This window comes from Rhodanobacter sp. FW106-HT46G03 (assembly GCF_058789895.1).
Genome location: NZ_JBYTCC010000001.1, coordinates 2,456,784 through 2,512,098 on the forward strand (window position 1 = coordinate 2,456,784; position 55,315 = coordinate 2,512,098).

A 55,315-nucleotide genomic window follows, 5' to 3' on the forward strand; every position below is an offset into this window, starting at 1 on the left:
GGCGATGCCGACGAGCCCCGCGCGCACTTCATTGGCGCGCACGTAGTGCAGCACGTTGGTGCACACGATCACGTCGAAACAGGTATCCAACCGCAGCCATTCCAGCTCGCGCAGGCGGGCCAGCCCGATCTGGCGGCTGCGGCCGTAGCGCGCCACCGCGTATTCGCTGGCATCCAGCCCGCGATAGTCGATGCCGGGCCGCAAGGCGCGAAACGGTGCGCGCCACAGGCCCTCGCCGCAGCCCACGTCGAGCACGTTGCGGATCGGCCGGCCGAGGTAGTACTCGGCTACCGCCACCACCATCGCCACCTTGCGTCGGCGCGAAGCGGGCGACGACACCGCCTCGGTGCGGCTGCGATACCAGCGGTCGAAATACGCCGCGTCGTAGGCCTTGCGCGTCACGCGCGAAGCTCAGTGATGATGGCCGCCGGCGCCGTGCACGTGGCCATGGGAAAGCTCCTCGTCGCTCGCGGTGCGCACGTCGGTCACTTCGATGTCGAAATGCAGCGCCTTGCCGGCCAGTGGATGGTTGGCATCCACATGCACCTCGTCGCCTTCGACCTTGGTCACCATCACGTTGAACACGCCCTGCGGGCCGTTGGCCTGGAACTGCATGCCGGGCTGGATGTCGTCGATGCCCTGGAACGCCGAGCGCGGCACCACCTGCGCCATTTCCGGGGCGTACTCGCCATAACCTTCGGCAGCCGATACGTGCGCCACGAACCTGTCACCCACGCCCTTGCCTTCCATCTGCTTTTCCAGCCCCGGCACGATCTGGCCCTTGCCGTGCAGGTAGGTCAGCGGCTCGCCGCCGGCGGAGCTGTCAACGACCTTGCCATCGTCGTCGGTCAGCGTGTAGTGGAAGGCGGCAACGGTGTTGGCGGCGATCTGCATGGCGGTGTCCGGCGCGGAAAACGGGTTGCAAGACTAGCAGATCACCGCGCAAAACCCGTGGGTCGGGATTCATCCCGACGGCGCTTTCGGCGAGGCGCCCGTCGGGCCAAACCTCAACCCACACGAAGGCATGCATCTCACTTCGGCAGCAAATCATCCAGCTCACGGCCAATCTTTTCTGGCGTGTCGGCCGAGGCGTAGCGCTTGCGCACTTGGCCATCGCTGCCGACAAGGAACTTGGTGAAGTTCCACTTGATCGCCTCGCTGCCAAGCACGCCGGGGGCGGCATGTTTGAGCCAGCGGTACAGTGGGTGCGCGTCCGCACCATTCACGGCGATCTTCGCAAACAGCGGAAAACTCACCGCGTAGCTGGTGGTGCAGAACGCACGGATTTCTGCGGCGTCGCCCGGCTCCTGATGGCCGAACTGGTTGCACGGAAACCCGAGCACCACCAGCCCGCGCGGGCCGAAATCGCACCACAACTTTTCCAGCCCGGCGTATTGCGGGGTGAAGCCGCATTTCGACGCCACGTTCACCACCAGCAGCGTCTTGCCACGCCACTCGCCAAGTGCGCGCTCGTGGCCATCCAGATCCACCGCGCTGAAATCCCAGATGCTGTCCATCGAACCCTCCGCCTTGGCCGCATGGACGTCCATGCGAGCCGCTAGAATGATGCTCCGTTTTCCCGTCAGACCACCGTGATCCGCTTCCTCGACGTAAGCAAGTCCTATCGCGTGGATGGCCGTGAGGTGCCGGCGCTCGCGCCGTTCAACCTCGACATCCACGACGGCGAAGTGTTCGGCATCATTGGCCACTCCGGCGCCGGCAAATCCACATTGTTGCGGCTCATCAACCTGCTCGAACGCCCGAGCGGCGGGCGCATCCTGATCGGCGACACCGACATCACCGCACTCGACGAGCCCGCATTGCGTGCGCAGCGTCGGCGCATCGGCATGATCTTCCAGCACTTCAACCTGCTCGCCTCGCGGACCGTGGCGGCGAACGTGGCGTTGCCATTGCGCCTCGCCGGCGAGCGCAACGCCAGCACTATCCGCGCGCGGGTTGACGAGCTGCTTGAACGCGTGGGCCTCGCCGAGCACGCACACAAGTTTCCCTCCCAGCTTTCCGGCGGGCAGAAGCAGCGCGTCGGCATTGCGCGCGCACTGGCCAATCGCCCGGAAATCCTCCTGTGCGACGAGGCCACCAGCGCGCTCGATCCGCAGACCACGGCGCAGGTACTGGATCTGCTGGCCACGATCAACCGCGAGCTCAAGCTCACCATCGTGCTGATCACCCACGAGATGGACGTGGTGCGCCGCATCGCCGACCGCGTTGCCGTGCTCGACGCCGGGCACCTGGTGGAATCCGGCACCGTGGCCGACGTGTTCCTGCATCCGCAGCACGCGACCACGCGGCGGTTCGTCAGCGAGGCCCTGCCCGAAACGGCGGGCGATGCCGCCGCGCCACCCGGCGTGCACGGCCGGGTGCTGCGCTTCACTTTCCGTGGCGCCGCGACGCTGGAGCCGGTGCTCAGCCGCGTGATGCGCGAGAGCGGAGTGGATTTCAACCTGATCGCCGGGCGCATCGACCGCATCAAGGATCTGCCCTACGGCCAGCTCACGCTCGCGCTCGAAGGCGCCCAGATCGACGCCGCGCTGCAGAAACTGCGCGCCGCCGGCATCACCGTCGAGGAGCTGGCATGAGCACCGCGCCACTGCTGCAAAGCCTGTTCCCCAACATCCAGGACTGGGGCGAGATGGGCCAGGCCTGCGTCGACACGCTGTTGATGCTGGGCGGCTCGCTCGCGCTCACCGTCGCCATCGGCCTGCCGCTGGGCGTGCTGCTGTATCTCACTGGCCCCGGCCAGTTGCGCGCGCGGCCAAAGACCTACGCGGCCACCTCGGTGGTGGTGAACATCCTGCGCTCGGTGCCATTCATCATCCTCATGATCGTGATGATGCCGGTGACCTACGCCTTGGTCGGCACCAAGCTCGGCGTGCGCGGCGCGATCCCGCCGCTGGTGATCGGCACCGCGCCGTTCTTTGCGCGGCTGGTGGAGACCTCGCTGCGCGAGGTGTCGCGCGGCGTGATCGAGGCGGCGCAAGCGATGGGCGCCAGCACCTGGCAGATCGTGCGCCACGTGCTGCTGCCCGAGGCACGCGCCGGCCTCTGGGCCGGCATCACGGTGACCGCCATCGCGCTGGTGGGCTACACCGCGATGGGCGGCGCGATCGGCTCCGGCGGCCTGGGCGACCTCGCCTACCGCTACGGCTATCTCAGCTACAAATCCGACTACATGCTGGTCACGGTAGTGCTGCTGGTGGTACTGGTGCAGGCACTGCAGGTGGCCGGCGACCGTATTGTTGCGCGCTGCAAGCAGCACTGATCGCGGTTTGCTGCTGGACGTATGGACGGCTATTCTGGCACACCGCACGAGAGGTTCATCGCATGAAGTGGTTCGTCCCAGTGTTGGCAGCGCTGCTGCTCGCCGCCTGCTCGGCACCCAGGGAAGACGCCCACACGCTCACCATCGGCGCCACCGCGGTGCCGCACGCGGAGATCCTCAAGTTCGTGCAGCCCGAACTGGCAAAGGAAGGCGTGAAGCTCAAGATCAAGGTGTTCGCCGACTACGTGCAGCCGAACCTGCAGGTGGTCGAGAAGAGCCTCGACGTCAACTACTTCCAGACCGCGCCGTATCTGGAGGCCTTCAACCACGAGCACGGCACGCACCTGGTACCGATCGTCGGCGTGCACATTGAGCCGTTCGGCGCGTATTCGCGCAAGATCAAATCCATCGATGCGTTGCCGGTGGGCGCCACGGTGAGCGTGCCCAATGACCCCAGCAACGAGGCGCGCGCGCTGTTGCTGCTCGCGCACCACGGCCTGATCTCGCTGAAGGACCCGCACAATGCGCTGGCGGGGATGGCCGACATCACCGCCAACCCGAAACACCTCAAGTTCAAGGAGCTGGACGCGGCGATGCTGCCGCGCACCCTGGACGAGGTGGACCTCGCGCTGATCAACACCAACTATGCGCTGGTGGCCGGGCTGAATCCGGTAAAGGATGCGTTGCTCATCGAAAGCAGCGATTCACCGTATGTGAACGATCTGGTCGGCCGCGCCGACAACCAGCACGACCCGCGGGTGGAAAAACTCGCCAAGGCGCTGACCAGCCCGGCCACGCGCGCCTTCATCGAGAAAAAATACCGGGGGGCGGTGTTGCCGGCGTTCTGAGCCATCGGCAGGACGCACGTTGGTCCGCCACCGCGTCACGGCTCCATCAGCTGAGCGTGGAACAAGACACAAACGGCGCGCAGTCGCTGCCGCTTGTGCCCTTGCGATCAGCGTTCCTGGCCGGCCTCAGGCCGCCACCATCTGCTTGGGAATGGCGTGGTCGGTGCGCTTGATGTGGTTCTTCGCATCCATGTAGATGCAGGTCGGCTGGAAGCCGGCGAGCTCCTTCTCGTCCACCTGCGCAAACGCGGCGATGATGATGAGGTCGCCCACCGACACGCTGCGCGCCGCGCTGCCGTTCACCGAAATGATGCCCGAGCCCTCTTCCGCACGCAGTGCGTAGGTAACGAAGCGCTTGCCGTTGCTCACATCCCATGCGTGGATCTGTTCGTACTCGAGGATGCCGCATGCATCGAGCAAGTCGCCGTCGATCGCGATCGAGCCTTCGTACTGCAGCTCGGCATGGGTCACCGTGGCCCGGTGGATCTTGGACTTGAACATGTTGAGCAGCATGACGTCGATACCTGCAAAAACAGCCGTTTGAGCCGTGCATTATCGAACCGATGCCGCAGTGCCGCAACAAGGGGTCCCGGAACGGCACGCGTCCCCGGCCGATGGGTGAAGGTGAAGGCGCCGCGGCCTCGTGGGTCGGAATTCATCCCGACAGGGCCTTTCGCCGAGAGCCCGTCGGGCCGAAGCCCGATCCACGGCGGCCGTGTATCGCGCCCGGCTGCGTCAAGCCAGCGGCAGGTTGTCGATCAGGCGCGTGCTGCCCAGCCGCGCGGCGATCAGGGCAACCAACCCATGCCGTGCGTGCGCTTCCGGCATGCCCAGGTCGTCGGCACGGCGGATGGCGGTGTAATCGGGGACAAAACCCGCACGTTCCAGCCGCGTCGCCGCCACCAGTTCCACCGCGTGGCAGGCATGGCCCTCGCCGATCAGCGACTGCATCAGCAGCAAGGTCTGGTGGATCTGCGGCGCCATCTCGCGTTCGGCTGGCGACAGATATTGGTTGCGCGAACTGAGCGCGAGGCCATCCTCGGCACGCTGGATCGGCGCACCGAGGATTTTCACCGGCAACGCCAGGTCGCGCACCATGCGTTCGATCACCTTGAGCTGCTGGTAATCCTTCTGGCCGAACACGGCCAGATCGGGTTGCACGAGGTTGAACAGTTTGGCCACCACCGTGGCAACGCCATCGAAATGGCCGGGGCGATGGGCGCCTTCCAGCACTTCGGTGATTTGCGGCACGTGCACGCTCACGCTGTACTCGGCACCATACGGGTAAATCGTCGCCACTTCCGGCGCAAACAGAAGATCGCAGCCGTGCTCGGCCAATCCGGCTTGATCCTGCGTCAGCGTGCGTGGGTAGCGGGCGTAATCCTCGTTGGGGCCGAACTGGGTGGGGTTGACGAACACGCTGGCAACGACGCGATCGGCCCGCTCACGCGCCAACCGCACCAGCGAGAAATGCCCGGCATGCAGATTGCCCATCGTCGGCACCAGGGCAACGGTCTGACCTTTGTCGTGCCAGCCATGGATCGCGGCGCGCAGTGCCTGCGCGTCTTGCACGGTTTGCATGATGGCCTCCGATCAGTTGAAGCAGTTTTCCGGCGCCGGGAAGCTGCCGTTGCGCACTTCCTCGGCGTACGCCGCGATGGCCTCGGCCACCGAACCGCGACCGGCGAGGAAATCCTTGCTGAATTTCGGCCGTTTGCCCGGCGTGATGCCGAGCATGTCGTAGCACACCAGCACCTGCCCGTCGCAATGCGGCCCGGCACCGATGCCGATGACGGGGATGTCGAGCGCCTTGGTCACCTGCTCGCCAAGCGTGCTCGGCACCCCCTCAAGCACCAGGAGATCGGCGCCGGCACTCTGCACTGCGCGCGCTTGCGTCAGCACGCGCTCGGCCGCCGATGCCTCGCGGCCCTGGATGCGGAAGCCGCCGAACTTGTGCACCGATTGCGGCGTGAGGCCAAGGTGTGCGCACACCGGAATCGCACGCGCCGTAAGCGCCGCAATCGCATCGAGGATGTGCGGTGCGCCGCCCTCCAGCTTGACCATCGCGGCACCGCCTTCCCCGACCAGTCGCGCGCCCGCTTCCAGCGCGTGCGCGGTGTCGCGATCGCCCATGAACGGCATGTCCGCAATCAGCAGGGTTGTCGTCAGCCCGCGTGCCACGGCGGACACGTGATACACCATGTGTTCCAGCGTGACCGGCAGCGTGCTCGCGTGGCCCTGGATCACCATGCCGAGCGAATCGCCCACCAGCGCCACATCGATGCCGGCGGCTTCGAGCTGGCTGGCCATGCTGAAGTCGTAGGCGGTGAGCATGGCGATGCGCCGGCCCTCGGCCTTCATCGCGTGCAGCATGGGCACGGTGACCGGCTTGCGCACCGGGCGTTTCTCGGTTTCCACGTACACGGCAACTTCCCGAAAGCGAATGATCCCGATTATCCGCGGCGCAGCCTCATTCGGCCAGCAAACAGCAACCTTCGGCATCGGCCGCGGCAAGCAGCTCCGCAACGCGGCCCTGCCCCGGCACGTCGAGCTCGGGCGCCAGCTCGGCCAGCGGCAGCAGCACGAAGGCGCGCTCGGCAATGCGTGGGTGCGGCAAGGTCAAGCGCACGTCGGCGCGGCACACGCCCTCGACATGCAGCAAGTCGAGATCGAGCGTGCGCGGCCCATAGCGTACGTCGCGCACGCGACCAGCGCGCCGCTCGATCGCTTGCAAACCGTCCAGCAAAGCCTCGGGCGCGAGCGTGGTGTCGAGCCGCGCCGCGGCGTTGACAAACCATGGCTGGTCGACCACCCCCCACGGCGGCGTGCGATACAGGCGCGAACGCGCCGTCACCCGCGATTGCGGCAACTGTGCCAGCGCCTCGAAAGCAGCCAGCACTTGTTGCCGCGGATCACCGAGATTGCTGCCAAGCGCAACGTAAGCGGTGGTCACGCGGGCTTGTTCCGTGCCCCGCCACGGCGATGCCGGCGACGCGGCGGCTTGTGCACCGCCGGCGCGGGTTCGGCCTCGCTGGCGGCATTGCCGGTGGCGATGGGCAGGGCGGCCGCCAGTACGTCGAGCGGCAATTGCTGGGCGTGCGCCCACCACTCGCCAAGCTCGCGCATGGCCGGCGATTCGTGCGCGCGCAGCAGCAGGAAATCGAACGCCGCGCGAAACCGCGGATGCGCCAACAGGCGCATCACCTTCTTGCGCTGCACCTGCTCGAAGCGCGGCTGCAGCGCCCAGATTTCTTCCATCGCATAGGTGAAACGGCGCGGGATGGCGACGCGCTGGCACTGCTCGCCCACCACCCGCTGCGCCGCGCGCTCCCACGCCTCGTTGCGATCATCGCCGCGTTCGATGCCGGCGTGCGCAAGGTCGCGTACCTCGCCCCACAACAGCACGGCAAACAGGAATGCCGGCGTCACCGACTTGCCCTCGAGCACGCGCGCATCGGTGTTCGCCAGGCCCTGCTCGACCAATGCACGCAAGCCTTCGTCGCCGCGCTTGAGCGCGCGCGCCGTCGCCGGCAGCAGGAATTTCATCAAGCCGTATTGCTCGAAAGTGCGGAAACTCTTGAGCCCGTAGCCGGCCAGAAACATCTTGAGCGATTCGTCGAACAGGCGTGCCGGTGCAGCTTCGGTCAGCAGCGATCCAAGCGTCTCGAACGGCGCCGCAGCCGCGGCATCCACGCTGAAACCAAGCTTGGCGGCCAACCGCACCGCACGCAGCATGCGCACCGGGTCCTCGCGGTAACGCGTGACCGGCTCGCCGATCAGGCGCAGCACGCGGTCGCGCAGATCCTGCATGCCGCCAACGTAATCGCGCACCGAGAAATCGCTGATGTCGTAGTACATCGCGTTGACGCGGAAATCGCGGCGCAGCGCATCCTCTTCGATCGTGCCCCATACGTTGTCGCGCACGATGCGGCCATCCACGATGCGCCGCTCGCCTTCGGCATTGTCGTCCTCGCCAGTGCCGCGGAAGGTGGCCACCTCGATGATTTCCGGGCCAAACACCACGTGCGCAAGGCGAAAGCGGCGACCGATCAGGCGGCAATTGCGAAAGAGTTTCTTGACGTCGTCCGGCGTGGCGTTGGTGGCCACGTCGAAATCCTTCGGCGTGTGTCCGATGAGCAGGTCGCGTACCGCGCCGCCCACGAGAAACGCGTCGTAGCCGGCTTCGTTCAACCGGTAGAGCACGCGCAGGGCGGCTTTGCTGATGTTCTTGCGGGAGACTGTGTGCTGGTCGCGCGGAATGATGTGCAGCGCTGGCCCGGTGTCGTTCCTGGCTTCGGCATTCAAGCGGATGGGATCCTTGCGGGTATCAGGTCCGGCAGCATCGAATGACCACGGCGACGAGGCCGCGACCGTGGCCGCAGGCACTGCCCGCCGACGCCCGCAGGCGTTGCCGGTGGAAACAATTCCGCTATACTACCGCGCCTTGCAGCTTTGCGCTCCCATCGTCTAGCGGCCCAGGACACCGCCCTCTCAAGGCGGGAACACGAGTTCGAACCTCGTTGGGAGCGCCATCCCCCTTGCAATCCAACGATTGCGTTACCGGACAAGCCTGTCTTCGGCTTGTCGCGGCAGCCGGCGGAGTGGCTGTGTGTCGCACATCATGCGCGTCGCGCATGCGATGCGGTCATACTTGCAGGCGTCTTTTGCAAGAGCGCCCACGCCATGGCTTTCGTCGTCACCGACAACTGCATCAAGTGCAAGTACACCGATTGTGTCGAGGTGTGCCCGGTCGATGCGTTCCATGAAGGCCCGAATTTCCTTGCCATCGACCCGGACGAGTGCATCGATTGCACCCTGTGCGAGCCCGAGTGCCCGGCGCAGGCGATCTTCCCCGAGGACGACGTGCCTGCCGGGCAGGAAAACTTCATTGCTCTGAACGGCGAGCTGGCGAAGCTGTGGCCGGTCATCACCGAAAAGATTGACCCACCGGCCGACGTCAAGGAGTGGGACGGCGTGCCGGACAAACTCGGCAAGGGCTTGCTCGAGCGCTGAGTCACCACCGCACGGACACCAAAACGCCGCCCCGAAAGGCGGCGTTTTTATCTGCGCGCTGCGTGGCGATCAGCCGCCCAGGCGCCCCTTGAGTGCATCGACCACCTTGGCCACGGCACCGGCGTTGCCCTGCGCATGCACTTCGCTGCCCGAGTCGCCGCTGGGCGCCACGGTGATGACAACCGGGTGCGTCGCACCACCAAGGTCGGCGGACTTCTGCTTGCTGCTGCCGAACAAGCGGCCGAAGAAGCCTTTCTTCGCCGCCGGCGCCGCGCCACCGACCACGTTCACCGTGTAGCTGTGGGCACTGTCGTCGTGACTGGCAAGCTGACCAATGCCACCGCTTTCAATCGCCTGCCCGATCTTCTGGTAAGTGGCGTCGACCGTGCTGGACACCACAAAGCCGTCGGCAACCTGCGCGGACTGCGGCGTGTTCGCCTGCCCCGCCCCCGGCGGAGGAATCACCAGCGCGTCGTTGGCGGGCGGAGTGTCCATGCCCGGCGGGATCTCCAGCGGCGTTTCCTGCTTGGCGGTCTCCCACGCCTTGGTGGAGCGGAACATGCCGCAACCGGACAGGAGCAACCCGGCGAGCGCGAGCGTCGGCAGGGTCACGAGGAGCGATGTTTTCTTCATGCAGGCAATTCCGTGGATAAGACGTGGTGGGTTTCGGTCACGCCGCGCGACGACGTGATGCCAGCGGCGCCAACGCATCGCGGATCCGCGCGCGTTCGACGCCCTCGGCCAGTTCAACCAACGGCAAGCGCGGGGTTGCCGCGCCAAGGCCAAGTTCGGGCAGGCCCGCCTTGACCGCGATCGGGTTCGGCGCACAGGTCAGGGCCGCCAGCAGCGGCGCCAGTGCGTCGCCGCAACGCGTCGTCGCCGCGGCGTCGTGCGCCGTCGCCGCATCGCACAGCGCGCGAAACGCACGCGGCACGAGGTTGGCGACCACTGATACCGTTCCCGCCGCACCGGCCAGCATGGCACGCGCGGCGCTGTAGTCGTCGCCGGAAAGGAAGGCAAAACCGGGGCGCACCAGCTTCGCCAACGCATGGATGCGCTCGTCGTCGCCGCGCGCCTCCTTGATGGCAAGGATCATCGGATGGTCGGCCAGCTGCGCAACGGTTTCCGGCAGCATGTCGGAGGCGGTGCGGCTGGGCACGTTGTAGGCCATGAGCGGCAGCCCGCCATGCTCGGCCACTTCGAGAAAGTGCCGGCGCATGCCTTCCTGCGTGGGGCGCACGTAGTACGGCACCACCACCAGCGCAGCGTCGGCACCGAGGCTGGCGACGTGACGCACGGCAGCGACGGTTTTCGCCGTGCCCGCATTGCCGGCACCGACCACCACCGGCACGCGGCCGGCGATGCGTTTCACCGCAAACGCCACGAGGCGATCGAGTTCGGTCGCCTCCAGCATGTGCGCTTCGCCGGTGGAGCCGGCCACTATCAGCCCCTGCGTGCCGCCTTCGAGCTGGTAATCGATGAGGCGGCCATAGGCCGGCAGGTCGAGCGAACCATCGGCGGCGAAGGGAGTTGCCAACGCGCAGAGGCTTCCGCGAATGTCCAAGGCTGCGATACCGCTTGAGAATCGAGTCTTGCATGTTACTTGCGGCTTCGCAGGAGCGGCAAGTAAGCTGGCCGACGCTGTTCCGACGCCGCTCGGGCACCATACAGGTCGCCATCTTGAAACCCACGCACTCCGGCAACGCTCGCGTCAGCGGCGACAACCAGTTGTTGATCCACGCACTGACCGCGACCGACCGTTCGCCGTTGACCGCGCTCACGCGACGCATCGCCGACGCCGGCTGCGGGCTGGCGGAGTCGCGCGTCGCCACGATCGGCAACGACGTTTCGGTGATGCTGCTGGCCAGCGGCGCCTGGGATGCGCTGGCCAAGCTGGAAACCGCGTTGAGCAAGTTTGCCCGCGACGAGGACGTGCGCCTTACCCACTACCGCACCCAGCCGCGCGAGCCCAACTCGCACCTGCTGCCCTATCTGGTGGAAATCGTCTCCGCCGACCGCCCCGGCATCGTCGCCAGCATCGTCGAGTTCTTCAGCCAGCAGGAGATCAGCGTCGAGCAGCTGAACTCCACCCGCTACGCAGCCATGCAGACCGGTGCGCCGATGTTCCAGGCGCAGTTCACCATCGGCATCCCGGCCAACCTGCACATTGCCGCGTTGCGCGACGATTTCCTCGAACTGTGCGACGGCATGAACCTCGACGCGATCATGGATCCGGTCAAGTTCTGACCTTGTGGGCCGGGATGCATCCCGACCACAAGTGCTGTTGCCGCACACGGCAGACGCGCTAGGCTCTCCCTGCGCACCAACGGGAGAGACCATGCTGAAAATCGGCGAGAAAATCCCCACCCTCAGCGGCACCGTCACCGATGGCAGCACGTTCAAGCTGGCGGCCGCCAAGGGCCAGTGGCTGGTGCTGTATTTCTACCCCAAGGATTCCACCCCCGGCTGCACGCGCGAGGCGCAGGATTTTCGCGACCTGCACGCGGAGTTTGCCCGGCGCAACGCCATGGTCGTCGGCGTCTCGCGCGATTCGCCCAAGTCGCACGCGAATTTCACCGCCAAGCAGAACCTACCGTTTCCGCTCATCGCCGACACCGATGAAACCTGGTGCACGGCGTTCGACGTGATCCACGAGAAAATGCTCTATGGCAAGGTGCATTTGGGCGTGGTGCGCAGCACCTTCCTGGTCGATCCGCATGGCAAGCTCGCCGCGCAATGGCGCGGCGTGAAAGTGCCCGGCCACGCGCAAGCCGTGCTCGACACCATTCCTGCCGCCTGATCCCCACCGTCACCCCACGCGAGGCCTTCGCCGCATGACCGACAGCAAGCGCATCTACGTGCTGGATACCAACGTGCTGCTGCACGACCCGACGTCGCTGTTCCGCTTTGAGGAGCACGACGTCTTCATCCCGATGACGGTGCTGGAAGAGCTAGACGAGAAGAAGAAAGGCGCTTCCGAGGTGTCGCGCAACGGCCGGCAGGTGAGCCGGTTCCTGAACGAGCTGATCGTGCGCGGCAACGGCCACGGCATCTCCAACGGGCTGGAGCTGGCCAACCCGCAGGGCGTCAAGCTCAAGCGCGGCGGCGCCGTTGGCCGGCTGTACTTCCAGCAGCGCACCAGCGCCAACCACGGCAAGGCGGACAATCTCATTCTCGCCGCGGTGATCGAGCTGCGCGACCAGAACCCCGGGCGTCCGGTGGTGCTGGTCAGCAAGGACATCAACCTGCGGATCAAGGCCAAGATCTACGGCATCGACGCCGAGGACTACGAGAACGACCGCGCACTGGACGATTTCGCGCTGCTGTTCACCGGCTCGGCCGCGCTGCCGGAGGATTTCTGGGAACGCCACCCCGAAGTGCAGTCGTGGAACGAGCGCAGCCACACCTATTACAAGCTCGATCGTCACGAAGACGAGGATTGGTACCCGAACGAATGCCTGTACCTGCCCGGCGACGGCGGCGTCGAACTGCGCGTGCTGCAGGTGGATGAAACGCACGCCACGATGGTGCTGCTCGACGACCACAGCCACGCCAACCACCATGTCTGGGGCATCGCCGCGCGCAACCGCGAGCAGAACTTCGCGCTCAACGTGCTGATGGATCCAGATGTCGATTTCGTCACCCTGCTCGGCACCGCCGGCACCGGCAAGACCCTGCTTGCGCTCGCGGCCGGGCTGGCGCAGGTGATGGACCAGCAGCGCTACCGCGAGATCATCATGACCCGCGCGACAGTCTCGGTCGGCGAGGACATCGGCTTCCTGCCCGGCACCGAGGAAGAGAAAATGACGCCGTGGATGGGCGCGCTCACCGACAACCTCGAAGTGCTCGCCAACCCCGAGGAAGGCGGCTCGTGGGGCCGCCAGGCCACCAACGACCTGCTCGCCTCGCGGATCAAGATCCGCTCGCTGAACTTCATGCGCGGACGCACCTTCCTGTCGCGTTACCTCATCATCGACGAGGCGCAGAACCTTTCGCCCAAACAGATGAAGACGTTGATCACGCGCGCCGGCCCCGGCACCAAGATCGTGTGCCTCGGCAACGCCGAGCAGATCGACACTCCCTACTTCACCGAAACCACCTCCGGCCTCACCTACGCGGTGGACCGCTTCAAGCAGTGGGACCACTCCGCCCACGTCACCCTGCGTCGCGGCGAACGTTCACGCTTGGCCGATTTCGCGTCGGAGGCGTTGTAACGCCAGAACGGGAGATTCGGGATACGGGATTCGGGATTCGGCAAAGCGACAGCTGGCGAGCCTTGCCGAATCCCGCATCTCCAATCTCGAATCCCGGCTTCACGGCGTAAACTTCCCGTATCCCCGCTCTTTCTGCGCCCATCATGACGCCCCGACTCGTTCTTCTCATCCTGCTGGCTTTCTTCGTCCTGTGCGTACTGCTGGTACATTTGCGCGGGCGATTCAGGCTGCGGTTCGATCGCCAGCTGGTCGACCACTCGGCGATTTTCGCGCCGTACAACCTGGTGATGTACGCGTTCTCCGCGGTCAAGTCGCAGCCGATCATGGACCGCCGCGGTTTCCCGCAGCTCGACCTGTTCCAGGCCAACTGGAAAACCATTCGCGACGAGGCGCTGGCGCTCGCCGGCGATGGGGCGATTCGCGCCTCAAGCAAGAACGACGACGCGAGCTTTGCCAGTTTCTTCCGCCAGGGCTGGACGCGCTTTCGTCTCACCTGGTATGGCGAGCCGCTGCCTTCCGCGGCCAAGCTGTGCCCCAAGACCGTGGCGCTGGTGCAGTCGGTGCCGGGAGTGAAGGCGGCAATGTTCGCGGTGCTCGCGCCGCACAGCCGGCTCAACCCGCATCGCGACCCGTTCGCCGGCTCGCTGCGCTACCACCTCGGCCTCGTCACCCCGAATTCCCGCGACTGTGCGATCTTCGTCGACGGCGAAGAACACGCCTGGGGCGACGGCAAGGATGTCGTGTTCGACGAAACCTACGTGCACTGGGTGGACAACAAGACCGACCAGCCGCGCGTGATCTTTTTTGCCGACGTCGAACGCCCGCTGAAGTTCGGCTGGTTGCAGGCGATCAACCGTCGCGTCAGCGCGTTCATGGGCCGCATCACCAACTCGCCCAACATGGAATCCGCCACCGAAAAGGCCGGCTTCGTGAATCGCATGTACGCCCTGAGCCAACGCAACCGCGAGCGCAACCGCGCGTTCAAGCGCAAGCACCCCAAGCTGTTCCGCGGCCTCAAGTACCTCGCCATTGCTTTCCTGCTGTGGCTGATCGTGCTGGCGCCCTGGCCGTTCTTTGCGCGCTGAGGATCGCGTGGCGCGATAGCAGGTTGCGGACAACCGCCGGCTTCCCGATGCCGGCGGATTTGATCCGAAGCGGCGCCGCACACCCCGACGACCCGCGTCACACGGGCCACCACGACAGGCATCGAGGTGGAACCGGACTGAACGACGCGAGTGTAATGGGCGGCGCCGGCAAGCCGTCGACGCCGCCCATTACACGGTTCAGAACGACCAGCGATAGCTGAGCGTTGCCATCCGCGCCTGCTGGCGCTGGCCGCCGTACTGGTCGTAGCCGAGCGCGAGGTTGCTGCGCGCGGTGACATCCCAGTTGAGCGCAGCACCAAGGTGGCCGCCGTAGCGCGACAGCCCGACGCCGCCAAGCGGCGCCCACTGGTTCACGCCGGTGAAGCTGGCGTCGAACACCTCGCCCTGCAGGCCGAAGGACTGTTGCCAATCGGCACGTGCCGACAGGGTGAGGTTGCCGCCGCGCGGCAGCAGCCAACTGCGACTGGCGCGCACGCCCAGGCAGGCCTGCCAGCGCGCGGTGGTCAACGCGGAGGATTTCAGCCCGAAACCGCCGGCACCCAGCTCGTCGAAGCCGTTGCGGCGAATCTGCGCGTACTCCATGCACGCGTACGGCGTCACGTCGGCGCCGGCCAGCGCCATGCGGTAGCCGCTCTCGCCATACACCACGCCGTAGCGCCCGCGGCTGTCGCTGACGACACCACCGGCTACCGCCCCCAACTGCAACCGGCGGCGCATGGTTTGCTGATAATCACCCAGGCCAAACCGGCCCATCGCGTACCACGCCCCCCGCGTGAGGCCGCCATACACCATGCCTTCCACCGCATGGCTGAAGCCCTGGTCGACGCTTTGCTCCAACCGCCCCAGTCCCTGGCTGCGGCTCAAGGCAAAACCGGCAACCCCGTTGCCGGTGCGGAAATCACGCCCGACCAGCCAACCGGACAGGTCGTAGTTCACACCGCTGTAGCCGCTGCGCGACATGTCGCCCTGGTAGCCGAAACCCTGCGCCCACGCGCCCGATTGTGGCGCCGCCAGCAACTGCTCGAAGCGTTGCGACAGCGCCCGCGTCCCGGCGTCGATCGCCTGGAACGTCATCGCCGCACTGGCCGCGTGCAGCTGGCCGGAGAGACTTTCCAGCGAGGCTTCCAGGGCACCTACCGTCGGCGCGTGCTGCAACTGCCCGGCAACGCTGCTGAAGCCGGTGGCCGGTATCGCGCCACCGCCCGACTGGGTATTGAGCTGGCCAAACGCCGCATCCACACGTTGCGCGGCGCCGTACGAGGCGGCGGTATAGCTCGCCCCCTGCACGGCGGTGGCACTGACGGTGGAAACACTGAGCCAGGCGGTCGACGCGTCATACCCCGGCGTCGCGGTCATCAGCACGTTGCTTGTCGTGGCAACGCTGGCAAACGTGCCGGACAGGCCCTGCGGCGCCGAGACGATCACCGTCTTCGCGTTTGGCGTGTAACCGGCGTTGACGCCAGTGACCAACAAGTTGCCGGCAAGCGCCGCCGTACCGCCCACGTTGAGCGTGGAACCCAATGAAACCGCCAGTGTGCCAGCGGCGCTCTGGGTGTAGCTGCCACCCACCGTGACGCTGTTGGTGCCGATCGCGAACGTGCCCGCGTTGGCCACGTTGCCGCCCACCGCGGTCATGCCGGCGAGCGTGGCACCGCTGCTGATCGACGCCGCCCCCGCCAGGGCCTTGGCCACCAGCGTGCCGCCCTGCACCTGCGTCGCGCCGGTGAACGTGGAAGGCTGCGTCAGGTTGAGCGTGCCGGCGCCCTGCTTGATGAGCCCGCCAGCGCCGGAAATCGCATTGTTCCAGCTCGAGGATCCGCTGAAGCCGACTGTCACGTCACCCCAGTTGAACTGGGCCGGGCCATTCACCGCCTTGCCCACGTTCAACATGCCGTAGCCAAACACCGGGTCGACGCCCGGTGCGCCCATGTCGGTTGCGGTGCCCAGCAGCGTCTGGCGCACGAGATCATTGGTGAAATAGGGATACGCCTGCCAGACCAGCGCCGCTGCCCCGGAAACCATGGGCGCCGCAAACGACGTGCCGCTGACCTGCCAGTAGGTCGGGTTGGTCGTGGTCGCCAGCGTGTCCTTGTCCAGCACGACGACGTCGCCCGGTGCCGTGAGGCAGTAGTTCATCGTCCGGCCGCACTGGTTGGAATAACTGTCCAACTGGCTTGGATTGTTGCTGTCGGCCGCCGTCACCACCAGCCAGCCTTGGTCCAGGCCCATGCCCGGAGCCAGCGTGGGCAGGCTGGCAATGTCACTGGGGTTGGCCTGCGATGAATTGCCCGCGGCAAACACCACGATGCCGCCGTTCTGGACCACGAACGGTACATAGGCCTGGCCGAAGGCCTGGTTGATCGACGCGTTGGTGGTGTCCCAGTAAATGCCGCCCCAGGAGTTGTTCATTACCTTGACGCCGGCGTTGACCAGCGCCGGATTGAGCGTTTGCGCAAAGAAGTTTGCATCGGAGGCGGTGACCGGGTTGCCTTTGCCGGAACCGTCATCCACCGGGGGCGTATCGCTGATGATGCGTGCCGAAACCAGGCTCGCGCCCGGCGCAATGCCACCTGGGTACTTCGCAAATGGGGTTCCCGCCGCAATGCCCGCCACCCAGGTACCATGTCCCACCACGTCGTCGATGCTGGTGTTGTTCAGCGTCGGGTCGACGTAGATCAGCTCGGGCAGGAGCACCCGCCCAGCCACGGTCGGATTGCTGCGCATGATGCCACTGTCGACGATGCCGATCGTGACGCCGCTGCCACTGAAACCTTGCTGGTGCGCGGCATAGGTATTGGTCAGGCTGAGCTGCGCGTCCAGCGGCGGGGGCGGCGGAGTGGGTGTCGGTGTCGGTGTCGGTGTCGGAGTGGGCGTGGGCGTCGGTGCCGGTTTGACCATGCCGCCGCCGCCACCGCCACATGCGGCCAGGCTCAACGCCAGACTGATGGCGCAGGCAAGTCGGCCGTATGGCAAATGACGCACGTTGGCGTTCCAGTGAGGTTTCATGATCTGTCCCCGATCGCACTCAACATGGATGACATTCATCGGGGCGTCACAGCGCGCCAACGATGAAAGTGGATACAGTCCTCTGACTGTCGCGCGGAGTGTGCCACAAGCCATCGAACGCCGGCGGCACTGTCCGTTGCACGGCGTGCGGTTTGCCGGTCACGGTTGCGCCCTGCGATAATCCCGGGTGGATCGGCGCGTCGCGCCACTCGAAAATTCCCAGCGTCAAGCGGAGACTCCCATGTCGGATATCAGCGTTGTCATCGCCGGTGCAAAACGCACCGCCATCGGCTCTTTCCTCGGCCAGTTCACCGGCGTGCCGACGCCCAAACTGGGGGCTACCGCCATCCATGCCGCGCTTGAGCAATCCGGCATTGCACCGGCCGACGTCAGTGAAGTCATCATGGGTTGCGTGTTACCGGCCAACCTCGGCCAGGCGCCGGCACGCCAGGCCTCGCTTGGCGCCGGGCTGCCGCCGAGTGTCGGCAGCACCACCATCAACAAGGTGTGCGGTTCGGGCATGAAGGCGATCATGCTCGGCCACGACCTCATCAAGGCCGGCTCGGCCAGCATCGTCGTCGCCGGCGGCATGGAGTCGATGACCAATGCACCGCACATGGTGCAGGCGCGCACCGGCCTGCGCTATGGCGACGGCAAGCTGGTCGACCACATGGCCTGGGACGGGCTGACCAACCCCTATGACGGCAAGGCGATGGGCGTGTTCGGCGAGCAGTGCGCCGACAAGTACCATTTCACGCGCGAGGCGCAAGACGCGTTTGCGATCGAGTCGGTCAAGCGGGCAACCGCCGCGCAGGCCTCGGGCGCGTTCGCCGACGAGATCGTGCCGGTGACCGTTGCCGGCCGCAAAGGCGATGTCGTGGTCGACACCGACGAGCAGCCGGGGCGTTCGCACATCGACAAGATCCCGGCGCTCAAACCGGCTTTCCGCAAGGAAAACGGCACGATCACCGCCGCCAGCTCGTCGAGCATCTCCGACGGCGCGGCCGCGGTAATCCTGCTGTCCGCCGACGATGCCAAGGCACGCGGCATCCATCCGCTGGCCCGCATCGTGGCCCATGCCACCCACTCGCAGGAGCCGCAGTGGTTCACCACGGCGCCGGTCGGTGCGATCCAGAAGGTGCTGGCCAAGGCTGGCTGGAAAGTCGGCGACGTCGACCTGTTCGAGATCAACGAAGCCTTCGCGGTGGTGACGATGGCGGCGATGACCGAGTTGGACATTCCGCACGCCAAGGTCAACGTCAACGGTGGCGCCTGCGCCTTGGGTCACCCGATCGGCTGCAGCGGCGCACGCCTGGTGGTGACCCTGCTCAACGCGATGAAGCTGCGCGGCGCAAAACGCGGCGTGGCGAGCCTGTGCATCGGCGGCGGCGAGGCCACGGCGGTCGCGGTCGAGCTGGCTTGACGGCCGGCAAATACCGGTCACACTGAAAGCTGGTTGAACCGCCCATCAACGAATTCTGAAGTTTTCCGCCGAAAGATATGGCGCCGACAGTGCGAAAGCGCTATTAATACGCGGCCATACCACGGCATTCCACGGCATAGGAGATTTACCATGAAGTTTACGCGTACCCTACTCGCCTCCGCGCTCGTCGCGCTGCTGGCGGCTTGCAGCAACGGCGCGCAGGATTCCGCGCAGAACGCCCAGCAGGCAGCTGACCAGACTCAGCAGACCGCTGATCAGGCTCAGCAGGCTGCCGCTTCGACGGCCGCCGCTCCGGCTGCTGCCCCTGAAGCTGCTGCTCCGGCTGCTGCTCCGGCTTCGACCGCCGCTGCTGCTCCCGAAGCTGCTGCTCCGGCTGCTGCCTCGACCGCTGCTGCTCCGGCTGGCGACGCCAAGTAATCCATTTCGGTGGTTACGAGAAAACGGCCGCATTCGCGGCCGTTTTTTTGTCTGGCGTTCGCAGGTGCAACATTCGTTGTTCGAGACCAGCGGCTATCATCCCGGGTTTCATTGCGACGGGCGCCTGCCATGAGTGTCATCGTCTCGCGGATCGATCCGCGCTCCTCCGAGTTTCAGGCCGGCAGCGCGCACTTGCGCGCATTGACGGAGGAGCTGCGCCGCGAGCTGGCACACACCGCGCAAGGCGGCGGCGAGAAGGCGCGCGCCAAACACCTTGCCCGCGGCAAGCTCTTGCCGCGCGAGCGCATCCGCGCCTTGCTCGATCCGGGCTCACCGTTCCTCGAATTGTCCCCGCTCGCCGCCCACGGCATGTACGACGATGCCGCGCCCGCTGCCGGTCTGATTGCTGGCATCGGTCGCGTGCACGGCGGCGAGGTCATGGTGGTGGCGAACGACGCCACGGTGAAAGGCGGCACGTATTTCCCGATCACGGTGAAAAAGCATTTGCGGGCCCAGGAAGTCGCCCTGGAGAACCGCCTGCCGTGCATCTATCTGGTCGATTCGGGTGGCGCGTTCCTGCCGCTGCAGGACGAGGTGTTTCCCGACAAAGAACACTTCGGCCGCATCTTCTACAACCAGGCGCGCATGAGCGGCCTCGGCATCCCGCAGATTGCGGTGGTGATGGGCAGTTGCACCGCCGGCGGCGCCTACGTGCCGGCGATGTGCGACGAGACCATCATCGTCAAGCACGAAGGCACGATTTTCCTCGGTGGCCCGCCGCTGGTGAAGGCCGCGACCGGCGAAGTGGTGGATGCGGAAACGCTCGGCGGGGCCGACGTGCACACGTCCATCTCCGGCGTGGCCGACCACTTCGCGGAGAACGACGCGCACGCGCTGTCGATCGCGCGCGACATCGTCGCCAGCCTCAACCGCGGCAAGCCGATGCCGCTGGCACTGGCCGAACCGGTGCCGCCGAAATACCCGGCGGAAGAGTTGTACGGCGTGATCCCCGAAGACACCCGGCGTCCGTTCGACATCCACGAGGTGATCGCGCGCATTGTCGACGGCTCGGAATTCCACGAGTTCAAGGCGCGCTACGGCAAGACCCTGGTCACCGGCTTTGCGCACATCCACGGCTACCCGGTGGGCATCATTGCCAACAACGGCATCCTGTTTTCGGAGAGCGCGCTCAAGGGCGCGCACTTCATCGAGCTGTGCAACCAGCGCAACGTGCCGCTGGTGTTCCTGCAGAACATCACCGGCTTCATGGTCGGCAAGAAATACGAGCAGGCCGGGATCGCGAAAGACGGCGCGAAGATGGTCACTGCAGTCGCGTGTGCCAGCGTGCCGAAGTTCACCGTGGTGATCGGCGGCAGCTTCGGCGCCGGCAACTACGCGATGTGCGGCCGCGCCTATGGCGCGCGCTTCCTGTGGATGTGGCCGAACGCGCGCATCAGCGTGATGGGCGGCGAACAAGCTGCCAGCGTGCTGGCCACGGTCAAACGCGACGGCATCGAGGCACGCGGCAGCACTTGGTCGAAGGATGAAGAAGCCGCGTTCAAGGCGCCGATCCGCGAGCAGTACGAGCGCCAAGGCAACCCGTACTACGCCAGTGCCCGGCTGTGGGACGACGGCATCATCGACCCGGCCGACACCCGACGCGTGCTCGGGTTGGCGATCTCGGCCGCGATGAACGCTCCCATCGAAGCGCCGCGCTACGGCGTGTTTCGCATGTAATCCTTGCTTTCGGAGATGCCATGAGCGCTGCAATCGTCATCACCAACCACGCCGGCGTGCGCACGCTGACAATGGACCGCCCGCAGGTGCACAACGCGTTCGACGATGCGCTGATCGCCGAGCTCACTGCGGCGCTGGTCGCCGCCGACACCGATCCCACCGTGCGCTTGGTGGTCCTGACCGGCAACGGGAGCTGTTTTTCCGCCGGCGCCGACCTCAACTGGATGCGCGGCATGGCGGCCGCGAGCGAGGCGGAAAACCAGGCGGACGCGCTGCGTCTTGCCAGGCTGCTGCGCACACTGCAGTTCCTCTCCAAGCCGACCATCGCGCGCGTCAACGGCGCGGCCTATGGCGGCGGCGTGGGGCTGGTGGCGTGCTGCGACATCGCGATTGGCGTCGAAGGCACGAAGTTCGCCTTGTCCGAGGTAAAGCTCGGTCTGGTGCCGGCCACCATCGCACCCTACGTCATCGCCGCCATCGGCCTGCGCCAGGCGCGCCGGCTGTTCGTCAGTGGCGAGGTGTTCGACGCCGCCGAGGCGCAACGCATTGGCCTGCTGCACAGCGTGGTGGCCGGCAATGCGCTGGACGAGGCGCTCGACCGCCAGCTGCATTTTCTGGCCAAGGCCGGCCCCATTGCCCAGCGCGAAGCCAAGGCTCTGGCCTTGCGCGTAGCCGGCAACACGGTGGCCGAGGCCGAACGCGTCGACACGGAAAACGCCCAGCTCATCGCGCGCCTGCGCGTGTCGCCCGAGGGCCAGCATGGCATCAAGGCGTTTCTCGACAAGCGCGCGCCGTCCTGGGTTGCCCGCTGACCACGACCATGGGGCCACAGGCTATGACCAAGCCGCTCATCAACCTCGCCGACGTGGTGGTGCAATCCGCTGCCGACGCGCCGATTCCCGCCGGCTTGCCGCAAGGTGCCACCGCCGGGCGCTACGACCTGCGCTGGGGCGAGGTCGCCAGCCGCATCGGTGCGCACCAGCTCGGCTACAACCTCACCGTGGTGGCACCAGGCAAACGCGCCTGCCCGTTCCACAGCCATCGCGCAGAGGAGGAAATGTTCTTCGTCCTCGAAGGCACGGGCGAGCTCCGCTACGGCGCGGCGCGCTACCCGCTGCGTGCCGGCGACGTGATCGCCTGCCCTGCTGGCGGACCGGAAACCGCGCACCAGATCATCAACACCGGCGCCACGGAGATGCGCTACCTCGCGATCAGCACCATCGCGCCGACGGAAATCTGCGAATACCCCGACTCAGGCAAGTTCGGTGCCTTCGTCGACAACCCACCGGACATGGGTGAAGCACCGGCGCGATTCCGCCACATCGGACGGACGGTAGACACCTGCGACTACTGGGAAGGCGAGTAGGTGTTTGCTGCGCTGCGCATCGGCTAAGCAGGCGCAATCTGCTAACTTTTCCGGTTTCACCGCGGCGCGGTGCGATGCCGGGAGCCCTGCATGTTCGAACGCGTGTTGATCGCCAATCGCGGCGAAATCGCCTGCCGCGTGATGCGTACCTGCCGGTGGCTCGGCATTCGCAGCATCGCGGTGTATTCCGAAGCCGATCGCGACGCCCAGCACGTGCGCCTGGCCGATGAAGCATGGCCGATCGGCGGCTCGCCGCCGGCGGAGTCGTATCTGCGCATCGACGCCATCATCGACGCGGCGAAGAAAAGCGGCGCGCAGGCGATCCACCCCGGCTACGGTTTTCTCTCGGAAAACACTGCGTTCGCCCGCGCCTGCGTCGCCGCCGGCATCGTGTTCATCGGTCCCGATCCGGAAAGCATCGAGGCGATGGGCTCGAAGGCGGCGGCCAAGCACCTCATGGCGAAGCATGCGGTACCGCTGGTGCCGGGCTACGACGGCGACAACCAGGACAACGCCCATCTCGCCGAACGTGCACACGAGGTCGGCTACCCGCTGATCATCAAGCCCTCGGCCGGCGGCGGCGGCAAGGGCATGCAGATCGTGCGCTCGGATGCGGAGTTTCCCGAGGCGCTCGCCACGGCGCAGCGCGTCGCCAAGGCCGCATTCGGCGATGCCTCGATGCTGCTCGAACGCTACGTCGAGCACCCGCGCCACATCGAGTTCCAGATTTTCGGCGACCGCCACGGCCACGTGATCCACCTGGGCGAGCGCGAGTGTTCCTCGCAGCGGCGCTACCAGAAGGTGCTGGAGGAGACCCCCTCGCCGTTCCTGACCCCGGAGCGCCGCAAGGCCATGGGCGAAGCAGCGGTGGCGGCGGCGCGCGCGGTGAACTACGTCGGCGCCGGCACGGTGGAATTCATCGTCGGCCAGCAGGGCGATTTCCATTTCATGGAAATGAACACGCGCCTGCAGGTCGAGCACCCGGTCACCGAGCTCACCCACGGCGTCGATCTCGTGGAATGGCAGTTGCGCGTTGCCAACGGCGAGCCGCTGCCGTTGACGCAGGAGCAGATCGTCTCGCACGGCCACGCGATCGAGGTGCGCCTCTACGCCGAAGATCCGGAAAAGAACTTCCTGCCCGGCTCCGGCAAGCTGCACACGCTGCACTTGCCGGCCACCGGCGCCTACGTACGCATCGACGGCGGCGTGACCCAGGGCGACACGGTGACGATCTTCTACGATCCGATGATCGCCAAGCTGATCGTCTGGGACGAGGATCGCCCGCGCGCGCTCACTCGCATGCGCCAGGCGCTGGCCGAGTGCGAGGTCGAAGGCCCGAAGTCGAACATTGCGTTCCTCGAACGCCTGGTGCGCCACCCGGCCATCGTCGAGGCGCGCATCGACAGCGGTTATCTGGATCGCCACCTGGACGAGTTCGTCGTGGGCGCCCATGAGCCCGACACGCGCACCCTGTTCGCCGCCGCCACCGCGGCGCTGCTGGCCGACGAAGCGAACCCGCGCACGACCACCTCCGATCCGCACTCGCCGTGGGCCACGAGCGATGCGTGGCGCATTGGCCGCAACGGCAAGCGCGTGATCGCGCTGGCGCGCGGCGAGGCGCGCTTCGAGATCGAGGCCTGGGGCCACGCCGGCGACTACGCGCTCAAACTCGGTGAAGCCGGCTGCGAAGTCCGCGGCGCGCGGCTCGGTGACGGCACGCTCGGCGCGCGTTTCGACGGCGAGGCCGAGCGTTTCGCGTTGCGTGCCGACGCCCGCCGCGTGCTGCTGCACGACGCCGGCGGCCAACGCTGGCACCTCGACCGCGTGCCGGCCTACGCATGGCAGGCGGAAGACGCCGCCGGCGGCAATCAGGTGCTGGCGCCGATGCCCGGGCGCATCGTGCTGGTCAAGGCCAGAACCGGCGACGAGGTCGAGCAGGGTCAGGAGCTCCTGGTGATGGAGGCGATGAAAATGGAACTGGCGCTGAAAGCGCCGCGCGCCGGCAGGGTCGAAACCATCTCCGCCGCACAGGGGGATTTCGTCGACGCCGATGCCGTGCTGGTGCGCTTCGCCGAATAACCCGCGCCCCGCTTTTCTCACACGCGCAAGACGGCGCGCGCGCCACGCTGGCCGATAGGGGCGGCGAGGCGCGCCGACGCCGCGCTTGGCATCGCGATGGCCCGAACGGCCCATGCTGGAGTAACCATGACCACCACTGATTCATTCGTGCGCATCGTCGAGGTCGGCGCCCGGGACGGGCTGCAGAACGAAAAGACCATGCTGCCGACGCCGACCAAGATCGCGCTGATCGACCGGCTGTCCGCCACCGGCTTGAAGACCATCGAGGCAACCAGTTTCGTCAGCCCGAAGTGGGTGCCGCAACTGGCCGACGCGGCCGAGGTGCTCGCCGGCATCCGCAAGGTGCCGGGCGTGAGCTACCCGGTACTGGTACCCAACCTCACCGGCTACCAGCGCGCACGCAAGGCCGGCGCCAGCGAGATCGCGGTGTTCACCGCCGCCAGCGAGGCGTTCAACCGCAAAAACATCAACGCCTCGATTGACGAATCGATTGAGCGTTTCCTGCCGGTGCTGGACCGTGCGAAAGCCGACGGCATCGCCGTGCGCGGCTACGTTTCCACCGTGCTCGGCTGCCCGTACCAGGGCGAGGTGCCGGTCAGTGACGTGGTGCGCGTCGCGCGCCGCCTGCACGAGCTCGGCTGCCACGAGATTTCGCTCGGCGACACGATTGGCGTCGGCACGCCGGCGAAGGCACGCGCGATGCTGCACGCGGTTGCCGGGGAAGTGCCGATGACGGCGCTTGCCGTGCATTTCCACAACACCTACGGGCAGGCGTTGGCGAATATCCTTGCCTGCCTCGACGAAGGCGTGCGGGTCATCGACAGTTCGGTATCCGGCACCGGCGGCTGCCCGTATGCCAAGGGCGCCACCGGCAACGTGGCGAGCGAGGACGTGGTGTACATGCTCGATGGCCTGGGCATGCACACCGGCGTCAATCTGGAGCTTCTGATTGCCACCGGCGCCTGGCTCGCCGGCCAGTTGCACAAGCCGACCGCAAGCCTGGTCAACCGTGCGCGCAGCGGCCCGCAGGCGGTCAGCGGGGAAGCGTGATGCGCAGAAACGGCGACGGCGCACGCGCGATGAACTCGCGTTGCACGTGCGCCAACAGCTCGCGCTGACTGCCAAACGGCAGCAACGCGGCAGCCTTTGCCGGCGGCACCCAGCGGTACGCCGCATGCTCGGCGTTAAGCACCACCTTGGCGCCTTCGGCAATGTGGGCAACGAACGCCGGCACCACCTCGATGGCGTCCGCCTCGGCGGCGTAGAAGGTTTCGCAAAACGAGGTGGCGTAGAACGCATCGGGCACCAGCCCGGTCTCTTCGCGCAGCTCGCGTAGCGCCGCCTGCGCGCCGGTTTCGCCGGCGTCGACGTGGCCGGCGATGTAGCTCCACACGCCGTGCAGGTGCGGACTGGCGCGTTGCGCGACCAGCATGCGCGTGGCGTCGCCGGCGGCACGCAGCGCCACGACGGCAACCATGCCGCAGCGCACCGGCAAGCTGCGCCGCACCTCGCCCGCCATCACGACGTGGCCAGCAGGTTGCGGCTGGCGGCCGCCGTCGGCCGCGCGGCGATGCGCTCGAACCACGGGCCGATTTTCGGCAGGCGGCGATCGAACGGCTGCTGCACGCCGGCGCCGAAATCCAGCCACACGTAAAGCCAGATGTCGGCAGCCGTGAAGCGCTCGCCGCACAGGTACGGGCCATCGCCGAACATCCGGTCCAGCCAGGCGACACGATCCTGCGCGATGCGCTTCAACCCTTGCGCCGCCTCCGGCGCCACCGGAATACGCGGCGTGAAGCGCGGCAGGCCTTCCGCATAGTGGAACGCGTTGTGGATGAACTCGGTGACGTTGAGCTCGACGCGCCGCCACCACATGCGCGTCTGCGCGCGTTCCTCCGGCGTGCGACCGATGAGCGAAGGCTCGGGGTGCAGCTCCTCCAGATACTCGGCAATCGCCACCGCCTCGGCCAGCGTGGTGCCGTCGTCCAGCCGCAATGCCGGCGTCTGGCCGGCCGGGTTGGCGGCAAGATACGCCGCCTCACGGTTCTCGCCGCGCATCACGTCCACCTTCACTGCCGGCAGGTGCAGCTGTTTTTCGAGAATGAACATGCGCAGGCAGCGCGGCGCGGGGCTGATGGCATCGTAAAGCAGCACGGCATGACTCCCGGTTCGGCAACGCGCACACTATATCGACGTCTTTTCCGCCTTACCCTGATCCATGTCCCCTGCATTCCTGATCCGCCCGATCGAACCACGCGACAACGCTGCAGTGGCCGCCGTTATCCGCCGAGTGATGCCCGCCTTCGGCGCCGATGGTCCCGGCTTTGCCATTCACGATGCCGAGGTCGACGCCATGAGCACCGCGTACACGCTGCCGCGGCACGCTTATTTCGTACTGGAAATGGGCGGCAACGTCGTCGGTGGCGCCGGCATTGCACCGCTCGACGGCGGCGATGCCGACACCTGCGAACTGCGCAAGATGTATTTCCTGCCGGCCGCGCGCGGCATCGGCGCGGGCACCGCGATGATGGCGCGCTGCCTCGACACCGCGCGTGCGCTGGGGTTTCGCCGTTGCTATCTGGAAACCCTGACCGGCATGGATGCCGCGCAAGCGCTGTACCTGCGCAGCGGTTTTACCCGCATCGACCACGCGTTGGGCGCCACCGGCCACGGCGGCTGCGACCGCTGGTACCTGCGCGAGCTGTGAGCGCGGCCGACCGGTGCATGCCCGGTCGGCCGGCAGGGCTCATTGGCCAGAGGCAATGATGTTGACAATGATGCCGGTGGTGATCGCCACCAGCAGGAAGGCGCCGTCGTCGCTGCGCACCCAGTGGTAGCCGCGTGGCGGCTCGCGCAGGCGGGCATCGCGCCAGTCATACACCACGTAGCGGGTGCTGCGATATTCCACCGGCAGGTAGCCGCCGCGCTTGTACCAGCCCTCATGGCGGCCACGGTCGCCCCAGCTCTTGTAGTGGCCATAGGCATTACCGCGCCCGTGGCCACGGCCGTGACCGTGGCCACGATCGTCGCCCTGGTCGTAACTCACGTAGCGGCCACCGCCATCATCGTAGCCACGTCCCTGATCGCCATCGTGACGCCCCTGATAGCCATCATATTGTTGCTGACGATCGTGCCCCCGGCCATGCCCGTGACCATGGTCCTGCGCCAGCGCCGTGCCACCGGCCAACATCAGCATCACGCCACATGCGACAGCCAGCCCTTGCAGCTTCTTCATGTCGATCTCCGCCTGATGGAACCTGGAACCCGCCTGCACTTCAGCATGCCGTCGCCCGACTTTCCAGCACGGCCCGGTACAAAATCGTCTCTGGCGTCGCAACTCGGCGTGAACCACCATTGCCCGGCAAGCTTCGCGTTCAGCCAGCAGCCACGGCCGCCACTCGGCTAAAATGAGCGCCTTTCCGCATCCGTTTCAGGGATCCCATGCAACTCGATCAGGTCAAGGCAGTCATCACCGGCGGCGCTTCCGGGCTCGGCCACGCGGTGGCGCAACTCGTCGTCGCGCAGGGCGGCAAGGTGGCGCTGTTCGACGTCAACGAAGAGAAGGGCCAGGCCGCCGCCAAGGAGCTCGGCGCCGCCTCCCACTTCTTCAAGACCGACGTCACCAGCGAAGCAGCCGTCACGGCCAACATCGCGGCCGCACGCGAGGCGATGGGCGGGCTCAACCTGGTGATGAACTGCGCCGGCATCCTCGGCGCCGGGCGCGTGCTCGGCAAGACCGGGCCGATGCCGCTGGCCACCTTTGCCACCACCGTGATGGTCAACCTGGTCGGCAGCTTCAACGTGGCGAAGGCCGGTGCGGCGCTGATGCAGGGCAACGCACCCGGCGAGGACGGCGAGCGCGGTGTGATCGTCAACACCGCATCCGTTGCCGCCTACGAAGGCCAGATCGGCCAGGCGGCGTACTCCGCCTCCAAGGGCGGCATCGTCGGCATGACGCTGCCGATGGCACGCGAGCTCGCGCGCTTCGGCATCCGCGTCGCCACCATCGCGCCCGGCGTGTTCTGGACACCAATGGTCGACGGCATGCCGCCGCAGGTGCAGGAAGCGCTCTCCGCTTCCATCCCGTTCCCGTCGCGCCTCGGCAAACCCGAAGAATTCGCGCAAACCGTCGCCTTCATTTTGACCAACCGCTACGTCAACGGCGAAGTGATCCGGCTGGACGGCGCGGTGCGGCTGGCGGCCAAATAGCCAGGATTGAGCATACGGGATTCGGGATTCGCCAAAGCCCGCATCTCGCATCCTCCCGCATCCCGCGCTCCGGCATTTTCGAATCCCGTATCCCCAATCTCCAATCCCGGCTACCAACCATGAAAGCTTCCGACGTCAAGAAAGGCAACGTCGTCGAACACGACGGCGCGGTGTATCAGGTGCGCGACATCGAGCGCAGCGCGCCGACAGCCCGCGGCGGCAACGTCACGTTCCGGTTCACCCTGTATTCGATCCCCGGCGGGCGCAAGCACGACCTCAGCCTGCGCGCCGAGGACGACCTGACGGAAGTGGATCTGGTGCGGCGTGCGGCGAATTTCTCGTACAAGGACGACGCGGCGTTCGTGTTCATGGATGCCGAGGATTACACCCAGTACGTGCTCGGCCCGGAGCTGGTCGGTGACAGCGCGGGGTACATCGTCGAGGATCTGGAAGGCTATTACGTGCAGCTTATCGACGACGTGCCGGTGGCGCTGCAGGTGCCCACCAGCGTGCTGCTGACCGTGGCCGACACTGCCCCGGAGCTCAAGGGCGGGAGCGCCACCAAGCGCACCAAGCCGGCCACGCTCAACACCGGGGTGGAAATCCAGGTGCCGGATTACATCAGCACCGGTGAGAAGGTCTGGGTGAACACCCTGACCGGCGAATTTGCCGGGCGTGCCTGAAACACCGCCATCAATGTGACGCGGCCCCGGACGCTGCGCCCACCGGCGGATTATCCTTGCACCACTTCCGTGCCACGCTGCCGCGGCGCGCCCAACCCCGAACGAGGCCATCGCATGCCCAGCTTGCGCATTTCCTTCCTTGCCGCGGCCTTGGTCGCCAGCCTATTTGCCGCCGCGTCGGCGCCAGCCGCCGAGGTCAGCATGGCCGGCGGCAGCGTGCACTTCGCCACGCCGAATGGCTGGATGGAGATTCTTGAAACCGATGGCGACCCGGAAATCCGTGCCTTCCAGGTTCCCGACCCTTCGCCCACCGGCCACACGCTGCTTGCGCGCGTCACGGTGACGGTGCAGCAGATGCCGAGCCCGCAGGGGTTTGCATCGTGGGTGAGCGAAGCGACCGCCAAGGCCGCGGCCCTGCCCGGCTACCAGCCAGCCAAGGCCAGCTCGCCGGACAGCGCGAGCTACACTGCGCGTGAATCCGGCATCACCGCCACCTATCGCGAGATGTACTGGTACCACGCCGGCCACGCCATCCAGCTGCGCTGCCTGCGCCCGCAGCAGTCGCAGGCCGGCTCCGCCTGGAGCACGGCTTTCGACCGTGGCTGCGAAGCCATTGCCGCACGGCTGAAATAAGCCATGGACGCCTCGTTTGCAGCCACCGCCGCCTGGGCCACTGCCGCCGACGCGGCCGATCCGCTGCGCGCGTTGCGCGACGAATTCCTGATCCCGTCGCATGCCGGCAGCGACGGCGTCTACCTGTGCGGCAACTCGCTCGGCCTGCAGCCGCGCGGTGTGCGCCGGGTACTCGACGCCGAACTGCAAAGCTGGGCCGAAAACGCGGTCGAAGGCCATTTCAAGGGCACTACGCCGTGGCTCAGCTACCAGGCGACGGTACGCGACGGGCTGACCGAGGTGGTCGGTGCGCTGCCCTCTGAGGTGGTGGCGATGAACACGCTCGGCGTGAACCTGCACCTGTTGATGGCCAGCTTCTATCGCCCCACGCGCGAGCGTCCGGCGATCCTCGCCGAAGCCGGCTCGTTTCCCACCGACCGCTACGCGTTGGCCTCGCAGGTGCGCTTCCATGGTTTCGATCCCGCCGAGGCGCTGATCGAGCTGGAACCCGACGAGCCCCATGGCACGCTCTCGCTCGCCGCCATCGAACGCGCGCTGGACGAACACGGCGCGCGGATCGCGCTGGTATTGCTGCCCGGCGTGCAGTACCGCACCGGCCAGGCATTCGACCTCAAGGCGATCACGGCGCTCGCCCATCGCCACGGCTGCATGGTCGGCTTCGACCTGGCGCACGCGGTCGGCAACCTGCCGCTGGCGCTGCACGACGCCGATGTCGATTTTGCCGTGTGGTGCCACTACAAGTATTTGAACGCCGGCCCCGGCGCAGTGGGGGGCGCGTTCGTGCATGCGCGCCACGCGCGTGCCGACCTGCCGCGGCTGGCTGGTTGGTGGGGCAACGACGAAGCCACGCGGTTCCTGATGCGGCCTGAGTTTCAGCCGACACCGGGCGCCGAAGGCTGGCAGATTTCCAACCCCCCGATTTTCGCGCTGGCGCCGCTGCGCGCTTCGCTGGAACTCTTCCAGCGCGCCGGCATGCCGGCGCTGGTGGCGAAATCCCGCCGGCTCACCGGCTATCTCGAATGGCTGGTCGTCACCCAATTGGGCGACCTGCTCGAGGTTGTCACGCCACCGGAACCCGAACGCCGTGGTGCGCAGCTGTCACTCCGCGTACGGGCCGGGCGCGAACGCGGCCGCGCACTGTTCGATCACCTCGTGGCACATGGCATTGTTGGCGACTGGCGCGAGCCGGACGTGATCCGCGTCGCGCCCACGCCGCTGTACAACCGCTACGCCGACTGCCTCGCGTTCACCCACGCCGTGCAGGCTTGGAGCAAACACTGAAAAACAGGCCTCTGGCGTCACCGCTGGAGGCTTGAGACATTTCGCCCCGCATGAATCAGCCCGCCGGCGGCGTAGCCGGCGTCGTGGCTGCCGGCGTGCCGTACGTAGGCGTGCTCCGCATGTCGGCAGGAATGGCCCACTCGGTTGCCACGTAGAAGATGATCCAGGCAACCACGAACAGGAACAGCACCCAGACCCAAGTCGGGATCGCCGAGCGCGCTTCGGCGCGGCGCGGGTCGAACGGGTCGCTAGCGCTGAAGGCGTCCACTTTCAGATGCACCTTGCCGCTCTGGGTGGAGCCGGGGCGCAGGCCGGTGACCATGATGCCGGGGCCGTTCTGCACGTGAAAAGCAATCTCCTCGAACCCCTCGATGCCGTTACGGTCTTCGGCGCGCACCACGATCCGGTGCGGGCCGTCGGTCAGCTGGCGGGTATCCAGTTCGAGCTGGGTGGGCAATTCGTGGTCGATGACCGGGTTTGGTTCGTCGTCGAGATAAACGCGTACGTGTGGATTGGACATGACAACTCCCTTCAGCGGTCCCGACGCAGGATGGAATACTTCGGATGATCCGGATTGTGCTCACCGGGATGCGTGAGGTACCGGAACATCGCGATGAAACAAGCCAGCGTCACCAGGCCGACGACGGTCGCCACCGCGATGATGCCCCACATCGGCCCCATCAACATGTTCTGCATGACAACCTCCCGTCACTTGCCGCTGGCGCGCAGCGCTTTCACGTCGTCCGCCGTCACCGGTTTGGCGTGGTTGCCCCACGAGGAGCGTTCGTAATTGGCGATGTTGGCGATGTCGTCGTCGCTCAGCGTGCCGGCAAACGGCGGCATCACGCTGGTGTATTTCACCCCGCCGATGGTCACGCCGCTGGCGCCATGCAGGATGGTGTGCAGGTGCAGCGTTGGGTCGGCGTTGTCCACGGCCGCATTGCCCTTGAGCGGCGGGAACGCGCCCGGCACGCCTTCACCGGTGGACTGGTGGCAAGCCGAGCAATTGGCCTCGAACAGCGACTTGCCTTTGCCCGCGTCATACGCATAACCGCCGGCGGCCGCGGGCGCGGCACCCGCCGCGGCCGCCGGTGCGGCGGCAGGCGTCGCCGCGGCCGGTGGCACGTAGCCCGGGATCGTCGCCTGTTTCAGCGACAGCAGGTACGCCACCAGCGCCTTCGCCTTCTGGGTCGGAATGACGTGCCCGGTCTTGGGCGCGAATGCCGCCGGCACCGGTACGGCCGTTTCCCCCGCCGGCAACTGGTCCACCACGCGAAACAGAAACTTGAAGTTCGGCATGATCGACTCCGGCACCACCGCGCGCGGATCGTACAGGTGGATGTACTGCCACACGTCGCTGGGCTTGGCCTGGCCGACATTGGTGAGGTCGGGGCCGGTACGCTCGGAGCCGAGCAGCTCCGGCGTCTGGTAGGCAAAATCGCCCGGCGCGGATGGACGTCCAAACACCTTGTCGGCCGGAATCGGCCGCACCTGCTGGGTGTGGCAATAGTCGCAACCATTGCTGGCGAACACCTGGCGGCCTTCCTCCTGCAGCGGCGTCAGCGGAACGACGCCGGGGCCGGGCGGGATGCGCGATTCGACAATGGCCGGAATCACCGCGATCAGCAGCACGATCACGACGTACAGGGCAAGGGCACCGCCGAAGATGGCCCACATCTTCCGGGTCATGTTGTTCATGCCGCCACCTCCCCTTCGGGCTCCATGATGGGCGAGGGTGCGTTGCCGGGCTGGCCGGCGGTCATGCGCCACACGTTCCACGCAAACACGATGTGCGACAGGAACATCAGGATGCCGCCCACGCCGCGCCACAGGTAATACGGCTTCATGTCCATCACCGACTGGATGAACGGCAGGCCGCGGATCCAGTCAAGCCCCTGGATGGAGCCGCCAATGGACAGCGCCACCACATAGATCGTCACCCCCACCAGCGCCAGCCAGAAATGCATCGCCACGCCGAGACGCCCCGGGTTCTTGCCGGTGGCCAGTGGCAGCAGCGCATAGATGCCGCCCCACACCGCAAACGTGACGAAGCCGTACATCGTCAGGTGCGAGTGGCCCACGGTGAAGCTGGTGAAGTGCCACATCGCCTGCAGCGAACGCAACGCCTCGACCGTGCCCTGGGTCGAGCCGATCAGGTACCCCAGCACGCCGATGAACAGGAATGCCAGCGGGTACGACTCGATGCGCCCGTGATAGCGCCCGCGCATGGTCAGAAGATAGTTCGCGCTGCCGCCCAGCACCGGTATCAGCATGCCCACGCTGCAGATGATCGCGGTGGTCTGCAGCCACCACGGCAGCGGGCTGAACAAAAAGTGGTGCCCGCCCAGCATCGGATAGAAGATCAGGTTGGTCCAGAACGCGAGCACGCCCAGCGCGTAGGAGTAGATCGGGCGGTTCAGCACCTTCGGTATCGCGTAGTAGAACAGCCCCAGCGCCAGCGGCGTGAACCACATGCCCACCGCGTTGTGCATGAAGTAGCCGGAGATCGCCACCTGCCCCAGGCCTTTCTGGTACCACGGCAGGATCGCCACCAGGCAGATCACGCAGGTCCACAAAAAGCCGCCGATGATGTACCAGTTGGACAGGTAGATGTCGTGCGAGCTGCGTCGCGCGATCGTGGCCAGGAGATTCCACACCGTCACCAGTAGCGCGATGAAGAACACCAGCCGGATCGGCCACGGCCACTCGCGGTATTCCAGATCGCCCCAGTTGTAGCCGAGATCCAGCGCAATGGTGCCGGCCAGCGCGGCGATGTTGAACAGCCACAGGCCGATCCACGCCAGCCGCGTGCTGTAGAGCCGCGTGCCGCAACTGCGCGCGGTGACGTACAACGCGGTGCCCACCAGCCCGAGGCTCGCAAAGCCGTAGAACACGTCGTTGGTATGGATCGGGCGCAGGCGCCCGAAGGTCAGGTATTTGGCCGCCCAGAAGTCCGGCGCACCGAACTTGAACGCGAGCAACAAACCGACTGCGGTGCCGAACAGCAGCCACACCGTAGCGCAGACGACGTAAGCCTTGAACAGCGCAGCCAGTGCCGGGTCCTCGTTGGCTGCCTCCCCTCCCGATCCCGCGCTGCCGGTTCGCCCGATATCGATGTCCTGCGCGGTGACGGCCATGGGTTCCTCTCCTTCCAGATCAGTATCCGGCACACGTCGCCGAGGCGCGTGTCGAGGTCGCAGTCATGCCGACGCATGACGCCAAGACGTTCGAGTCTAGATCGGCACCTGCGCATTGTCTTGCCGCACATCAGCCGCAATTTCGTGCCCGGACACGCGTTGTTGCCGCACTTCTCCACACTCGACGCGCAAGTAGAGCTCGCGCAAGGTCATGGTTGCGTCAAGCGGACATGCACGTTTGGCCGTCCATCCGGCGCCGGCAAAACCACAGCGCAATGACGCGTGGCGCGCTTGCAAGAGCTTGCGACAGCGCGCGCCGCTGCGTCGTTTCGCCACAGGGTCGACCGCGTGGTGCTTCGCCCTTTCAAGGGAGCGAAGCACACCTTCGTCTCCCCGCGATCAGGTACGCACGCCGACAAATGTTCGGAGATCGAAGGCAAGACTCAAGCAATCCGGCATTTGGGCTTTGGCTCTGGCTTTTGCCGTTGCTTCTCGCGCGCACGATGCGCGCCGCTTTCCCCGGGGCCCCTCGGTGGCGGTGAGGCAGGGGCGGAAAAGCCGCGCAGCGGGCGAGGCCAGGGATGGCCTCGCCTTTTCGCGCGGGCACGATGCCCGCTCGAAAAGCCCGGCCCCGCCTCACGCACTTTTTGCCCACGGATGGGCAAAAAGCGCCGCCGCAGGGTGCCGTTTCTCTTTGGCTACTTTCTCTTTGGGCAAGCAAAGAGAAAGTAGCTCGCGCGCCCGCAGGGCGCACGAAACCGCTCTGATGCCATGCCGACAAGCCAGCGCACCGACATGTCCCAAAGCCCGCCGCCGCCACAACCGACTCCCGGACACGGCGGTGTACATTGACAGCCCATTACCCGCGCCAGCTAAGAACCTCTCGACGCCGCGTGCCGCACCTGCCCCTCGCCGCGCACCACGAAGTGTTCGATCGTGAGCGCTTCGGCGCCCATCGGGCCGTAGGCGTGCAGGCGCGTGGTGGAGATGCCGATCTCGGCGCCCAGGCCCAGCTCGCCGCCGTCGGAAAACCGCGAGGAGGCGTTGACCATCACCACGGCACAGCGCATCGCCTGCACGAAGCGGCGCGCGGCGGCGTCGTCGCCGGTGGCGATGACTTCGGTGTGGTCGGAGCCGTAGCGGCGGATGTGTTCGATCGCCGCGTCGAGATCGTCCACCACGCGCACGGCGATGATGAGGTCGAGGAATTCCGCGGCGTAGTCGGCGTCGGTCGCCGCGTGCATGTCCGGCACCAGCGCGCGGCTGGCGTCGTCGCCGCGCAGCTCCACGCCACGGGCGCGCAATGCCGCGGCCGCCCGCGGCAGGAACTCCGCGGCGACATCGCGATGCACCAGCAGCGTTTCCAGCGCATTGCATACACCGGGGCGCGAGGTCTTGCCGTCGACCAGCAGGTCGAGCGCCAGGTCGAGATCGGCGGCGCGATCCACGTAGAGGTGGCACACGCCCTTGTAGTGCTTGATGACCGGCACCCGCGCGTGCTCGGTGACGAACCGGATCAGGCCTTCGCCGCCACGCGGAATCGCGAGGTCGACCAGGTCGCTCAATTGCAGCAGTTCGATCATCGCCTCGCGCGAAAGGTCGTCGAGCACGGTGACGGCCGCCTCCGGCAGGCCGTGTTTTGCCAGCGTCACGTGCAGCGCCGCGGCAATCGCCAGGTTGGAGTGGATCGCCTCGGAACCGCCGCGCAGGATCACCGCGTTGCCGGCCTTGAGGCACAGCGCCGCGGCATCGGCCGTGACGTTGGGGCGCGCCTCGTAGATCATCGCGATCACGCCGAGCGGGATGCGCACGCGTTCGACGCGGATGCCGTTGGGCCGCGTCTCGCTGCGGGTCACCTGTCCCACCGGGTCGGGCAACTCGGCCACTTCACGCAGCGCGTTGGCGATGCCGGCAATGCGCGCGGCGTCGAGCCGCAGGCGGTCGAGCATGGCGCCCTGCACGCCCTTCGCTTCGGCGGCGCGCATGTCTTCGGCATTAGCGGCGAGCACGGCATCGCGGCGCGCTTCGAGCTCGTTGGCCATCGCGCGCAATAGGTCACGCTTGGCGACGCTGTCCAGCGCGGCAATTGCCGGTACCGCAGCGCGACAGGCGGCGGCTTGATCGCGGATCGTGCTCATACGGACAACTCCTCGTGGGGGGTGGGAACGCGGGTGACGACGAGATCGTCGCGATTCACCACCTCGTCGCCGTAGCTGTAGCCAAGTACTTCGACGATTTCGCGCGTGTGATGGCCGGCGAGCCGACGCACCTCGGCGGCGTTGTAATGGCACAGGCCGCGCGCAACGCCAGCGCCGTCGACGCCGACGATTTCGACCAGATCGCCACGGTGGAACTCGCCCTCGGCGCCGAGCACGCCGCCGGGCAGCAGCGACACCCTTCCGCCGACCAGCGCGCGCGCAGCGCCGGCATCCACGCAGATGCGCCCGGCCGCGGCTGGCGCGTGCCGCAGCCAGTATTTGCGCGCATGCGGTCGCGTGGCGCTCGCCGCAAACAGGCTGCCATGCAGCTCGCCACGTTCGAGTGCACGCACGGTGTCCACCTCGCGCCCGTTGAACAGTGCGGTGGGAATGCCGGCTGCGGCGGCCTTTTTCGCGGCCTGCAACTTGGTGCGCATGCCGCCGGTGCCGACCGTGCTGCCGGCCTCGCCGGCCATGGCCAAGATCTCCGGCGTCAGCGCGGGAATCTGCAACACCGGCGTGGCATCGGCATGTGCGCGCGGGTCAGCGTCGTACAGCGCCGACACGTCGGAGGCGATCAGCAGCAGGTCGGCGTCGACCAGCGCAGCAACGATCGCGGCGAGATTGTCGTTGTCGCCCACCTTGAGCTCGTCCACCGCCACGGTGTCGTTTTCGTTCACCACCGGCAGCACGCCGACCCGCAACAGCTCGCGCAGCGTTGCGCGCGCATTGAGGTAGCGTCGCCGGTTGCGCAGGTCGTCGTGGGTCAGCAGCACCTGCGCCACCGGACGCACCGAGAGCGATTGCCACAACGCCACCATCGGCGCCTGGCCGAGCGCGGCCAGCGCCTGTCGCGCGGCGAGTTCGCCCGGGTTGCGCGCGTACTCGCGCAAGCGCGCGCGCCCGGCGGCAACCGCACCGGAAGACACCAGCACCACCTCGCGGCCCTGCACCTGGCTCGCCGCGATGAACGCCGCCAGCGCCGACGCGTGCTGCTTGGTCAGGCCGCCGCCATCGGCCGCCAAAAGATTGCTGCCGACCTTGAGCACGGCGCGCCGCCATGCCGGCAAGGGTTGCGCCGGCAACGCGTGGCGTTCGTCCGTTTTGCTCCCCTGCGCCATGGCGGCTCCTAGTGATCCAGCGCGCGCAGGCGCGCCACGAGTTCGTCCAGTCGCAAGTCGCCGCTCGCACCGGGTGACATGCGTGCCGCGAGGCTGCCTTCCGGCGTGCGCCCCTGTCCGGCCGCGGCGGCGGCTTCGGCGGCCGCGCGATACGCGTCGCGGAACGGCACGCCGGCGGCGGCGTGCTCGATGGCGACGTCGGTGGCATACATCGCCGGCTCGATCGCGGCGCGCATCGCCGGCTCGTTCCACGCCATGCGGGTCAAGAGATCCGGCACCAGCTCCAGCGCGCCCAGGCCATGCAGCACGCCATGACACAACGCCCCCTTGGTGAACTGCAGATCGCGCTGGTAGCCGCTGGGCAACGACAACAACTGCTCGATCTCGCAGCGCGAGGCGGCCACCATCGCGTAGCTCGCGCGCAACAGCTCCACCACGTCCGGGTTGTGCTTGTTCGGCATGATCGAGCTGCCGGTGATGTATTCCGGCGGCAGGTGCACGAAGTCGAACTCGGACGTGGTGAACAGCGAGAGATCCCACGCCATGCGCCGCAGGTCGAGCAACGCCGAGGCGAACGCCTCGAGCGCCGCCAGCTCGAACTTGCCGCGCGAAAGCTGGGCGTAGATCGGCGACACCTGCATGCGCGCAAAGCCGAGCGCCCTGGTCGTATGTGCGCGGTCGAGCGGCAGGTTCACGCCGTAGCCCGCCGCGGTGCCGAGCGGATTCGCGTCGATCAAGGCCAGCGTCTGCTGCGCGCGCAGCGCGTTGTCGATGAAGCCCTCGGCAAACCCGGCAAACCACATCGCGGTGGACGACACCACCGCGCGCTGCAGGTGGGTGTAGCCGGGCAACGGGATCGCCGGCTGCGCGGCACGCTCCAGGCACACCTGCGCAATCGCGCGGCACGCCACGTCCAGCGCCGCGAGCTTGTCCTTGAGCCACAGGCGCGTTGCCACCAGCACCTGGTCGTTGCGGCTGCGTCCGGTGTGCACGCGCCGCCCGGCATCTCCGAGGCGCTCGGTCAGCCGTGCCTCGATCGCCGAATGGCCATCCTCGAAGCGCGCGTCGAGCACGAAGGCACCGCGGGTGAAATCCGCCGCCAGCGCGTCCAGTTCGCGCTTGAGCGCTGCGGCCTCCTCCGCGCTGACCACGCCGATATTCGCCAGCCCCTCCACATGCGCCTTGCTGGCGGTGATGTCGCAGAGGAAAAACTCGCGATCCAGCAGCACGTCGTCGCCGGCCATGAACCGCATGATCCGCGCGTCGATCTGGATGCCGGATTTTTGCCAGAGGGGTTGGGGCATGGGGTTGACTCCAAGATTCGGGATACGGGATTGGAGATTCGGTAAAGCCGGGGTTCGAGATACGGAATGGGGGATTCGACAAGGCATCAACGCGGGAAGCTGCAGTGTCCGAATCCCAAATCCCTAATCCCCAATCCCGGTCAGTTCAGCCAACCCCAACGCCCGGTTGATGTTCTGCAGCGCCTGGGTCGCGGCGCCTTTCAGGAGGTTGTCCAGCGCAGCCACGGTGACGAGGCGTTTGCCGTCGGCAGAGAGGGTGAAGCCGCCGATTTCGGCGCGATTGGTGTTGGCGACGCGGCTCACCCACGGCGCGTCATCCCCGACGCGCACCAGAGGTTCGCCGTCGTAGGCGTGATGGAAGCGTGCCAGGACTTCCTCGCGCTTCAGTGGCTTCGACAGATACAAATTGGTGGTGACGGTGAGGCCGCGAAAATGCGGCGCGACATGCGGCATGAACTCCACCGGGATGCCGAGCTGAAAACCGGCCTCCTTCTCGTGGCCATGGCCAACCAGCGCATACGGCATCAGGTTGTCGTGCAGCTTTTCCGGATTGTTCTTGTCCGATGGCGTGGTGCCGGCGCCGGAATAGCCGGATACGCCGAAACACACCGGCGGGGCGGCGAGCAGATCCTTCACTGGCGCAATGGAAAGCTCCATGGCCGTGGCGTAGCAGCCGGGGTTGGCGATGCGCTTGCCGCCGCGCCACTTGTTGCGCGTGAGCTCGGGCAGGCCGTAGTACCACGCCGGGTCGAAGCGGTAATCGGCGGACAGGTCGACGATCAAGGTTTCCGGCGCCGTCTTGTCCAATGCCGCCACGAAGGGCGCCGCCTTGCCGTTGGGCAGCGCAAGGATCACCACGTCGGCACGCTTCGCTGCCACCGCATCGGGATCGAGTTTCTCGTAGCGCAGCTCGCCGCGATAGGCCGCGTTGTGTTTGGCCACGCGCTGGCCATCCAGCTCGCGCGAGGAGACAAACGCGAGCTCCAGTGCCGGGTGCCCGGCGATCAGGCGGATCAATTCGGCGCCGGTGTAGCCGCGCGCGCCCACGATGCCTACGGTCTGTTTTGCGGATGTCATCGTCGATCCTCAATCCACCAGTGTCGGGCTGTGCCCTTCGCAATAATCCACGCAGCGCGCAATGGTGTCGAAATTGCCGTCCAGGCCATACCAGAAAACCTTCCAGCGGGTTTTCTTCAGGCTGCCGTCCGATTCGGCGTAATAGAAAATGTTGACCGGGTTGTTGTGCCGCGAGCGCCAGAAAAGCCGCGGATTCTCCGCGCGCATCACCTGCCATACTGCGCGCCCCAAGCCCTCGCCCTGCGCGTCGTCGAGCACGGCGAACTTGTCGAGATACGGCAGGCCATCCTGCAGCGTCAGGATCATCGCCGCGCGATAGTTCTCGCTCACGTAGACGCGATATGGCGTGGTGTGCTCGAAGTAATCGGCCACCAGCTTGCGCCTGAAACTCGATTCGATCAGCCCGCGCAGGCGTTCGCGGTCGAGCTCGGCCCAGCGCGTGTAGCGAAGCACCTTCTCGCCGTGCCGTACCAGCGTGCCGGACCCCTTGTGGGTGAAGAGTTCCTTCGCCAGCTCGGCCGGGCGCGTGATCGACACCGACGAGGTCAGCGGCAAGTCGTTCAAGAGGTCGGCGATCTGTTCGAGCTTCAAGCGCATGCCGCCGGTGATCCACGGCTGCGCCATCAACGTCTCGTATTCGGTCGACAGGTTGATCGAGTCGATCACCTTGCCGCGTTCGTCGAGCAGCCCACCGGTGCCGGTGAGAAACACCACCTTGTACGGCTGCAGCACGCGCACCAGCTCGTTCGCGGCCACGTCGGCGTTGATGTTGAGCAACTGGCCCTCGCGGGTTTCGCCCAGACTCGCGACGACGGGAATGGAATTGGCGCGCAGCCCGGCCTCGATCGGCGCGAGGTTCACGTGTTCCACCTTGCCGACCATGCCGAGCCGTTCGCGGTCGAGGTAGCTCGCCATGAACACGCCGGCCGCGACCGAGGTCGCGCGCGTATCCATGCCCTGCAGCGCCTCCACCAGTTTCAGGTTCTGCTGCATGAACACCTGGCGCACGATGCCCAGCGCCTTGGGCGAGGTCACGCGCAGGCCATTGACCGTTTCCTTCTCGATGCCCGCCGCGTGCAGCTCCGCGTCCAGTTGCGGGCCGGCGCCGTGCAGCACGATCGGGGTCAGGCCGACCTGCTGCAGAAAGGTGAGCGAGGAAGCAAGGTCCTGCAGCTCGTCGCGCAGCACCGCGCCGCCAACCTTCACCACCGCAAAGCGCTTGGCGTCGATCTCGGAGAAGCGCTTGAGGTACTGCTGGATTTCCTTCGCGCTGCCCATTGCCGACAGCAGGCGCACGATGGTCTTGCGGGTTGAGTGCTTAGGCGAGTCCACGGCTCACGATTCCCTGAATGGTTTCCGCGTGTTGCTGCAACTGGGCCAGGTCGACCCACTCGTCCGCCGCATGCGCCTGCGCAATGTCGCCCGGGCCGAACACGAACGCGGGGTAGCCCGCAGCGGAAAACAGCGCGGCCTCGGTCCAGAAATCCACCGCCGCGCCGACCGTGATGCCCAGCTCTTCGGCCAGCATTTCCGCCTGGATGCGCCGCGCCTCGGTACGCTCGGCCGGCCCGGCCGGCAACGAGGGACCGCGGAAGGTTTCCTCGAAATGCGCCGGGGCCACTTCGCTGGCAAAGCCGCGGAACGTCGCCAGCAGCGCATCCGGGTCCATCGACGGCAGCGGCCGCATGTTGAAGCGCAGCTCGGCCGCCGGCGCGATCATGTTGGCCTTGATCCCGCCCTCGATGCGGCCGATGTTGAAGCGCAGGCCGCGCAGGCCGCCGAACTTCACCGCCGCCTGCGACTCCACGTAATCGAGCGCCGCGTTGCCCCAGCGCACGGCTTGATGCAGCGCGCTGTCGCCCGGCTTCTGCTTGGCCGAGGCGTGGCCGACGTGGCCAGCAAATTTCATCAACACCGACTGGATGCCGCGATGCGCCAGCACCGCCTTGCTGCGCGTGGGCTCGGCCACGATCACCGCTTCCGGCTTCGGCAGCGTGCCGGCTTCGCAGGCGGCGAGAAACGCTGTGACGCAGCGCGGATCATTCGCCTCCTCGTCGGTGGTGAACAGCATCGCCATGTCGCCGGTGGTGGTGTTCGCCGCCGACAGCAGGCCTGCCGCGGCACCCTTGATATCGCACGCGCCGAGGCCGGTGGCGTGGTCGGCGTCCACCGCGAGCACGTGCGGATCGCGCGTCCACGCCGGCGAGTCGGGCACGGTGTCCAGATGCACGTTGAACAGCAGCTTCGGGTTGCCGCGCCGCGCGTACAGGCTCACCGCGCCGGCGCCGTGGTCGGCCAGGGTGAAATCGAAGCCGGGCAACTGCGCGCGCAGGTAATCGAAGATGCCGTCAGTGCCGATCGCACGCGGCGGGTTGCGGGTGTCGAACGCCACCAGCGCCGCCAGATGCTTGAGCGTGGCATCCAGCAGCATCCAGTCGCGGATAACGAAAAGTTCGCCCTTGCTCACGGGTGGTTGACCTCCGCCCACAAGGTGGAGCTCATGCCGAACAGCTTGATGAAGCCCTCGGCCTCGGCCACGCCCCAGTCGGCGGATTGCGCATAGGTGGCGCCTTTCGCCGCGAGGATGTGCGGCGATTCCACCGCCACTGCGCCAATGCTGCCGCCGGCGGTTTCCAGCGTCACCGTGCCGTTGACCTTGGCCTGGCTCGATGCGAGGAACGCCTCGAGGTCGGTCTTGAGCGGGTCCTTGAAGAAACCCTCGTACACCAGCTCGATCCACTTGCGCGCCACCTCGGGTTTGAAGCGGTTCTGCAGCTTGGTCAGCACCGCCTCCTCCAGCGCGCGATGCGCCGTGAGCAGCGAGATCAGCCCCGGCGCCTCGTAGATGATGCGGCCCTTGAGGCCAATGGTGGTGTCGCCGGTGTACACGCCGCGGCCCACGCCATACGGCGCAAACAGGTGGTTGAGCTTTTGCAGCAGTTTGTGCCCCGCGAGCTTTTCGCCGTCGAGCGCAACCGCCTCGCCATGTTCGAAGCGGAGTTTCACCGCGAGCGGTTTGGACGGCCATTCGGCGCGCGGCTTGCACCACGCGCGCGCCTCGGGGCGGGGCGCCTGCCAGGCGTCGATCTCGCCGCCGGACATGGTGACGCCCAAGAGGTTCTCGTTGATGGTGTAGCTTTGCTGCTTCGCGCGCACGCCGAAGCCGTGGTCTTCGAGATACTTCTGCTCGTAGGCGCGGGTCTGCGTGTGCTCCTTCTGGATCTCGCGGATCGGCGCCACGATCTCGTAGTCGCCGAGCGACTTCACCGTGAGGTCGAACCGCACCTGGTCGTTGCCCATGCCGGTGCAGCCGTGCGCGATGGCGCGCGTGCCGAGCTCGGCGGCGCGCTTGAGTGCCGCCTCCACGATCAGGTAGCGGTCCGAAACCAGCAGCGGATACTGCCCCTGGTACGCCTCGCCCGCCCACACGAACGGCTTGACGAAACCGTTCCAGATCGCCGACCCGCCATCCACCGTGGCGTGGCTGGTCACGCCCAGCTCCTTGGCCCGCGCCTCGATGAACGCGCGCTCCTCGTCGCTCACGCCGCCGGTATCGGCAAATACCGTGTGCACCGCCCAGCCGCGCTCCTTGAGCCACGGCACGCAGAAGCTGGTATCCAGCCCGCCGGAAAACGCGAGCACGATGGCCTTGGAGCCGGCATCCGGGGTATGGGATTGGGGATTCGTGGAATCGGGTTGAGATGACATGGAGGTTCCTGGGTAAATGAAAGTGGCGAGCGGCGTGCTTTGGCTTTTGCGTATCCCTAATCCCGTATCTCGAATCCCGGCTTCTCGATCCGCGGCACCACCTGCACTGGGAAATTGACCGAATTGGCGATGAAACAGGCGTGGTGCGCGGCGTTATGGGCCGCCAGCGCCTTGGCGGGATCGCTCTCCGCGCTGATGGTGACCACCGGCTGCAGTACGGCTTCGACGAAATGGCCACCCTCGCCCGCGGTCGCCATCGTCGCCTCGGCATGGTCGACATAGGCGACGACGACCACGCCGGCCACGGTCGCCATGTGCAGGTAGCTCATCATGTGGCAAGCGGAAAGTGCGGACAGCAGCATGTCCTCCGGGTTGTACCTTGCCCGGTCGCCGAAAAACGAGGGGTCGGCCGAGCCGGCCAGCTCGGGCTTGCCGTCGATGCGAATGACGTGGTCGCGGTCGTACGCGCGATACGCGGAAGTCCCGCTGCCGCGGTTGCCCGTCCACTCCACCTCGACCCGATAGCGATGCTCGAACGCCATGTCGTACTCCGCTTGCCTACTTGCCGTTGCCAGCGAGGGCGGCGAGCCGCGCCATCACCGCCTTCTGCACATGCAGCCGGTTTTCCGCCTCGTCGATGGCGATGCAGTACGGGGCGTCCATCACCGCGTCGGTGGCCTTGACGTTGCGCCGCAAGGGCAGGCAATGGCTGAACACCGCGTGGTTGGTGAGCGCCATCTTGGCCTCGTCGACGATGAAGTGCCGGTACTGGTCGCGGATGGGTTTCTCCTTTTCCCACTGGCCGAAATACGGCAGCGCGCCCCAGCTCTTCGCGTACACCACGTCGGCGCCGCTGTAGGCCGCGTCGATGTCGTGGCTCACCGTGAGCGAGCCGCCATTCTCCTGCGCATTCAGCCGGCCAAACGCCATGTAGCGCTCGTCCAGCACGTAGTCGGGCGTGGGGCACAGGAGCGTCACGTCCATGCCGAGCTTGGTGGCGATCAGCAGCGCGGAATTGGCCACCGCGGTGTTGAGCGGCTTGGGGTGATAGGTCCAGGTCAGCACGTATTTCTTCTTGCGCAGGTCGCCCAGGTGCTCCCTGAGCGCCAGCGCATGCGCCAGCTCCTGGCACGGGTGGGTGATCGTTTCCATGTTGATCACCGGCACCGTCGCGTATTTCGCGAACGCCTTGATGACCTGGTCCTCGCGGTCCACCGACCAATCCCTGAACTTGGGGAAGGCGCGCACGCAGATGAGATCGGCATAGCGGCTCAGCACGCGCGCCACTTCCTTCACGTGCTCCTCGGCGTCGCCGTCCATCACGGTGCCTTCCGCAAACTCGATCGGCCACGCATCCTTGCCGGGCTGCAGCACCACCGCGTGGCCGCCGAGCTGGAACGCGCCCAGCTCGAAGCTGGTGCGGGTGCGCATCGAGGGGTTGAAGAACAGCAGCACCACCGCCTTGCCGGCCAACTGGCTGCCGACCGGCGAGCGCTTGAACGCCGCCGCATCGTCGAGCAGCGCGTCGATCTCGGCGCGGCTCCAGTCCTGGGTGGTGATGAAGTGGCGAATGGTCATGGGCAAACGTTCCGATGGTGGATGTTGCGGCGGGCAAACCCCTGAAACACGAAAACCCGGCCGAGGGGCCGGGTTTTCGTCGATGCGCAGTGCAAAAGCGTGCGACAGCCTACCCGGCCGGATGGCTACCCGACGGTCGGCGCGCGCGCGAAGTCATGCCGGCGGCCATGCGGGCGCTGGTCAGGACATTGGCGGTATAGGCGGCTGAAGACATCATGGTTCCGGTCGAGCGAGCCTGCATCATGCCGGCATTTTCGCTGCTATGCAACATGCCCGGTCAATCGGCCGGCGTCACGCTCACCCGCACGCGCAGGCGCTCGCCCGGGTCGTAGTTGAGGCGTGACTCGTACACCTCGCCGCGATAGCGGTATTCGACGTCATAACCCATGATCTGGCGCTGCTCGCTCACCGCGCTCACCTCGCGGCAGCGGGTTTGCGTGGTGGCGTAGCTGCCGCCGTGGTCGGAAACGCGATTGCCCACCGCGCCACCCGCCACTGCGCCAACCACCGTGGCGGCCTTGCGGCCATCACCCTTGCCGATGGTGTTGCCGAGCACGCCGCCCACCACCGCGCCAAGGATGGTGCCGGCGGTGCTGTTGCCGCGATCCTGCTGCACCACCTGCTCGTCGTAACACTGCTGGCGCGGCACCTGGGTGCGGGTGACGGCGTACACCGGGTCCACGCGCAGCACGTCGGCCCAGCCGTAATGCGCGTCGGCGCTGCCGGCATTGGCGTAGCGCGTGTTCTGGGCCTGCGCAGCAGTGGCAGTCAGCGCCAGCAGCAACACGGCGAGAAACGGCTTGTGCATGGTGAACTCCGGACGACGTCGAATGCGGGCTCTCCGCATTGCCGATTGCAGCAAAACCACACTGAATCAAGGCTTAGAATCGCCACCATGCGACGTCGCGCCGCGTCGTGCGCTTACACCTTGTTAAGATGCGCGGCTTGCCTGCCGCACTTCGCCCGGAACGCCGATGCCGCCGATTTCGCTCTACAACAGCCTCACCCGCCGCACCGAAGTGTTCGTGCCGCTCGATCCCGAGCGGGTGACGATGTACGTGTGCGGCCCCACGGTCTACAACTACGTGCACGTCGGCAATGCGCGCGGGCCAGTGGTGTTCGACGTACTGGCGAAGCTCCTGCGCCGGCATTACCCGCACGTGGTGTACGCGCGCAACATCACCGACGTCGACGACAAGATCAACGCCGCGGCGCTCGACCAGCACGTGCCGATCGGCACCATCACCGACAGGTTCACGGCGGCTTATCGCGCGGACATGGCGCAGCTGGGCATTGCGCCGCCCGACGTCGAGCCATGCGCCACCGAACACATCGCGCCGATCATCGCGATGATCGAAAACCTGATCGCCGGCGGCCACGCGTACGCCGCCGATGGCCACGTGCTGTTCGACGTTTCGAGCTACCCCGATTACGGCAAGCTCTCGGGCCGCGATACCGACGAACTGATCGCCGGCGCGCGCATCGAAGTGGCGCCGTACAAGAAAAACCCGGCCGATTTCGTCTTGTGGAAACCTTCCACGCCGGAGTTGCCAGGCTGGGACAGCCCGTGGGGGCGTGGTCGTCCCGGCTGGCACATCGAGTGCTCGGCGATGAGCGCCGCACATCTGGGCGAAACCATCGACATCCACGCCGGCGGCGTGGATCTGCTGTTCCCGCACCACGAAAACGAGGTGGCGCAATCCACCTGCGCGCATGGCGGCAAGACTTTTGCACGCTGGTGGCTGCACAACGGCATGCTCACCTTCGACGGCCGCAAGATGTCCAAATCGCTCGGCAACGTGCTGCAACTGCATGCCGCCCTGCAGCAGCATCCCGCCGAAGCCCTGCGCCTGCGCTTGATGAGTGGCCATTACCGGCAGCCGCTGGACTGGTCCAACGACTCGTTGCAGCAGGCGGCCAGCACGCTGGATGGCTGGTACCGCGTGCTGCGCGATCTTGCGGATATCGCCCCTACCGCAGCTCCCTTGCCGGTACCGGCAAAGATCGAAGCCGCGCTGTGCGACGACCTCAACACGCCGCAGGCGCTGGCCGAACTGGCGTTGCTCGCCGATGCCGCACGCCGCGAGCGTACGCCACGGGCGAAAGCCGAACTGCTCGGCGGCGGTGCGCTGCTTGGCCTGTTGCAGCAGAAGCCCCGGGACTGGTTCCAGCGCAGCGGCAACCCGGATATCGATGCGGCCCACGTCGAAGCCTTGCTGGAAGCGCGCCGCGCCGCGCGCGGCGCGCGCGACTTCGCCCGCGCCGATGCCATCCGCGACGAGCTGACGGCGATGGGCGTGACGATCGAGGACGGCGCAAACGGCACGCGCTGGAGCATCAGCAAGGCGTGATCGCACTGCCTGGGCGCCTGGGCGGCCGAGACCCAGGCGACGGTGCCGTCTTGGCCGCACTTTGCTCTGCCCACTGTCCCCAAGGGGCCGCAAACCACCCCGCAAACGGGCGTAAAACCGCCTTGCCTCGCCTGCCCGGTTTCCACCGCCGCACCCCAGGTGACATGCGTCACCCGCCGGTCGCAACGTGACGCGCGATAATGCGCACATGGATGCCACTGCAACGACCACCACCGGCGACGCCGCCCAGGCGCAGCGCGACATTGCCGAAGAGTTCGCCTACTTCACCGACTGGAGTGAGCGTTACCAGTATTTGATCGACATTGGTCGCGAGCTGCCGCCGCTGGCCGACCAGTACAAGGTGGAGGAATGGCGCGTGCAGGGTTGCCAGTCGATGGTGTGGCTGGTGCCCAGCGGCAACGCGCAGTGCATGCACTTCGAGGCAACCAGCGACTCCGCCATCGTTTCCGGTCTGCTGCGGCTGGTGTTGCGCGTGTATTCGGACCGCTCGGCGGCAGAAATCGTCGCCACCGAGCCCGAGTTCATCCAGGCCATCGGCCTGGCCAAGCATCTGTCGCCAACCCGTTCAAACGGCTTGGCCTCCACGCTGAAAAAACTCAAGGGCTACGCTGCCGCCGTCGCGGCCGGCGGCAAGTAACCAACTCAAGTCACCGGATGCGAAAAGCCCCGCAGGTTACGGGGCTTTTCGTTGCAGCGGTGCGTGCGATGGTCAGTCGCCCATTTGCTTTTGCAAATGCTCGCGTCGCTCCTGCGCATCGAGCGACAGCGTGGCAATGGGACGCGCGTCCAGGCGCTCGATGCCAATCTCCTCGTCGGTCTCTTCGCAATAGCCGTAGCTGCCGTCTTCAATGCGGCGCAGCGCCTTGTCGATCTTGGCGATCAGCTTGCGGTAGCGGTCGCGGGTGCGCAGCTCCAGCGAGTTCTCGGTCTCGCGCGTGGCGCGCTCGGCCTCGTCCCCCACATCGCGCACTTCATCGCGCAGGTTGTCGATGGTCTGCCGCGACTCTTCCACCAACTGCGCGCGCCAGTCGCGCAGTTTGTCGCGGAAATACGCGAGATGCTTCGGGTTCATGTACTCCTCGTTCTCCGCAGGGTGATAACCCTTCGGCAAGGAGATCTGCGAGGTCGCAGGCAAGGCGTAGCGCCCATCTTCACGGGTAATGCCATCGTCTTTGGTCTTTGCAGCAGATTTATTCATTGCGGATAAGGCGTTTTTCGTTGGCGAGGGGTGGGGGTGCTGCAAACCGCGCGGCAGCACCATCGTGGTTGCCGTGGCGACCTTGCCTTTCGGCAGCGGCCGCTTGAACGTTGCTGCCGGCGGCATCGGCTTGGCCACGTGGGGCAACGCGTGTGCCGGCTCCTTGTGCTGGTGGACCGGCTCCTTGTGCGCATGCGCTGCCGGCTTGGCCGCGACACCCGACTTGGCGTGGCTGGCGACCCTGGTGGTTTTTGTCGCCACCGGTTTTGTCGACGGCATCGGCTTCCGGGCAACCGGCTTGGCCGTCTGCCTGGTCGCCACGGGCTTCTTTGCCACGGGCTTCTTTGCCACGGGTTTCTTTGCAACCGGCGTCTTTGCCACCGGCTTCTTCACCGCCGTCTTCTGTGTTGCCGGCTTCCGTGCTGCGGGCAACTTGACCGTCGGCTTTGCCTTGCCCGCCGCTGTCTTCTTCATCGGCCTGGCGGCGGATTTCTTCACCGCCGGCTTGGCAACCGCCTTGGTGGCCGCCGGCTTGCGCGCGGCGGGCTTCTTGGCAACCGGCTTGGTTGCCGGCTTTCTGGCGCCCGCCTTCGACGGCCGGGCTGCCACCGGTTTTGCCTTGCCCACCGCGGCGTCACGCGCCCGGGCCGGTACCTTCCCCTTGGTCGATTTGGCGGAGGTCGAACTGCGCGTGGTTTTCGCCATATTCCTTCACCGTTTTTGCCGTGGCGGCCGGGTGTTATAGCCCATGTATCCTGCACCGGCAAGCCAGCTTCTGGGATACTTGCAAGCCTTCCCGAAGCCCGCCGTGCTGCCGATTTGAGCCTCGTTGCCCGACCATTGCTATTTTTGCTGCGCCAGTACAAACGCTGGATCAGCCCGCTGTTGGGAAAACGTTGTCGTTTCTACCCCAGTTGCTCCGATTATGCACGGATCGCCATCCACCGCTTCGGCCCCTTGCGTGGCTGCCTCTTGACGGCGTGGCGGCTCCTGCGCTGCCAGCCGTATTGCGAGGGCGGCGACGACCCGGTGCCCGAGCGCTTCGTGTTTCCGCGCTGGGAGCGCGTCCACGACGACCATCACCGGCACTGAGCGTCGCCGATCAGGCCTCGTAACCGCCGGCAACACCTTTGCTCGCAAACGCCACGGCGTCATGCGGATGCAGGCTTTCCTGATGCTCGACCCGCACCCGGAAATCGGCCACGCGTGCGTCGGCGTTCAAGGCGCGCTGAATGCGGCGTGCCGCATCTTCGCAAAACATCAGGTTGCCGCCGTTGGCCAGCGCAAACGCCTGCTCGTCCTCGCGCTTCACGGCAGTCTGCACCGGCGTACCCAACGCCTGCTCGACGTGATCGAGCGTACCGACGAGATCGAACGCCGCGCCGGGCGCGAGGCGCAGGGCGAGCCGTGCGACGCTGCGCTGCGCATGCGGGGTGGCGACAATGCCGCGCTCGCTGCCCAGCCACGCCAGCACCGCAGAGCGCTCGACCGCCGCGCCTTCGGCAAAATCGTGTGCGAATTGATCCTGGATCAGCTGGCGCGCCAACGCCGCCGACGCCGGACAGGTCGAGGAATACACCACCTCGGTGCCGAACTCCAGGTGGAAGCCCGTCGCGTCGAGGCTGGCATCAACGCTGACCGGGTAATCGCGCCAGCCACTGTGCTCACTGCGCAGCGCGCGGCGGCGCACCAGCGCATGGAACGCCAGATGCAGCCGTGCGCGATCCGCCAGCCCGGCATGCGAAGCGAGCAACTCGCGCAGCAGATTCTCGAGCATGGCCGCACCAAGCGGCTGCCCACCGAGGCCACGGTCGACCAGCAGGTAGAGCCGCGACATGTGGATGCCGCGCCGATCCGGCCGCGTCAGATTGACGAATACACCAACCTGGGCCGCGAGCTTTTGCACCTCGCCGTCACCGGCGTCGAACGCCACGCGGGTCTGGACGCCATCCATGCCAACCCAGTCCAGTGCACCATGCAATTGCGGCTGGGCCTGGGTCGCCACATCCGGCATCCGGCGGGCGGTGGTTTCATGACTTTGCATGCGGAGTTCCAAAAACAGTGTGCCGCGACGTTATCGAAGCCGCCAATATGGGGGCTATCGCACCGGTTGCAACAGTGCGCTGGCGGAAACGCTGTGTTTTGGCGACGCTTTCCCGGCTCTCTCAGCTGCTGGTGTGGCGCTGCCAGCGCGACGCCGCGCGCCAGGCGGCCCAGGTCGTGCCGTAATTGCTGTGCTGCCCATGCTGCAAGGCCTTGAGCACGTCGCCGGCACGTCGCGAATGGCGCAGCAGGCGCCGCGCCTCATACGATTCCAGTGCGCGGAACACGCTGAGCGGCCCGGGCAAGCACGCAGCCTCGCGCCAGGCCGCCTGGATGTCCTCGAGCTGGGCGCCGATGGCGCCGTTGCGGGCAGCGCTGGGGGTTGCCAGCGCATTGCGCGCGAGGTCGTAACGCGCGAGCTGCGCCATCGGCAGCGGCAGGCGGTCGCGGTCGGCATCGTCCTCAAGCCGGCGCAGCACGTGCAGTACATGGCTGAGCACTGCCTCGCGTTCGGCGCGCGTCGCATTGGCCGCAGGCCCGTACCACCATGCCGTTTCCAGCCGCGCCAGCGCCCCGTGCATCGGCGTGGCCGCCAGCAGCTGGGCGGCAAAATCCGCTGGCGTGCCGTCTTCAAATTGCGCCATGGCGGCGAGCGCCGGAGCCATCCACAGCTCGGCCGAAATCTCCTGCGCACGCGGATCGGCAAACAGCGCCTGGGTCAGCGGGTGGTGGCCACCGGTGACCATCGCGCCGGAGAGTTCTTCCGCCCACCAGTTGAGTTTGTTGAGTGCCACCGTCGGCTCGCGAATGCCGTAGGCGGCGGCAATGATCTCCTGCTCCAGCGCTGCCAGCGCAAGGTGGCCGAGATAGCGCTCCGGTTTGACGAACACCAGCGCCAGATGTTGCGCTGGCTGCACCGTGAGCCACTTGTCGACATAGCTCTGGATCGCCTGCAGTGGCGTCGGTGGCGCGGATGGCGGCGCTGCTTCCACCGCGTCGGCCTGTTCGTCTGACTCGCTCACGCCGCCACTCCCAGCCCGAGCAAACGCGCCAACGCAGGCGGTGTGGCCACCACAGCATCGGCGCCCCAGGCGTGCGGATCCTCGTCGTTGAGATAACCCCATTCGACCGCGATGGCAAACATGCCAGCCGCATGGCTGGCCTCGACGTCGCGCGCGTCGTCGCCGACGAAGACACCGTGCGCCGGACGCACGCCGGCCCGTTCACAAGCCAGCAGCACCGGTGCCGGATCGGGCTTTTTCACCGGCAGGGTGTCGCCGCTGACGACGGCAGCTGCACGCGTGCCCCAGCCAAGGCGGCGCACCAGCTCGTCGGCAAGAAAACCCGGCTTGTTGGTGACGATGCCCCAACGCAGACCGGCGCCTTCCATCGCGCCCAGCAACTTGGCGATACCCGCGAACGGCCGGGTACGGGTAGCGAGCATGTCGCGGTAAATCGCGAGATAGCGGGCCACGCGCGGGGCGAGGGCAGCGTCGTCCTCGGCAAAGGCACAGCGCAGGATCGCGCGACTGCCGCGCGACACCACGGCGCGCACGGCCGCGTACGGCGGCACGGCCGCGCGGACTTCAGCGCAATAAACCGCAAGCGCGGCATGCAGGTCGGCGGCACTGTCCACCAGCGTGCCATCGAGATCGAACAGCACGCCATCGAGGACGTTTGGCAGCGCCCTCACGCCGGTTTCCGCGCGCACAAAAGGTAATTCACCGCCGTGACGCGGCTCTGCCATGCCTTGCGCCGCAGCGGGTCGTAGCCCAGTCCGCTGACATCGTCCGGTTCGAGCCCGGCATGCCGCAGCAGCCGCGCCAGCTCGGACGGCTTGAGGAATTGCGCGTAGTGGTGCGTGCCGCGCGGTAGCAGGCGCAACAGGTATTCCGCACCAAGGATCGCCGCGCCAAACGCCGCCGGCGTGCGGTTCAAGGTGGACATGAAGAGCCGGCCACCGGGTTTCAGCATCGCAGCCAGGTCAACCACCAGGGCGGCCGGATCGGGCACGTGCTCGATCAGCTCCATGCAGCACACCACATCGAACGCAGCCGGCTCGGCCTGGGCGAGCTCCGCCGACGACTGCCGGCGATAGTCCACCGTCAGTGCCGACTCGTGCAGGTGCAGGCGCGCAATGTCGATCACCCGCTCGCCGAGGTCGATGCCGGTCACCTGCGCACCGGCCTTTGCCAAGGCTTCGCTCAAGAGGCCGCCGCCGCAACCGACATCAGCCACGCGCGCACCGCGCAAGGGCACCCGCTGCGCGATGTAATCCAGCCGCACCGGGTTCAGGTCATGCAGCGGGCGCGACTCGCCGTCCGGATCCCACCAGCGCGAGGCAAGCTCGTCGAAGCGGGCGATTTCGGCGGCACTGACATTGGCGGCCACAGGCATTGCAACTCCTCCACACGAAACGCGAGTCTATGGGGCACACGGTACGCGCGCCGTGATCTGCCACAAGGCGCGGGAGCGCTCAGTGTGCCGCGATGCGCTCGCGCCAGGCACGCGTCCGGGCACCGATCGCATCCAGGTCCATGTCCACCAGCACGCGGTCGGCCAGCTTGCGCTTGCCGGCGATCCACACGTCGCTCACCTGCCGGCGCCCGGCGGCATACACCAGCTGCGAGGCCACGTGGAACAGCGGCTGGGTCTCGATGTCGGACAAGCGTACCGCGGCGAGATCGGCCTGCTTGCCGATTTCGATCGAACCGATGCGCGCATCCAGCCCGATCGCCTTTGCGCTGCCCAGCGTGGCCGCGTGCAGCGCAAAGGCGGCATCGAACGCCGAGGCGTCCTGCGCCACGGCCTTCGCCAGCAGCGCGGCGGTGCGCATCTCGCCGAACATGTCCAGATCGTTGTTGGACGCACACCCATCGGTGCCAAGCGCGAGATTCACCCCGGCGCGACGCAGCTTTTCCGCCGGGCAAAACCCCGAGGCAAGCTTGAGGTTCGACTCCGGGCAGTGCACCACCGACACCCCGGCCTCGGCACAGGCGGCGATCTCGCCGTCGGTCAGCTGCGTCATGTGCACGGCGATCAGGCGGTCGTTGACCAGCCCCAGCTTCTGCAACCGCTGGAACGGGCGCAGGCCGCTCTTCTGCTTCTCGTCCTCCACCTCGTGTGCCGTCTCGTGCAGGTGCAGGTGCACCGGGACGTCGAGCTGGTCGGCCAGCAGGCGGATGCGGGCAAAACTCTCGTCCGACACGGTGTACGGCGCATGCGGCGCAAACGCGGTGGTGAGCAGCGCTTCGCCGCGAAAGCTGTCATGCACGGCGGCCGCGCGCTCGAAATACTCGTCCTGCGTTTTCGCCCACGGCGTGGGGAACTCGATCACCGGCAGGCCGACCACGGCGCGAAAGCCGAGTTTGCGGTATGTCGCGCCAATCGCATCCGGGAAAAAGTAGTTTTCGTTGGCGCACGTGGTGCCGCCGCGCAGCATCTCGGCCACGGCCAGCTCCACGCCGTCGCGCACGAATTCGGCGCCGAGCACCTTGGCCTCCGCCGGCCAGATATGCTCGGTAAGCCAGGTCATCAGCGGCAGGTCGTCGGCCAACCCGCGCAGCAGCGTCATCGGATTGTGCGTGTGCGCATTGACCAGGCCGGGGATCAGCGCGTGCTCGGGCAGCGCCACGGTCTCGCGCGCGCGGTACGCGGCGCGCGCGGCGGCGATCGGCAGCACGCCGACAATGCGGTCGCCATCCACCGCCACGGCGTGGTCGTCAAGCACCACGCCACTGGGTTCGATCGGCAGCACCCAGCGCGCCTCGATCAGAAGGTCGATATCCTGCAACGGCAATTCACTCATCTGGAAGGTTTCCCGTGGCCGGATGCGCAAAGGGCGGCCGGCCTTGCGGCGCCGCCCTTTGCCAAACCGGCGCGTGCCGGCTTACTTGCCGACGCGGCTCACGTATTCGCCGGTGCGGGTGTCGACCTTGATCACCTCGTCCTGGCCGACAAACAGCGGCACGCGCACGACGGCGCCGGTTTCCAGCGTGGCCGGCTTGCCGCCGCCGCCCGAGGTATCACCGCGCACGCCCGGATCGGTCTCGGTGATCTTCAGCTCGACGAAGTTGGGCGGCTGCACCGCGATGATTTCGCCGTTGAACAGCGTCACCACGCACTCTTCCTCGCCCTTCAGCCACTTTGCGGCATCGCCGACACCGGCCTTGGTCGCTTGATGCTGCTCAAAGGTATCGGGCTGCATGAAGTGCCAGAATTCACCATCGGTGTAGAGATACTGCATGTCGGTGTCGGTGACGT

At 66.7% G+C, this 55,315-nt stretch carries 58 protein-coding genes and 1 tRNA gene (2 of these 59 only partly in view); 24 read left to right on the forward strand and 35 right to left on the reverse strand.

Annotation, left to right across the window (positions count from 1 at the left end):
* From AC3WP6_RS10815 to AC3WP6_RS10825, 3 genes are all read right to left on the reverse strand, one after another.
* Positions 1-402: the 5' portion of a class I SAM-dependent DNA methyltransferase gene (locus tag AC3WP6_RS10815; protein ID WP_492627712.1), read on the reverse strand. The gene continues 234 nt to the left of window position 1, outside the view; 402 of the gene's 636 nt are visible here — the first part of the coding sequence; it begins with the start codon at positions 400-402; its stop codon lies beyond the left edge, outside the window.
* Between the two features lie 9 nt (positions 403-411).
* Entirely contained in the window at positions 412-894 is a 483-nt protein-coding gene (locus AC3WP6_RS10820; protein WP_492627713.1) for an FKBP-type peptidyl-prolyl cis-trans isomerase, read from the reverse strand.
* A 137-nt stretch (positions 895-1,031) separates the two neighbouring features.
* On the reverse strand, positions 1,032-1,517 hold the full coding sequence (locus tag AC3WP6_RS10825; protein ID WP_492627714.1) for a glutathione peroxidase: 486 nt from the start codon (positions 1,515-1,517) through the stop codon (positions 1,032-1,034).
* A gap of 75 nt (positions 1,518-1,592) precedes the next feature.
* Here AC3WP6_RS10825 and AC3WP6_RS10830 point away from each other — a divergent pair, with 75 nt between their 5' ends.
* From AC3WP6_RS10830 to AC3WP6_RS10840, 3 genes are all read left to right on the forward strand, one after another.
* Entirely contained in the window at positions 1,593-2,597 is a 1,005-nt protein-coding gene (locus AC3WP6_RS10830) for a methionine ABC transporter ATP-binding protein (RefSeq protein WP_492627715.1), read from the forward strand.
* Positions 2,594-3,280 carry a methionine ABC transporter permease gene (locus tag AC3WP6_RS10835; RefSeq protein ID WP_492627716.1) on the forward strand — a complete coding sequence of 229 codons (687 nt, stop codon included), beginning with the start codon at positions 2,594-2,596 and terminating at the stop codon, positions 3,278-3,280. Before AC3WP6_RS10830 ends, AC3WP6_RS10835 begins: the two co-directional genes overlap by 4 nt.
* A 62-nt stretch (positions 3,281-3,342) precedes the next feature.
* Positions 3,343-4,128, forward strand: a complete 786-nt coding sequence (locus tag AC3WP6_RS10840; RefSeq protein ID WP_492627717.1) for a MetQ/NlpA family ABC transporter substrate-binding protein — start codon at positions 3,343-3,345, stop codon at positions 4,126-4,128.
* 126 nt (positions 4,129-4,254) lie between these two features.
* Here AC3WP6_RS10840 and panD read toward each other — a convergent pair whose 3' ends face one another.
* The 5 genes from panD to pcnB all read right to left on the reverse strand — a co-directional run bounded on the left by panD (position 4,255) and on the right by pcnB (position 8,433).
* Positions 4,255-4,641 (reverse strand): aspartate 1-decarboxylase, encoded by a 387-nt coding sequence (gene panD / locus AC3WP6_RS10845; RefSeq protein WP_492627718.1) that lies wholly within the window; start codon positions 4,639-4,641, stop codon positions 4,255-4,257.
* A gap of 222 nt (positions 4,642-4,863) precedes the next feature.
* Positions 4,864-5,709: a pantoate--beta-alanine ligase gene (panC, locus tag AC3WP6_RS10850; protein ID WP_492627719.1), complete on the reverse strand. Its 846-nt coding sequence runs from the start codon at positions 5,707-5,709 to the stop codon at positions 4,864-4,866.
* Positions 5,710-5,721: 12 nt separating this feature from the next.
* Positions 5,722-6,552 carry a 3-methyl-2-oxobutanoate hydroxymethyltransferase gene (gene panB / locus AC3WP6_RS10855; RefSeq protein WP_492627720.1) on the reverse strand — a complete coding sequence of 277 codons (831 nt, stop codon included), beginning with the start codon at positions 6,550-6,552 and terminating at the stop codon, positions 5,722-5,724.
* A gap of 46 nt (positions 6,553-6,598) precedes the next feature.
* Entirely contained in the window at positions 6,599-7,081 is a 483-nt protein-coding gene (gene folK, locus AC3WP6_RS10860; protein WP_492627721.1) for a 2-amino-4-hydroxy-6-hydroxymethyldihydropteridine diphosphokinase, read from the reverse strand.
* Positions 7,078-8,433, reverse strand: coding sequence for a polynucleotide adenylyltransferase PcnB (pcnB, locus tag AC3WP6_RS10865; protein WP_492627722.1), 1,356 nt, complete (start codon positions 8,431-8,433; stop codon positions 7,078-7,080). Before pcnB ends, folK begins: the two co-directional genes overlap by 4 nt.
* 151 nt (positions 8,434-8,584) lie before the next feature.
* On the opposite strand from pcnB, the gene AC3WP6_RS10870 reads away from it, so the two are divergent.
* A tRNA-Glu gene (locus AC3WP6_RS10870) sits at positions 8,585-8,660 on the forward strand.
* 151 nt (positions 8,661-8,811) lie between these two features.
* Entirely contained in the window at positions 8,812-9,141 is a 330-nt protein-coding gene (gene fdxA / locus AC3WP6_RS10875; RefSeq protein ID WP_492627723.1) for a ferredoxin FdxA, read from the forward strand.
* A 69-nt stretch (positions 9,142-9,210) separates the two neighbouring features.
* Here fdxA and AC3WP6_RS10880 read toward each other — a convergent pair whose 3' ends face one another.
* Entirely contained in the window at positions 9,211-9,774 is a 564-nt protein-coding gene (locus AC3WP6_RS10880; RefSeq protein WP_492627724.1) for a hypothetical protein, read from the reverse strand.
* 37 nt (positions 9,775-9,811) lie between these two features.
* Positions 9,812-10,705 (reverse strand): 4-hydroxy-tetrahydrodipicolinate synthase, encoded by an 894-nt coding sequence (dapA, locus tag AC3WP6_RS10885; protein ID WP_492627725.1) that lies wholly within the window; start codon positions 10,703-10,705, stop codon positions 9,812-9,814.
* Positions 10,706-10,821: 116 nt separating this feature from the next.
* Between dapA and AC3WP6_RS10890 the strand changes: the two genes are divergently transcribed.
* The 4 genes from AC3WP6_RS10890 to AC3WP6_RS10905 all read left to right on the forward strand — a co-directional run bounded on the left by AC3WP6_RS10890 (position 10,822) and on the right by AC3WP6_RS10905 (position 14,440).
* Positions 10,822-11,388: a glycine cleavage system transcriptional repressor gene (locus AC3WP6_RS10890; protein WP_492627726.1), complete on the forward strand. Its 567-nt coding sequence runs from the start codon at positions 10,822-10,824 to the stop codon at positions 11,386-11,388.
* A gap of 91 nt (positions 11,389-11,479) precedes the next feature.
* Positions 11,480-11,941 (forward strand): peroxiredoxin, encoded by a 462-nt coding sequence (locus AC3WP6_RS10895; RefSeq protein WP_492627727.1) that lies wholly within the window; start codon positions 11,480-11,482, stop codon positions 11,939-11,941.
* 34 nt (positions 11,942-11,975) lie between these two features.
* Complete coding sequence (locus AC3WP6_RS10900; RefSeq protein ID WP_492627728.1) at positions 11,976-13,355, forward strand: PhoH family protein; 1,380 nt, start codon at positions 11,976-11,978, stop codon at positions 13,353-13,355.
* A gap of 143 nt (positions 13,356-13,498) precedes the next feature.
* Entirely contained in the window at positions 13,499-14,440 is a 942-nt protein-coding gene (locus tag AC3WP6_RS10905) for an aspartyl/asparaginyl beta-hydroxylase domain-containing protein (RefSeq protein ID WP_492627729.1), read from the forward strand.
* Between the two features lie 198 nt (positions 14,441-14,638).
* Here the strand turns inward: AC3WP6_RS10905 and AC3WP6_RS10910 are convergent, their stop codons facing one another.
* Entirely contained in the window at positions 14,639-17,467 is a 2,829-nt protein-coding gene (locus AC3WP6_RS10910) for a S8 family serine peptidase (RefSeq protein ID WP_492627730.1), read from the reverse strand.
* Positions 17,468-17,708: 241 nt separating this feature from the next.
* Between AC3WP6_RS10910 and AC3WP6_RS10915 the strand changes: the two genes are divergently transcribed.
* From AC3WP6_RS10915 to AC3WP6_RS10945, 7 genes are all read left to right on the forward strand, one after another.
* Entirely contained in the window at positions 17,709-18,890 is a 1,182-nt protein-coding gene (locus tag AC3WP6_RS10915; protein WP_492627731.1) for an acetyl-CoA C-acyltransferase, read from the forward strand.
* Positions 18,891-19,040: 150 nt separating this feature from the next.
* The gene (locus AC3WP6_RS10920) at positions 19,041-19,328 is read left to right on the forward strand and encodes a hypothetical protein (RefSeq protein ID WP_492627732.1); all 288 of its coding nucleotides are present in this window, start codon (positions 19,041-19,043) and stop codon (positions 19,326-19,328) included.
* Between the two features lie 129 nt (positions 19,329-19,457).
* On the forward strand, positions 19,458-21,065 hold the full coding sequence (locus AC3WP6_RS10925; protein WP_492627733.1) for a carboxyl transferase domain-containing protein: 1,608 nt from the start codon (positions 19,458-19,460) through the stop codon (positions 21,063-21,065).
* 20 nt (positions 21,066-21,085) lie between these two features.
* Positions 21,086-21,877 carry an enoyl-CoA hydratase-related protein gene (locus AC3WP6_RS10930; RefSeq protein ID WP_492627734.1) on the forward strand — a complete coding sequence of 264 codons (792 nt, stop codon included), beginning with the start codon at positions 21,086-21,088 and terminating at the stop codon, positions 21,875-21,877.
* Positions 21,878-21,900: 23 nt separating this feature from the next.
* Complete coding sequence (locus tag AC3WP6_RS10935) at positions 21,901-22,431, forward strand: cupin domain-containing protein (RefSeq protein ID WP_492627735.1); 531 nt, start codon at positions 21,901-21,903, stop codon at positions 22,429-22,431.
* Positions 22,432-22,521: 90 nt separating this feature from the next.
* Positions 22,522-24,510, forward strand: a complete 1,989-nt coding sequence (locus AC3WP6_RS10940) for an acetyl/propionyl/methylcrotonyl-CoA carboxylase subunit alpha (RefSeq protein WP_492627736.1) — start codon at positions 22,522-22,524, stop codon at positions 24,508-24,510.
* 126 nt (positions 24,511-24,636) lie between these two features.
* Complete coding sequence (locus AC3WP6_RS10945) at positions 24,637-25,560, forward strand: hydroxymethylglutaryl-CoA lyase (protein ID WP_492627737.1); 924 nt, start codon at positions 24,637-24,639, stop codon at positions 25,558-25,560.
* Here the strand turns inward: AC3WP6_RS10945 and AC3WP6_RS10950 are convergent.
* Together AC3WP6_RS10950 and AC3WP6_RS10955 are read right to left on the reverse strand one after the other, a co-directional pair.
* Entirely contained in the window at positions 25,544-26,095 is a 552-nt protein-coding gene (locus AC3WP6_RS10950) for an NUDIX hydrolase (RefSeq protein WP_492627738.1), read from the reverse strand. The genes AC3WP6_RS10945 and AC3WP6_RS10950 overlap by 17 nt on opposite strands.
* A complete protein-coding gene (locus AC3WP6_RS10955; protein WP_492627739.1) occupies positions 26,029-26,664 on the reverse strand; it encodes a glutathione S-transferase family protein in 636 nt (211 codons plus the stop codon). Before AC3WP6_RS10955 ends, AC3WP6_RS10950 begins: the two co-directional genes overlap by 67 nt.
* A 64-nt stretch (positions 26,665-26,728) precedes the next feature.
* Here AC3WP6_RS10955 and AC3WP6_RS10960 point away from each other — a divergent pair, with 64 nt between their 5' ends.
* Entirely contained in the window at positions 26,729-27,217 is a 489-nt protein-coding gene (locus AC3WP6_RS10960; RefSeq protein WP_492627740.1) for a GNAT family N-acetyltransferase, read from the forward strand.
* A gap of 39 nt (positions 27,218-27,256) precedes the next feature.
* Here AC3WP6_RS10960 and AC3WP6_RS10965 read toward each other — a convergent pair whose 3' ends face one another.
* Positions 27,257-27,745 carry an RcnB family protein gene (locus tag AC3WP6_RS10965; protein ID WP_492627741.1) on the reverse strand — a complete coding sequence of 163 codons (489 nt, stop codon included), beginning with the start codon at positions 27,743-27,745 and terminating at the stop codon, positions 27,257-27,259.
* A gap of 206 nt (positions 27,746-27,951) precedes the next feature.
* Between AC3WP6_RS10965 and AC3WP6_RS10970 the strand changes: the two genes are divergently transcribed.
* The 4 genes from AC3WP6_RS10970 (at position 27,952) to kynU (ending at position 31,316) form a co-directional block, all read left to right on the forward strand.
* The gene (locus AC3WP6_RS10970) at positions 27,952-28,719 is read left to right on the forward strand and encodes an SDR family NAD(P)-dependent oxidoreductase (RefSeq protein WP_492627742.1); all 768 of its coding nucleotides are present in this window, start codon (positions 27,952-27,954) and stop codon (positions 28,717-28,719) included.
* Between the two features lie 119 nt (positions 28,720-28,838).
* Entirely contained in the window at positions 28,839-29,402 is a 564-nt protein-coding gene (gene efpL, locus AC3WP6_RS10975) for an elongation factor P-like protein EfpL (protein ID WP_492627743.1), read from the forward strand.
* Positions 29,403-29,516: 114 nt separating this feature from the next.
* Positions 29,517-30,035, forward strand: coding sequence for a hypothetical protein (locus AC3WP6_RS10980; RefSeq protein ID WP_492627744.1), 519 nt, complete (start codon positions 29,517-29,519; stop codon positions 30,033-30,035).
* A 3-nt stretch (positions 30,036-30,038) separates the two neighbouring features.
* A complete protein-coding gene (gene kynU / locus AC3WP6_RS10985; RefSeq protein WP_492627745.1) occupies positions 30,039-31,316 on the forward strand; it encodes a kynureninase in 1,278 nt (425 codons plus the stop codon).
* 55 nt (positions 31,317-31,371) lie between these two features.
* Here kynU and AC3WP6_RS10990 read toward each other — a convergent pair whose 3' ends face one another.
* The 14 genes from AC3WP6_RS10990 to AC3WP6_RS11055 all read right to left on the reverse strand — a co-directional run bounded on the left by AC3WP6_RS10990 (position 31,372) and on the right by AC3WP6_RS11055 (position 46,247).
* Positions 31,372-31,836, reverse strand: coding sequence for a cytochrome C (locus AC3WP6_RS10990; protein WP_492627746.1), 465 nt, complete (start codon positions 31,834-31,836; stop codon positions 31,372-31,374).
* An 11-nt stretch (positions 31,837-31,847) separates the two neighbouring features.
* A complete protein-coding gene (locus AC3WP6_RS10995; RefSeq protein ID WP_492627747.1) occupies positions 31,848-32,012 on the reverse strand; it encodes a hypothetical protein in 165 nt (54 codons plus the stop codon).
* Positions 32,013-32,024: 12 nt separating this feature from the next.
* On the reverse strand, positions 32,025-33,014 hold the full coding sequence (locus AC3WP6_RS11000; RefSeq protein ID WP_492627748.1) for a cbb3-type cytochrome c oxidase subunit II: 990 nt from the start codon (positions 33,012-33,014) through the stop codon (positions 32,025-32,027).
* The gene (locus tag AC3WP6_RS11005) at positions 33,011-34,453 is read right to left on the reverse strand and encodes a cbb3-type cytochrome c oxidase subunit I (RefSeq protein WP_492627749.1); all 1,443 of its coding nucleotides are present in this window, start codon (positions 34,451-34,453) and stop codon (positions 33,011-33,013) included. Before AC3WP6_RS11005 ends, AC3WP6_RS11000 begins: the two co-directional genes overlap by 4 nt.
* 872 nt (positions 34,454-35,325) lie before the next feature.
* Entirely contained in the window at positions 35,326-36,591 is a 1,266-nt protein-coding gene (locus AC3WP6_RS11010) for a glutamate-5-semialdehyde dehydrogenase (RefSeq protein WP_492627750.1), read from the reverse strand.
* Positions 36,588-37,772, reverse strand: a complete 1,185-nt coding sequence (proB, locus tag AC3WP6_RS11015; protein WP_492627751.1) for a glutamate 5-kinase — start codon at positions 37,770-37,772, stop codon at positions 36,588-36,590. Before proB ends, AC3WP6_RS11010 begins: the two co-directional genes overlap by 4 nt.
* An 8-nt stretch (positions 37,773-37,780) precedes the next feature.
* Entirely contained in the window at positions 37,781-39,076 is a 1,296-nt protein-coding gene (locus tag AC3WP6_RS11020) for an argininosuccinate lyase (protein WP_492627752.1), read from the reverse strand.
* A 123-nt stretch (positions 39,077-39,199) separates the two neighbouring features.
* Complete coding sequence (argC, locus tag AC3WP6_RS11025) at positions 39,200-40,153, reverse strand: N-acetyl-gamma-glutamyl-phosphate reductase (protein ID WP_492627753.1); 954 nt, start codon at positions 40,151-40,153, stop codon at positions 39,200-39,202.
* Between the two features lie 9 nt (positions 40,154-40,162).
* Positions 40,163-41,485: an acetylglutamate kinase gene (locus tag AC3WP6_RS11030; protein WP_492627754.1), complete on the reverse strand. Its 1,323-nt coding sequence runs from the start codon at positions 41,483-41,485 to the stop codon at positions 40,163-40,165.
* Complete coding sequence (locus AC3WP6_RS11035) at positions 41,472-42,584, reverse strand: acetylornithine deacetylase (RefSeq protein WP_492628687.1); 1,113 nt, start codon at positions 42,582-42,584, stop codon at positions 41,472-41,474. The genes AC3WP6_RS11030 and AC3WP6_RS11035 overlap by 14 nt, the downstream gene beginning before the upstream one ends.
* Before the next feature lie 32 nt (positions 42,585-42,616).
* Positions 42,617-43,861 carry an argininosuccinate synthase gene (locus tag AC3WP6_RS11040; protein WP_492627755.1) on the reverse strand — a complete coding sequence of 415 codons (1,245 nt, stop codon included), beginning with the start codon at positions 43,859-43,861 and terminating at the stop codon, positions 42,617-42,619.
* A 56-nt stretch (positions 43,862-43,917) separates the two neighbouring features.
* Entirely contained in the window at positions 43,918-44,403 is a 486-nt protein-coding gene (locus tag AC3WP6_RS11045) for an OsmC family protein (protein ID WP_492627756.1), read from the reverse strand.
* A gap of 16 nt (positions 44,404-44,419) precedes the next feature.
* Positions 44,420-45,439, reverse strand: a complete 1,020-nt coding sequence (locus AC3WP6_RS11050; RefSeq protein ID WP_492627757.1) for an N-acetylornithine carbamoyltransferase — start codon at positions 45,437-45,439, stop codon at positions 44,420-44,422.
* Between the two features lie 277 nt (positions 45,440-45,716).
* The gene (locus AC3WP6_RS11055) at positions 45,717-46,247 is read right to left on the reverse strand and encodes a glycine zipper 2TM domain-containing protein (protein WP_492627758.1); all 531 of its coding nucleotides are present in this window, start codon (positions 46,245-46,247) and stop codon (positions 45,717-45,719) included.
* 166 nt (positions 46,248-46,413) lie between these two features.
* On the opposite strand from AC3WP6_RS11055, the gene cysS reads away from it, so the two are divergent.
* Positions 46,414-47,790 (forward strand): cysteine--tRNA ligase, encoded by a 1,377-nt coding sequence (gene cysS, locus AC3WP6_RS11060; RefSeq protein ID WP_492627759.1) that lies wholly within the window; start codon positions 46,414-46,416, stop codon positions 47,788-47,790.
* A 208-nt stretch (positions 47,791-47,998) separates the two neighbouring features.
* On the forward strand, positions 47,999-48,448 hold the full coding sequence (locus AC3WP6_RS11065; RefSeq protein ID WP_492627760.1) for a SufE family protein: 450 nt from the start codon (positions 47,999-48,001) through the stop codon (positions 48,446-48,448).
* Between the two features lie 72 nt (positions 48,449-48,520).
* Here the strand turns inward: AC3WP6_RS11065 and dksA are convergent, their stop codons facing one another.
* Positions 48,521-49,714, reverse strand: coding sequence for an RNA polymerase-binding protein DksA (dksA, locus tag AC3WP6_RS11070; RefSeq protein WP_492627761.1), 1,194 nt, complete (start codon positions 49,712-49,714; stop codon positions 48,521-48,523).
* 114 nt (positions 49,715-49,828) lie between these two features.
* Here dksA and yidD point away from each other — a divergent pair, with 114 nt between their 5' ends.
* On the forward strand, positions 49,829-50,101 hold the full coding sequence (gene yidD, locus AC3WP6_RS11075; RefSeq protein WP_492627762.1) for a membrane protein insertion efficiency factor YidD: 273 nt from the start codon (positions 49,829-49,831) through the stop codon (positions 50,099-50,101).
* A gap of 10 nt (positions 50,102-50,111) precedes the next feature.
* On the opposite strand, the gene folE2 is transcribed toward yidD, so the two are convergent.
* The 6 genes from folE2 to efp form a co-directional block, all read right to left on the reverse strand.
* Complete coding sequence (gene folE2 / locus AC3WP6_RS11080; protein ID WP_492627763.1) at positions 50,112-51,053, reverse strand: GTP cyclohydrolase FolE2; 942 nt, start codon at positions 51,051-51,053, stop codon at positions 50,112-50,114.
* Between the two features lie 121 nt (positions 51,054-51,174).
* Positions 51,175-52,074: a squalene/phytoene synthase family protein gene (locus AC3WP6_RS11085; RefSeq protein ID WP_492627764.1), complete on the reverse strand. Its 900-nt coding sequence runs from the start codon at positions 52,072-52,074 to the stop codon at positions 51,175-51,177.
* A complete protein-coding gene (locus AC3WP6_RS11090) occupies positions 52,071-52,745 on the reverse strand; it encodes an HAD family hydrolase (RefSeq protein WP_492627765.1) in 675 nt (224 codons plus the stop codon). The genes AC3WP6_RS11085 and AC3WP6_RS11090 overlap by 4 nt, the downstream gene beginning before the upstream one ends.
* Positions 52,742-53,449 carry a bifunctional 2-polyprenyl-6-hydroxyphenol methylase/3-demethylubiquinol 3-O-methyltransferase UbiG gene (gene ubiG / locus AC3WP6_RS11095; RefSeq protein ID WP_492627766.1) on the reverse strand — a complete coding sequence of 236 codons (708 nt, stop codon included), beginning with the start codon at positions 53,447-53,449 and terminating at the stop codon, positions 52,742-52,744. Before ubiG ends, AC3WP6_RS11090 begins: the two co-directional genes overlap by 4 nt.
* 79 nt (positions 53,450-53,528) lie before the next feature.
* Entirely contained in the window at positions 53,529-54,860 is a 1,332-nt protein-coding gene (locus tag AC3WP6_RS11100) for a TRZ/ATZ family hydrolase (protein WP_492627767.1), read from the reverse strand.
* A gap of 81 nt (positions 54,861-54,941) precedes the next feature.
* A protein-coding gene (gene efp / locus AC3WP6_RS11105) for an elongation factor P (RefSeq protein WP_492627768.1) crosses the window boundary here: on the reverse strand, positions 54,942-55,315 show its 3' portion. It continues 196 nt past the right edge of the window; the window shows 374 of its 570 coding nt (coding positions 197-570); the start codon falls outside the window, past its right edge; the stop codon is at positions 54,942-54,944.

What these genes read in the sequence shown, in the direction of transcription:
- AC3WP6_RS11010 (WP_492627750.1), bottom strand. Translation starts at nt 36,591, where the DNA reads ATGAGCACGATCCGCGATCAAGCCGCCGCCTGTCGCGCTGCGGTACCG.
- AC3WP6_RS11055 (WP_492627758.1), bottom strand. Translation starts at nt 46,247, where the DNA reads ATGCACAAGCCGTTTCTCGCCGTGTTGCTGCTGGCGCTGACTGCCACT.
- AC3WP6_RS10910 (WP_492627730.1), bottom strand. Translation starts at nt 17,467, where the DNA reads ATGAAACCTCACTGGAACGCCAACGTGCGTCATTTGCCATACGGCCGA.
- AC3WP6_RS10925 (WP_492627733.1), top strand. Translation starts at nt 19,458, where the DNA reads ATGAGTGTCATCGTCTCGCGGATCGATCCGCGCTCCTCCGAGTTTCAG.
- AC3WP6_RS10980 (WP_492627744.1), top strand. Translation starts at nt 29,517, where the DNA reads ATGCCCAGCTTGCGCATTTCCTTCCTTGCCGCGGCCTTGGTCGCCAGC.
- cysS (WP_492627759.1), top strand. Translation starts at nt 46,414, where the DNA reads ATGCCGCCGATTTCGCTCTACAACAGCCTCACCCGCCGCACCGAAGTG.
- AC3WP6_RS10835 (WP_492627716.1), top strand. Translation starts at nt 2,594, where the DNA reads ATGAGCACCGCGCCACTGCTGCAAAGCCTGTTCCCCAACATCCAGGAC.
- AC3WP6_RS10970 (WP_492627742.1), top strand. Translation starts at nt 27,952, where the DNA reads ATGCAACTCGATCAGGTCAAGGCAGTCATCACCGGCGGCGCTTCCGGG.
- AC3WP6_RS10880 (WP_492627724.1), bottom strand. Translation starts at nt 9,774, where the DNA reads ATGAAGAAAACATCGCTCCTCGTGACCCTGCCGACGCTCGCGCTCGCC.
- AC3WP6_RS11035 (WP_492628687.1), bottom strand. Translation starts at nt 42,584, where the DNA reads ATGCTGCTGGATGCCACGCTCAAGCATCTGGCGGCGCTGGTGGCGTTC.
- AC3WP6_RS11050 (WP_492627757.1), bottom strand. Translation starts at nt 45,439, where the DNA reads ATGACCATTCGCCACTTCATCACCACCCAGGACTGGAGCCGCGCCGAG.
- AC3WP6_RS10945 (WP_492627737.1), top strand. Translation starts at nt 24,637, where the DNA reads ATGACCACCACTGATTCATTCGTGCGCATCGTCGAGGTCGGCGCCCGG.
- AC3WP6_RS11045 (WP_492627756.1), bottom strand. Translation starts at nt 44,403, where the DNA reads ATGGCGTTCGAGCATCGCTATCGGGTCGAGGTGGAGTGGACGGGCAAC.
- proB (WP_492627751.1), bottom strand. Translation starts at nt 37,772, where the DNA reads ATGGCGCAGGGGAGCAAAACGGACGAACGCCACGCGTTGCCGGCGCAA.
- AC3WP6_RS10915 (WP_492627731.1), top strand. Translation starts at nt 17,709, where the DNA reads ATGTCGGATATCAGCGTTGTCATCGCCGGTGCAAAACGCACCGCCATC.
- AC3WP6_RS10840 (WP_492627717.1), top strand. Translation starts at nt 3,343, where the DNA reads ATGAAGTGGTTCGTCCCAGTGTTGGCAGCGCTGCTGCTCGCCGCCTGC.
- panD (WP_492627718.1), bottom strand. Translation starts at nt 4,641, where the DNA reads ATGCTGCTCAACATGTTCAAGTCCAAGATCCACCGGGCCACGGTGACC.
- AC3WP6_RS11040 (WP_492627755.1), bottom strand. Translation starts at nt 43,861, where the DNA reads ATGTCATCTCAACCCGATTCCACGAATCCCCAATCCCATACCCCGGAT.
- AC3WP6_RS10920 (WP_492627732.1), top strand. Translation starts at nt 19,041, where the DNA reads ATGAAGTTTACGCGTACCCTACTCGCCTCCGCGCTCGTCGCGCTGCTG.
- AC3WP6_RS11000 (WP_492627748.1), bottom strand. Translation starts at nt 33,014, where the DNA reads ATGAACAACATGACCCGGAAGATGTGGGCCATCTTCGGCGGTGCCCTT.
- AC3WP6_RS10940 (WP_492627736.1), top strand. Translation starts at nt 22,522, where the DNA reads ATGTTCGAACGCGTGTTGATCGCCAATCGCGGCGAAATCGCCTGCCGC.
- folE2 (WP_492627763.1), bottom strand. Translation starts at nt 51,053, where the DNA reads ATGCAAAGTCATGAAACCACCGCCCGCCGGATGCCGGATGTGGCGACC.
- panC (WP_492627719.1), bottom strand. Translation starts at nt 5,709, where the DNA reads ATGCAAACCGTGCAAGACGCGCAGGCACTGCGCGCCGCGATCCATGGC.
- AC3WP6_RS10825 (WP_492627714.1), bottom strand. Translation starts at nt 1,517, where the DNA reads ATGGACAGCATCTGGGATTTCAGCGCGGTGGATCTGGATGGCCACGAG.
- AC3WP6_RS10990 (WP_492627746.1), bottom strand. Translation starts at nt 31,836, where the DNA reads ATGTCCAATCCACACGTACGCGTTTATCTCGACGACGAACCAAACCCG.
- AC3WP6_RS10995 (WP_492627747.1), bottom strand. Translation starts at nt 32,012, where the DNA reads ATGCAGAACATGTTGATGGGGCCGATGTGGGGCATCATCGCGGTGGCG.
- AC3WP6_RS11065 (WP_492627760.1), top strand. Translation starts at nt 47,999, where the DNA reads ATGGATGCCACTGCAACGACCACCACCGGCGACGCCGCCCAGGCGCAG.
- AC3WP6_RS10905 (WP_492627729.1), top strand. Translation starts at nt 13,499, where the DNA reads ATGACGCCCCGACTCGTTCTTCTCATCCTGCTGGCTTTCTTCGTCCTG.
- dksA (WP_492627761.1), bottom strand. Translation starts at nt 49,714, where the DNA reads ATGGCGAAAACCACGCGCAGTTCGACCTCCGCCAAATCGACCAAGGGG.
- AC3WP6_RS10895 (WP_492627727.1), top strand. Translation starts at nt 11,480, where the DNA reads ATGCTGAAAATCGGCGAGAAAATCCCCACCCTCAGCGGCACCGTCACC.
- AC3WP6_RS11020 (WP_492627752.1), bottom strand. Translation starts at nt 39,076, where the DNA reads ATGCCCCAACCCCTCTGGCAAAAATCCGGCATCCAGATCGACGCGCGG.
- AC3WP6_RS10960 (WP_492627740.1), top strand. Translation starts at nt 26,729, where the DNA reads ATGTCCCCTGCATTCCTGATCCGCCCGATCGAACCACGCGACAACGCT.
- AC3WP6_RS11005 (WP_492627749.1), bottom strand. Translation starts at nt 34,453, where the DNA reads ATGGCCGTCACCGCGCAGGACATCGATATCGGGCGAACCGGCAGCGCG.
- AC3WP6_RS10820 (WP_492627713.1), bottom strand. Translation starts at nt 894, where the DNA reads ATGCAGATCGCCGCCAACACCGTTGCCGCCTTCCACTACACGCTGACC.
- ubiG (WP_492627766.1), bottom strand. Translation starts at nt 53,449, where the DNA reads ATGCCTGTGGCCGCCAATGTCAGTGCCGCCGAAATCGCCCGCTTCGAC.
- AC3WP6_RS10965 (WP_492627741.1), bottom strand. Translation starts at nt 27,745, where the DNA reads ATGAAGAAGCTGCAAGGGCTGGCTGTCGCATGTGGCGTGATGCTGATG.
- argC (WP_492627753.1), bottom strand. Translation starts at nt 40,153, where the DNA reads ATGACATCCGCAAAACAGACCGTAGGCATCGTGGGCGCGCGCGGCTAC.
- AC3WP6_RS10930 (WP_492627734.1), top strand. Translation starts at nt 21,086, where the DNA reads ATGAGCGCTGCAATCGTCATCACCAACCACGCCGGCGTGCGCACGCTG.
- AC3WP6_RS10935 (WP_492627735.1), top strand. Translation starts at nt 21,901, where the DNA reads ATGACCAAGCCGCTCATCAACCTCGCCGACGTGGTGGTGCAATCCGCT.
- AC3WP6_RS10900 (WP_492627728.1), top strand. Translation starts at nt 11,976, where the DNA reads ATGACCGACAGCAAGCGCATCTACGTGCTGGATACCAACGTGCTGCTG.
- fdxA (WP_492627723.1), top strand. Translation starts at nt 8,812, where the DNA reads ATGGCTTTCGTCGTCACCGACAACTGCATCAAGTGCAAGTACACCGAT.
- AC3WP6_RS11100 (WP_492627767.1), bottom strand. Translation starts at nt 54,860, where the DNA reads ATGAGTGAATTGCCGTTGCAGGATATCGACCTTCTGATCGAGGCGCGC.
- kynU (WP_492627745.1), top strand. Translation starts at nt 30,039, where the DNA reads ATGGACGCCTCGTTTGCAGCCACCGCCGCCTGGGCCACTGCCGCCGAC.
- efpL (WP_492627743.1), top strand. Translation starts at nt 28,839, where the DNA reads ATGAAAGCTTCCGACGTCAAGAAAGGCAACGTCGTCGAACACGACGGC.